Source organism: Streptomyces sp. NPDC031479, from assembly GCF_055581065.1.
This window is the reverse complement of the sequence record NZ_JBVIKC010000049.1, coordinates 1-57,671: the sequence shown is the minus strand read 5'-3', so window position 1 is coordinate 57,671 and position 57,671 is coordinate 1. Positions and strand designations below refer to the sequence as shown.

Here is a 57,671-nt window from a genome sequence, read left to right as displayed (position 1 = left end):
CGTCGAGGTCGGTGACGGGGAAGGGCAGGCCCCGGTCGACGCCGAACGCGGCCCGCTGGGCGACGGCTGCGGCCGCCATGCAGAAGCGGCCGTTGTAGTCGACGCGGCCGGTGCCGAGCGCCAGACGGGCGAACTTGCCCAGGAGGTAGGCCTTCTCGTTGGTGAGTCCGCCGCCTCCCAGGACGGCGACGGCGTCCGGGCCGTGGGCGGCGCGGATGCGGCGCAGCCGTTCGGCGGTGTGGTCGAGGGCCCGGTTCCAGTCCGTCGCGGCGAGCCTGCCGGTGGCGTCGCGCAGGAGGGGGGTGGTGAGGCGGTCCGGTGCGGCGAGCAGGGCCCCGGCGGTCCACCCCTTCTGGCAGAGGCTGCCGCGGTTCACCGGGAAGCCGGGGTCGGGCTCGACCGTGACGGCGCCCCGTGCCGCGCTCATCAGGGTGGCGCACTGGAGGGCGCAGTACGGGCAGTGGGTGGCCGTCCCGGCCCGGGGGGCGTGCGGGGCCGGGTCGCTCACCGGACCGGTCACCGGGCCTCAGCCGTTCGAGGGGCCTGGGGGGCGCAGCAGTGGTGGGGTGCGCGGCCGGGCCGCGCACGCACGGAATAAACTGGTTCATTTCTGGCATATCGAGGCACGGGATTGGCGGTACCCGAGGCAGAGTTTTGATACGCCATCGGAAATGCCAAATCCCCGCCAAGCGGGACCGCACGGCGGCCCGGCGGTCCCCTCCGTGGTCCCTCAGCCGGTGTGGAGGACCCGGAACCGCGCGGGTTCCGCCGGATCCCGGTCGACGACCTGGACCGGCGCCCAGGCCCATTGCCAGACGCTGATGTCCGGCGTGCGGGAGAACCGGATCCGCCCCCGGGTGCCTTCGACCGCGACGTGCGGCCAGGATTCGGCGATGCGCGCCCGGTCCGGGCCGTGGGAGCGCAGCACCTCGGCGAGGACGGTGACCGTGTCGTAGCCCTCGAAGGCGACGAAGGAGGGCGCTTCGGCCAGCTGCTCGCGGAGGGCCTTCCCGACCCGTGCGCCGAGTGGGCCCAGGCGCTCGGGCAGGTAGCGCAGGAACGGGATCGCGGCGCCGGCGGAGCCGAGCAGCGTCGCCCATTGCGAGAACTCCGGTTGTCCGGCCGGGGCGCCGATCAGGACGTCGGCGAGGCGCGGGTCGCGGCGGACGGACCGGACGATCGGCACGGCCGGCTCCGGGTGGCCGACCAGGAGGAGCAGGGCCGTCGCCCGGTGATCGGCGAGTGCGTCGCACACGGCCCCGGGGGAGAGCTCGCGCATGTCGAGTCCGATGACGGCGGCGCCGCGGGGAGCGAGGTGGTCCCGCAGGATGCGGGTCCCGGACGCCCAGTAGACACTCGGATCGACCGCCACGGCGATGCGGCGGTGGCCGGCGGCGAGGAGGAAGTCCGCGTAGGTCCGCCAGCCGTGGGACTGCGCCGGGGCGAGGCGCGCGACCCATGGTGTCGGCCGTTCGGTGAGCGCGTCGAGTACCGCCGACGAGCAGAGGAACGGCAGGCCGAGGGCGTCGGCCCTGGCAGCGGCCGTGCGGGCGACGACGCTGTGGTACTCCCCCGCCACGGCGGCCACGCCCAGGCGGTCCAGTTCGTCGACGGCCGCCGCGGCCCTCCGCGGATCGGCCGCGGTGTCCCGGACCACCAGTTCCAGCGGGCTTCCGGAGATGCCGCCGGTGTCGTTGACCTCGCGCACGGCCAGTTCGAGTCCGGCGAGCAGGTGCCGCCCCGCCTCCACCCAGCCGGGCCGGGTCAGCGGAACGAGGGCGCCGATGCGGACGGGTGGTCCGTCCGTCCGTACCGCCGCGGAAGGCGATGGGGGCGTGTTCATGCGGTGGTGTCTCCCTGTGGCGATCCGGTCGAGGCCACCCGGACCGCAGGATGGCGACGCCCGCGTCGTACGCGTTCCCGTGGACCCGCCCTGCGGGCGCACCCGGGCGACCGTGCGGGCCATTGCATCCACCGCATCGCCGGGCCGCAACCGATTATCCGGTCGACACGTTGGTCGTGATGGCGTTTGCTGACCGGCATGCCAGAGCTGCGTACCGACCGTCTCGTACTCCGCCGCTGGCGGGAATCCGACCTCGCACCGTGGGCGGCGATGAACGCCGACCCCGAAGTGCGCGCACACCTGGGAGAACTGCTGACGCGCAAGCAGAGCGACGCCGTGGTGGCCCGCATGCGGGCGGACTTCGACGCGCGGGGATTCGGCTGGTGGGCACTCGAAGCCCGGGAAACCGGTGAGTTCCTCGGGCGCGCCGGCCTGGACGCCGTGGACGAGGGCATGCCGTTCGCGGGGGTGGACGTCGGATGGCGGCTGGTGCGCGCGGCGTGGGGAAACGGCTACGCCACCGAGGCCGCCCGCGCCTGCCTGGCCTTCGGCTTCGAGACCCTCGGGCTGCCGGAGATCATCGCGACGACGACCGTCGGCAACCTGCGTTCCCGGGCGGTGATGCGCCGCGTCGGGATGACCCGCGATCCGGCTGACGACTTCGAGGATCCGAGCGTGCCCGAGGGGCCGCTCCGCCGCTGTGTGCTGTACCGGACCCGTCCGGCGGGCAGGCCCTGACGCGCGTCACGACGGAACCGTCAGGCCACCGCCGTGTCCCCGCTGTTCGCCCACTGACCGGGCCGTATGGGCGCGGAGATGAAGGGGGGCGGTCCTCCCCGGGGTGAACGCCGGCGCTAGCGTGATCACCATGTACGAGATCAAGGGCGTGAGAGCCACGCCGGGCGGACGGATGAACGTCCGGTTCCACAGGCACGGCTTCGTCGTCGGACCGGACCGGCGCGCCGGCCGCGTCGCCGAAACACTCTTCGGCGACGGAGCCGGGTGCATCACCGCACTGGTGCTGCTCGCGTCGGTGGGGCTGTTCACTCTGCTCCGCAAGAACGGGGCGCCGGAGGCCGCCGTCACGGCCTGCATGTGGGTGTTCATCGTGGCGGTCTGCTACGGCACGCTCATCGCACTGCTGCACTGGACCGCCGGGGTGGTCGCCAACGTCCTGTTGTTCCTGTTCGTCGTGGTGACGCTCCCGGGGCTGCTGATTCCGGGCTACCGGCGGACGGTGCTGCGCCGGTGGCGCGGCGGTGGTCCGGAGACCGATCCGGGGTGGGTTCCGGGGACCGCCCTCCTCGGGGTGTGGCATCAAGTGGACCCGCAGGGCGGCGTCGTGGTGACGGTCCAGCGGACCGACGGATCCGTCACGGCGTACGTTCCCCCGGCCGACAAGGCCCGCAACCTGTACGACCACTTCGACACGCTGCTGCGCAACGCCCGCCCGGCCCCGGCTCCCTACCAGCAGCCGGCGGCACACGGCGCTCCGGCGTACCAGCCCTGGCAGGGGAACCCGGGCCACCGGCCCGGCCACCACCCGGGCCATCCCCACGGCTGACCCTCGCCCGCCCCGGTAGCCGGTCAGCGGAAGTCGTCCGCGTGTTCCTCGGTCCACGAACGGAACGTCCGCGCCGGCTTCCCCAGCACACGTTCCACGGTGTCGGTCACCCGCTCGGGCGACTCCACGAACGACCCCCACGCCCGCAGTCTGGCGTCGACGAACGCGGCGTTCCCCCAGGCCGCCGTCAGCTGCCTCCGCGCCACCTCCACCGGCAGGTCCTCCCACCGCACCTGGCGGCCGACGGCCTCGCCGATGATCCTGACCTGCTCGGCATGGGTGATCGACTCGGGGCCGGTGATCACGTACCTGGCCCCGTCGTGCCCGGGCGAGGTGAGCACGCGTACGGCCACGTCCGCGATGTCGCGCTCGTGGATCAACGATCTGGAGGCCTGCCCGTACGGCCAGCGGACGACCCCCTGCCTGACCTGGTCGGCCCAGCCGAGCGTGTTCGTGGCGAAGTCGATGGCCCGCAGGAACGTCCAGCTCAGCCCGGATTTCCTGATCAGCCGCTCGATCTCCTGGTGGTAGGAGGTGGCCGGCTCGCCGTCCGCGAGATCGGCCACATCGGTCGACAGGTACACGACCCGCTCGGCGTGGCGGGCGATCACCTCCACCACGCGCGGGTCCACCGCGATCCCGGGCCACATCAGGTAGACGCTCTCCACGTCGCGCAGCGCCGCCTCCAGCGTCCCGGGGGACGAGAGGTCCCCGCGCACGACCTCCACCCCTTCGGGGAGCGCCGCCCCGGCCGGGTCGCGCACCAACGCGCGTACCCGGCGCCCTGCCTCGTCCAGCGAGGAGACGATGTGCCTGCCTATGGTGCCGGTCGCGCCGGTCACGAGAATCCTGGTCACTGTCACGCCAACCACGACCACCCCCTCGGTATGCCCGGCCGCCGGCGCTGACCGGTAACGGCCGCGGCCGGGCATCCTGCACGTCTCGGAACGCTCCGTTCCCGCCCGGCGCCGGCGCTCGGGCGGAGGGGGTCAGGGAGTGACGGACGTGCGGAGGTGGTCCGTCATGGTGCGGACCACCTCGGCCTGGTCGCGTACCAGGTAGAAGTGCCCCCGGGAGAAGACCCGCAGGGTGAACGGGCCTTCGGTGTGCGCGGCCCAGGCCGCCGCCTCCGCCGGGGTCACCTTCGGGTCCTCGCTGCCGATCATGGCGACCAGGGGGCAGTTCAACGGCTCCCCCGGCGCGGGGGCGTAGGTTTCGGCGGCCCGGTAGTCGGCGCGGATGGCCGGGAGGATCATCCGGAGCACCTCCTCGTCCCCGAGCAGCTGTGTGTCGGTGCCGCTGAGGCTCTTGACCTCGTCGATCAGGCCCCGGTCGTCGAGCAGGTGCACGGTCTCGTGCCGGAGTGCCGAGGGAGCCCGGCGCCCGGAGGCGAAGAGCGCCGCCGCGACGACGCCCTTCTCGCGCTCGAGACGGCTCGCCACCTCGTAGGCCACCGAGGCGCCCATGCTGTGGCCGAAGAACGCCAACGGCCGGTCGGCCCAGGGCAGCAGTGCGGTGAACACCCGGTCGGCGAGTTCCGGGACGTTGTCGATGAGGGGCTCGGCCCGACGGTCCTGGCGGCCGGGGTACTGGACGCACAGGACGTCGGCGAAGTCCGGCATGTTCCGGGCCAGGGGGAGGTAGAAGCTCGCGGAGCCGCCGGCGTGCGGCAGGCAGACCAGCCGGACCCCGGCGTCCGGCCTCGGCTGGAACCGGCGTATCCACAGGCTGTTGTCGGTGGGGGTGGAGGTGCGGGCGGGGGTGCTCATGGTGTGGCGTGATTCCCTTCGGGTGGGGCGGGTGCGGGCGGTGGAGGGTCAGGACAGCTTGAGGACCCATTCGTCGACCGCGGTCGCCGTGGACGGTGCGTGCCGTTCCATCAGCGTGTAGTGGTCGCCGGGTACTTCGGTGACCTGCTGGGCGTGTCCGGGCGCGGGCGGCCGGTCGTCGGTCCCTTCCTCGCCGTCCGCCACGCGGTCCTCGGCGCGGACGACCAGCGTGGGCGCCTTCGCCACCGGGGCGTCCCAGTCCTCGAAGAGGGCGAGGTAGCCGCCCATCGCGGTGAGCTGGGTACCGGGTGCGGAGATGAAGTCGAAGCGCTCCGACTGTTCCCGTACCACCGCCGACTGGAAACGGTCGGCCATGCCCTGGTCGCGGGTGAAGCTGTCCAGCATCACGATGCCTTCGACGGGCCGGCCCAGCTCCTCCAGCCGGCAGGCCACGGCGTGCGCGACCCAGCCCCCCGAGGAGTAGCCGACGAGCACCACGGGCTCCTCGCCCGCGCAGTCGGCGACGGCCCGGACGTGCACCTCGACGAGGGCGGCTACGTCCCGCGGCAGCGCCTCCCCCGGGCCGAAGCCCGGCTCGGGCAGGGCCCAGACGGTGCGCCGGCCGCCGAACGCGGCCGCGAAGCGGGCGTACTGGTGGACCCCGGAGGGGGCCATGTACGGGCCGAAGCAGATCAGCTGCGGCCCTTCGTCCCCGTGTGCCAGCCGGACCGGGACCGGACCGTGGTCGGCGGCCGACTCGGCGTCGAAGACCGGTCGCAGCCGGGCCGCGGCGGTGAGCATCCCGATGCCCTCGGAGAGCCTGCCCAGTTCACCGGCCCGGCGGTAGAGGCCGACGAGCAGGTCGTCCTGCTCGTCGCGCGCGGCCGGTCCGGCTCCGCGGGACCCGCCGGAGGCCTCCGCCAGGAGGGCCAGGAGCCGGGTGGTCACCGCCGCGGGGGTGGGGTGGTCGAAGACCAGGGTGCTGGGCAGTTTGAGGCCCGTGGCCCGGCCGAGCCGCTTCGCGAGGCGGACGGCGGTCAGCGAGTCGAAACCGAGTTCCAGGAAGACGTGCCGTTCCCGTACGGCGTCGGCGGACGGGTGGCCGAGTACGGCCGCGGCCTCGGAGCGTACGAATTCCAGCGCGGCCGCGTCGCGTTCGGTGGCGGGCAGGCCCGTCAGCCGGCGTACGAGGAGGGGTTCGCCGTCGGACCCCGCGTCCGCGCCGGTCTCCTCGGCGGCCAGCAGGCGGGCCACCTCGGGCAGGCCGCCGAGCAGCGGGCTCGGCCGGGCGGCGGTGAACCCGGGCAGGAAGCGCTTCCAGTCCACGTCGGCGACGATCACCGAGGTGTCCCCGTGTTCGACCGCGCGGCGCAGGGCCAGTACGGCGAGTGCGGGGTCCATCGGGTCCAGGCCGCGCAGCCTCAGCCGTTCCTCGGCGGCCCGGTCGACCATGCCGCCGCCGCCCCAGGCGCCCCAGGCGATGGAGGTGGCGGTCAGGCCGCGCGCCCGCCGGTGTTCGGCGAGGGCGTCGAGGGAGGCGTTCGCCGCCGCGTAGGCGGACTGGGCGCCGCTTCCCCAGGCGGCGGCGCCTGAGGAGAACAGGACGAAGGCGTCCAGTTCGCGGTCGCCCAGCAGCGCGTCGAGGTGGGCCGCGCCGGCGGCCTTGGCACCCAGCACGTCGGCGGCCTCGGCCACGGTGGTGTCGGCGAGCAGGGCGGGCGTGCCGATGCCGGCGGCGTGGACCACGGCGCTGAGCGGCGGCAGGTCGGCGAGCGAGTCCAGGAGGGCGGACACCGCCGTCCGGTCGGCCATGTCGCAGGCGGCGAGCGTCACGCGGGCGCCCAGTGCCTCCAGTTCGGCGCGCAGCTCGTCGGCGCCGTCGGCCGCGGGGCCGCGACGGCTGGTCAGCACCAGGTGCTCGGCGCCGGCGGTCGCCAGCCAGTGGGCGACGCGGCTCCCGATGAAGCCGGTGCCGCCGGTGACCAGTACGGTGCCGCGCGGCTGCCAGCCGGGCCCGGCGGGGGTGTCGGTGCCGGTGGCGCGGAGCATCCGGCGGGCGTGGGCGCCGTCGGCGCGGACGGCGATCTGGTCCTCTCCGGTGGCTCCGCCGAGGGCGGCGGCCAGCCGGCGTCCGGTGCCCGTGTCCGTGGCCCGTACGTCGGCGGGCAGGTCCACGAGGCCGCCCCAGCGTCCGGGGTGTTCCAGGGCCACGACCCGGCCCAGCGCCGCCACCGTCGCCTGGGGTACGGCGCGGAGGGGGTCGGCGGGCCCGGTGGACACGGCGCCCCGGGTCACGCACCACAGGGGCGCGTCGACGTCGGCGTCGCCGAGCGCCTGTACGAGGAGCAGGGTGGTGGCGAGGCCTAGCGGGACGGCCGGGTGGCCGGGGTGGGCCTGGTCCGCGAGGGCGAGCAGGGACAGGACCCCTCGTGCGCCGGCGCCCGCTTCCCGCAGCGTGTCGGCGAGGGTGTGGCGGTCCTCGTCGCCGGTGACGGCCAGCCGGACGGTGTCGGCGCCGTGTGCGGCGAGGGAGTCGAGCGCCAGCTGCACGGCGGGGTCTTCGAGCCGGTCCCGGGGGACGAGCGCGAGCCAGCGTCCGGTGAGGGCGGGCGGGGCCGTGTCGGGGACCGGCTTCCAGCCGATCCGGTAGCGCCAGGCCCGGGTCGCGGCCTCGTCGCGGCGGCCGCGGTGCCAGGCGCGCAGTGCCGGGAGCGCGGTGGCGAGGGTGGTGTCCTCGTCGAAGCGCAGCTCCTCGGCGAGGGAGGTCAGGTCCTCGCGTTCCACGGCCGCCCAGAACTCGGCGTCCGCGGCGGACTGCGGCGCCGGTGCCGTCTGTGCCGCGGTGTCGGGCGCGTCGAGCCAGTACCGCTGTCGCTGGAAGGGGTAGGTGGGCAGTTCGGCCGGGGTGCCCGCGGGGGCGCCGAACACCGCGGTCCAGTCGACCGGGACGCCGTGCGCGTGCGCCTCGCCCAGGGAGGCGAGGAAGCGCCGGGCGCCGCCCGCGGAGCGGGTCAGGGTCGGCACGACGGCTTCGGCGGGGCCGTCGGTACGGGCGTCGTCGAGGGTGTCCTGGAGTCCGTACACCAGCACCGGGTGCGGGCTGATCTCGATGAAGACGCGGTGTCCGTCCGCGCGCAGACGCCGGACCGCCTGCTCGAAGCGTACGGTCCGGCGCAGGTTGCCGTACCAGTACGCGGCATCGGGAGCGGTGTCCAGCATGTCGCCCGTCACGGTCGAGCAGAACGGGATCTCCGGGGTGCTCGGGACGAGCGGGGCGAGTTCCGCGGCCAGGTCGTCCCGCACCTCCTCGACCTGGGCGCAGTGCGAGGCCAGGTCCACCCTGACGCGCTTGGCCTGTATCCCGTCGGCCGCGCAGGCGTCGACGAGTTCGGCCAGCGCGTCCGGGTCGCCGGCGACGACCACGGTGCGCGGTCCGTTGACGGCGGCCACGGCGAGGCGGTCCTCCCAGGGGGCGAGGCGGCCGGTGACCTCGGCCTCGGAGCGCGGGACCGAGACCATGCCGCCGCGTCCGGCCAGCCGGGCGAGCAGGGCGCTGCGGCGGGCCACGAGCCGGGCGCCGTCCTCCAGGGTCAGTGCGCCGGCGACGACGGCGGCCGCTATCTCGCCCTGCGAGTGGCCGACGACGGCGGCCGGGCGGACCCCGCACGCACTCCACAGTTCGGCGAGGGCCACCATGACCGCCCACAGCACCGGCTGGATCACCTCGGGGCCGTCCAGCGCGGGGGCTCCGTCGGCGCCCCGCAGGACGTCGTCGAGCGACCAGTCCACGTACGGTGCGAGCGCTTCGCCGCAGGCGGTGATCCGGTCGCGGAAGACGGGAGAGGTGTCGAGGAGCTCGATGGCCATGCCCGCCCACTGGGATCCCTGGCCGGGGAAGACGAACACCGGCTGGGCGGGGGATCCGGCGGAGCCGCGGACCGCGAACTCGTGGGAGCCGCCGGAGGCGATCGACTCCAGGGCCGCGACCAGTTCGTCGCGGTCCTCGCCGACCGCGACGGCGCGTTCGTCGAAGAGGGTGCGGGTGGTGGCGAGGGCGTATCCGATGTCGCGCGGCCGGGTGCCGTCCTCGCGCAGCAGCGCGGCGAGGCGTCCGGCCTGCTGTTCCAGTGCCGCTCCCGTGCGGGCGGACAGCGTCAGGGGTACGGCCGCCGCTCCGGCCGGGGGCCGGGGAACCGTCCGCGGCGCCTCGGGGGCTTCCGGTGCTTCCGGTGCTTCCGGTGCTTCCGGTGCTTCCGGTGCTTCCTCGATGATGACGTGGGCGTTGGTCCCGCTCATCCCGAAGGAGGAGACCGCGGCCCGCCGGGGGCGGCGCTCGGCGGGGGCCCAGGCGACGGGCTCGGTCAGCAGCCGGACGGCGCCGGCGCTCCAGTCGACGTGCGGGGTCGGCTCCTCGGCGTGCAGGGTCCTGGGGAGCGTTCCGTGCCGCAGGGCCTGCACCATCTTGATGATGCCGCCCGCTCCGGCGGCGGCCTGGGTGTGTCCGATGTTGGACTTGAGGGAGCCCAGCCACAGCGGCCGGTCCGCGGGGCGGTCCCGGCCGTACGTGGCGAGCAGCGCCGAGGCTTCGATGGGGTCTCCGAGCCGGGTGCCCGTGCCGTGCCCCTCGACGGCGTCGACGTCGGCGGTGGACAGTCCGGCGTTGGCGAGGGCCTGGCGGATGACGAGTTGCTGGGCGCGGCCGCTGGGGGCGGTGAGGCCGTTGGAGGCTCCGTCCTGATTGATCGCCGAACCCCGGACGACGGCCAGGACGCGGTGTCCGTTGCGGCGGGCGTCGGACAGCCGCTCCACCAGCAGCATGCCGACGCCCTCGCCCCAGCCCGTGCCGTCTGCGTCGGCGGAGTACGCCTTGCAGCGGCCGTCGGCGGAGAGGGCGCGCTGGCGGCTGAACTCGACGAACGCGCCGGAGCTGGACATGACCGTCACCCCGCCCGCCAGGGCGAGTTCGCACTCGCCCTGGCGCAGGGCCTGGGCCGCCATGTGGAGGGCCACCAGGGAGGACGAGCAGGCCGTGTCGACGGTGACGGCCGGTCCTTCGAGGCCGAGGGTGTAGGCGATCCTCCCGGAGGCGACGCTGGCGGCGTTGCCGGTGCCCAGGTAGCCCTCGACGTCTTCGGGGACGGCGAGGCCGCGCCGGACGTAGTCCTGGTACCCGGAGCCGACGAACACTCCGGTGCGGCTGCCGCGCACGCTCGCCGGATCGATGCCGGCCCGCTCGAAGGCCTCCCAGGACGTCTCCAGGAGCAGTCGCTGCTGGGGGTCCATGGCGGTCGCCTCGCGCGGCGAGATGCCGAAGAAGGCGGCGTCGAAGTCGGCGAGGTCGTAGAGGAAGCCGCCGGCGCGGGCGTAGGTGGTGCCCGGGTGGTCGGGGTCCGGGTGGTAGAGGGTGTCCAGGTCCCAGCCGCGGTCGTCGGGGAAGACCGACATGGCGTCCGTGCCCTCGTCCACCAGCCGCCACAGCTCTTCGGGCGAGCGGACCCCGCCCGGGTAGCGGCAGCTCATGGCGACGATGGCGATCGGCTCGTCGTCGGCGCGCACGGGGACGGCGGCGCTCCCGGGGGCGTCGGCGGTACCCAGGAGTTCGACGAGGAGCGCGCCGGCGAGGTCGAGCGCCGACGGGTAGTCGAACACCATGGTGGTGGGCAGCCGCAGTCCGGTGGCCTTGACGAGGCGGTTGCGCAGCTCGACGGCGGTCAGCGAGTCGAAGCCGAGGTCGCGGAAGGCCCGGCCGGGTTCGACGGCCTCGGGGCCCGGGTGTCCGAGCACGGCCGCGGCCTCGGCCCGTACGAGTTCCACGAGGGTGCGGTCGCGTTCGGCCGGGTCCACCCGGTCCAGGGCCCGGCGCAGGGCGCCGGCGGTGTCTTCCGCCCCGTCGGGGTGGCCCGCGCGTACGGAGACGGCCTCGCGGACTTCGGGCAGGTCTGCGAGCAGGGGGCTGGGGCGGCCGACCGTGAAGGTGGGGGCGAAGCGCGCCCAGTCCACGTCGGCGACGGTCACGGCGGTCGCGTTCCGGGCGACCGCGCGCTCCAGCACGGTGAGGGCGGATTCGGCCGCCAGGGGGGCGAGGCCGCGCCGGCGCAGGTTCTCGGCGATCCCGGGGCCGGCGGCCATGCCCGCGTCGGCCCAGGGTCCCCAGGCCAGGGCGGTGGCCGGCAGGCCCCGGGCCCGGCGGGCTGCGGCGAGCGCGTCCAGGTGGGCGTTGGCGGCGCTGTACGCGGCCTGGCCTCCCGCGCCCCACACTCCGGCGATGGAGGAGAACAGGACGAACGCGTCGAGTTCGGCGGGGCCGCCGGGCAGTGTGTCGAGGAGCTCGTCGAGGTGGACGGCGGCCGCGGCCTTGGCGGCCAGGACGGCGGCGAAGGCGGCCGGGTCGGTGTCGGCCAGCAGGGCGGAGGTGTCCACGCCCGCCGTGTGCACCACCGCGGTGAGGGGGCCGGCCGTGCCCGCCGTGTCCGTCAGTTCGGTGAGCAGCCGGGACAGCGCGTCGCGGTCCGACACGTCGCAGGCGGCCAGGGTCACGCGAGTACCCAGCGACTCCAGTTCGGCGCGCAGTTCCTCGGCGCCGGGGGCCCCGGGGCCGCGTCGGCTGGTCAGCACCAGGTGTTCGGCGCCGCGGGCGGCGAGCAGCCGGGCGACGTGCCCGCCGAGCGCGCCGGTCCCGCCGGTGATGAGCACGGTTCCGCGGGGGCGCCACTCCCCGGCCGGCTGGGCGCCGGCCCGGCCGGCGCGGGCGAGCCGGCGGGCGAACACCCCATCGGCGCGGACGGCGAGCTGGTCTTCCGGGCCGCCGGCGGCGAGGGCGGCCACGATCCGGGCCGGTACGGGTCCTTCGCGGTCCGGGGGCAGGTCGACGAGACCGCCCCACCGGCCGGGGTGCTCCAGCGCGGCCACCCGGCCGAGTCCCCAGACCTGGGCCTGGCCGGGGGCCGTCACCGGGTGGTCGTCGGGCGAGGTGGACACCGCGCCGCGCGTGGCGCACCACAGCGGCGCCTCGACGCCCGCGTCGCCCAGCGCCTGGATCAGGGTCAGGGTGGCGGCGACGCCGCCGGCCAGGGCGGACAGGCCTTCGACGGGGCGCTCGTCCAGTGCGAGCAACGAGACGACGGTGCGCGGCGGCGTGGTGTCCGTGGCTTCGCGCAGGCGTGCGGTGAGCGTCTCCCGGTCCTCCGCGCCGTCGACGGTGAGGGAGGTGACGGGGCAGCCCTGTGCGGCGAGCACGTCCCGGAGTCCGGCTCCGAGGGCTTCGGCGCCGCTGTCGTGGTCCGGGCCGCCGGCGGGCAGGACCAGCAGCCAGTGCCCGTCAGGGGTCGCGGCCGCCCGATCGGCCGCGGGGTCGGTGGCCGGACCGGCCGAAAGGTCCGTCAGCCGCTTCCAGGTGACGTCGTACTGCCATTCCTCGACCGTGGTACGGCGGCCACCGGCGGCCGGGGCCGCTTCGAGCCAGTAGTGCTCGCGCTGGAAGGCGTACGTGGGCAGGTCTACGTGCCGGGCGCCCTGTCCGGCGAGGACGGCCGTCCAGTCGACGGGCGTGCCGCGGACGTGGAGGTGGGCGAGGGCGGTGGTGACGGCCTGGCCCTCGGCCCGGTCGGCACGCAGTACGGGGATGGCGGCTGCTTCGTCGTCGTCGAGGACGGCCTGGGCCATGGCGGTCAGAACACCGCCCGGTCCGATCTCCAGGAAGGTGGCGACGCCTTCGCCGGCGAGGGCGGTGACGGCGTCCGCGAAGCGGACGGCCTCACGGACGTGGCGCACCCAGTAGTCGACGGAGCAGAACTCCTCCGCCGATACCGGACCGCCGGTGAGGGTGGAGACGACCGGCACGCGCGGGGTTTCGAAGGAGACCGTTTCCAGGGTCGCTCGGAACTCGTCGAGCACCGGGTCCATCAGCGGGGAGTGGAAGGCGTGGGACACGGAGAGCGCCTTGGACTTGCGGCCGTCGGCCGCGAGACGGTCCACGACCGCCGCGACCGCGTCCTCGGCACCCGAAACCACCACGGACGACGGGCCGTTGACGGCGGCGATGCCCGCGCGGCCCTCGAACCCGGACAGCAGGTCCCGTACCTCGGCCTCCGAGGCCTCCACCGCCACCATCACCCCGCCGGCCGGGAGGGCCTGCATCAGCCGGCCGCGCGCCGCGACCAGAGCCGCCGCGTCTTCGAGCGAGAGCACACCCGCCACGTGCGCCGCCGCGAACTCACCCACCGAGTGCCCGGCCAGGAAGTCCGGCCGGACGCCCCAGGACTCCACCAGCCGGAACAGCGCCACCTCGACCGCGAACAGGGCGGGCTGCGCGTATCCGGTCCGGTCCAGCAGTTCGGGGTCCTTGCCGAACACGACGCTCCTCAGGGGGCGTTCGAGGTGCCGGTCCAGCGCGGAGCAGACCGCGTCGAAGGCGTCGGCGAACACGGGAAAGGAGGCGTGCAGTTCGCTTCCCATGCCGAGCCGCTGGCTGCCCTGCCCCGAGAAGAGGAACGCGGTTTCGCCGTCGCGGCCGCCGATCCCCTCGACCACCTGTGCGGCGGAGGTCCCTTCGGCCACGGCCTTCACACCGGCGACGAGTCCGGGCAGGTCCGTTCCGACCACGGCGGCTCGGTGTTCCAGTGCGGCTCGCGAGGTCGCCAGGGAATGGGCCACGTCGACCGGGCTGACGTCGCCGAGGCCGAGGACGTGCGCCAGCAGCCGCTCCGCCTGCTCGCGCAGGGCCGCACCGTTGCGTCCGGAGAGGGTCCACGCCACGGGCGTGGGGCCGCCGGGCGGTTGGGTCCGGTCCCGGCCCGAGGGGTCCTCTTCGGCGTCGGGTGCCGGCGGGGCCTGTTCGATGATGGTGTGGGCGTTGGTCCCGCTCACGCCGAAGGAGGACACGGCGGCCCGGCGCAGGCGGCCGTTCTCGCCCCATGCGACGGGTTCGGTGAGCAGGCGGACGGTTCCCTCGGACCAGTCCACGTGCGGCGAGGGCTCCTCGGCGTGCAGGGTCTTCGGCAGGACCCCGTGCCGCATCGCCTCGACCATCTTGATGACCCCGCCCACCCCGGCCGCCGCCTGCGTGTGCCCGATGTTCGACTTCAGCGACCCCAGCCACAACGGCCGTTCGGCCGAGCGCCCCCGCCCGTACGTGGCCAGCAGCGCCTGCGCCTCGATCGGATCACCCAACCGCGTCCCCGTACCGTGCGCCTCCACCACGTCCACATCGCCCGCCGACAACCCCGCACCCGCCAACGCCTGCTCGATCACCCGCTGCTGCGCCGGACCGTTCGGAGCCGTCAGACCATTCGAAGCACCGTCCTGATTCACCGCGCTGCCCCGCACCACCGCCAACACCGGATGCCCATTGCGCCGGGCATCCGACAGACGCTCCACCAACAGCATCCCCACGCCCTCGCCCCAGCCCGTTCCGTCGGCCTCGGCGGCGAAGGACTTGCAGCGGCCGTCCACGGCGAGGCCCTGCTGACGGCTGAACTCCGTGAACATGCCGGTGGCGGCCATGACGGCGGCCCCGCCCGCGAGGGCCATCGTGCACTCGCCCTGCCGCAGGGCCTGGACCGCCAGGTGCAGGGCCACCAGCGAGGAGGAGCACGCGGTGTCCACCGTCACCGCGGGGCCTTCGAGGCCGAAGGTGTAGGACACCCGGCCGGACGCGACGCTGGGGGCGGTGCCGGTGAGCAGGAAGCCCTCCAGCTCTTCCCGGGTGTCGCCGCTGCCCGCGTAGCCCTGGTAGGCGAGGCCGACGAAGACGCCGGTGCGGGATCCCTTGACGGAGGTGGGGGCGATGCCGGCCCGCTCGAACGCCTCCCAGGCCACTTCGAGGAGCAGCCGCTGCTGCGGGTCGGTGGCGAGGGCCTCGCGGGGTGACATGCCGAAGAAGCCGGGGTCGAAGCGGCCCGCGTCGTGCAGGAACCCGCCCTCGCGGGTGTAGCACTTCCCGGGCTTGCCCGGGTCCGGGTCGTACAGCCCTTCGAGGTCCCAGCCCCGGTCGGCGGGGAAGCCGGTGACGGCGTCCGAGCCGCTCTCGACCAGCCGCCAGAGCGCTTCGGGGCTGTCCACCTGCCCGGGGTAGCGGCAGCTCATCGCCACGATGGCGATCGGCTCCTGGTCCTTGGCCTCCACCTCGTGGAGACGGCGCCGTGTCTGCTTGAGGTCCGCCGTCACCCGCTTGAGGTAGTCCAGCAGTTTCTGTTCGTTCTCGTTCTGGCCGCTGAGGGCGTCGTGCTGGTTCTGCATGTGTGGTTCACCCGCCGGGAAGTGTCAGTGGAGTGGTGCGGTGGTGCGGGCCGCGAAGGTGTGCACCGTGGTGGTCCGGGTGCTCAGGCGCCGTCGAGCTCCTGGTCGATGAGCGCGAAGATGTCGTCGACGGTGGCGCTGCGCAGCCGCTCGTCGGACGCCTCGTCGGGCGGGGTGCCGCCGGCTGCCCCGTCGGCCGCGCCGCCGTCGCCGAGTGCTGCGAGCACGCCGTGCAGGCGGGCCCGGATCCGGGACCGGACCAGGTCGTCGTCGGCTCCGACGGCGGCGAGGGCCGTCTCGAACCGCTCGAGTTCGCCGAAGACCGCGAGGGCCGACGGGGCGGGTGCCCGGTCGGGTACGAGGTCGAGCCGGATCCGCTCGGCGAGGGCGGCGGGCGTCGGGTTGTCGAACACGAGGGTGGCCGGCAGCCGGAGTCCGGTGGCGGCGCCCAGCCGGTTGCGCAGCTCCACCGAGGTGAGCGAGTCGAAGCCGAGCTGCTTGAACTCCCGGTTGCGGTCGACGTCGCGCGGGCCGCCGATGCCGAGCACCGCCGCCACCTGGGTGCGCACCAGGTCGAGGAGGACGCCGTCCCGTTCGGGCTCGGACAGGGCGCCGAGCCTCTCGCGCAGCGCGGCGGCTCCGTCGGCCGCCACGGCCTCCCGGGCGGTGCGCCGGGCGGCCCGGCGGACCAGGCCGCGCAGGACCGCCGGGACCTCCCTCGCGGAATCCGGGCCGGCGGTGGGCGCGGTGGTGTCGAAGCGGACCGGCACCGCGACGGCGTGTTCGCCGGTCCTGGCCGCGTCGAAGAGCGCCAGGCCCTCCTCGGCGCGGAAGGACACCAGTCCGGAACGGGCCATCCGCCCGCGTCCTCGCTCGTCCATCCCGGAGGCCATGCCGCTGTCGGCCCACGGGCCCCAGGCCAGGGCGGTGGCGGGCAGGCCGGCCGCCGCCCGGCGCTGGGCGAACGCGTCCAGGAACGCGTTGGCCGCGGCGTAGTTGCCCTGCCCGGCGCTGCCCAGGGTCGCGGCGACGGAGGAGAACAGGACGAACTCCGACAGGTCCAGGCCCCGGGTCAGCTCGTGGAGGTTGAGCGCGGCGTCCACCTTGGGGCGCAGTACGGCGTCCAGCCGGTCCGCGGTGAGCGTGGCGACCAGGCCGTCGTCGAGCACCCCGGCCGCGTGGATCACCGCGGTCAGCGGCCGGTCGGCGGGGATCCCGGCCAGCAGTGCGGCGAGCGCGTCGCGGTCGGCGGCGTCACAGGCGGCCACCGTGACGGTCTCGGCGCCCCGCGCGAGCAGGTCGTCGCGCAGGGCGGCCGCTCCCTCGGCGGCCGGCCCGCGCCGGCCGGCGAGCAGCAGGTGGCGTGCGCCGTGGCGGTCCACCAGGTGGCGGGCCACCAGCCCGCCGAGGGCACCGGTGGCGCCGGTGACGAGTACGGTGCCGGAGGGGTCGGGTGCGGCGGGGACGGTGAGGACGAGCTTGCCGACGTGCCGGGCCTGGCTGAGGTGGCGCAGCGCGTCGGGTGCCCGGCGTACGTCCCAGCAGGTGACGGGGAGCGGGCGCAGCGCCCCGGTTTCGAACAGCGCCACCAGTTCGCGGAGCATGGCGCCGATGCGTTCGGGTCCGGCCTCGATGGTGTCGAAGGCGGTGTACGCGGCGCCTCGGTGTCCGGCCGCGACCCGCGCGGGGTCACGGACGTCCGTCTTGCCCATCTCCAGGAAGCGGCCGCCGTCGGTCAGCGTGCGCAGGGAGGCGTCCACGTATTCCCCGGCGAGGGAGTTGAGGACGACGTCCACACCACGGCCGCCGGTGGCGGTCAGGAACCGCTGCTCGAAGCCCAGGTCGCGGGACGAGGCGAGGTGCTCCTCGTCGAGGCCGTCCGCCCGCAGGGCGGCCCATTTGCCGGGGCTCGCGGTGCCGTACACCTCGGCGCCGAGGTGCCGGGCCAGCTGGGTCGCGGCCATGCCGACGCCGCCCGCCGCGGAGTGCACCAGCAGGGTCTGCCCGGCCCGCAGGCCGGCCAGGTCGACGAGGGCGTAGTAGGCGGTCAGGAAGACGATCGGCACCGACGCGGCCTCGGTGAACGTCCAGCCGTGCGGGATCCGCGCCACCATCCGGTGGTCGGCGACGGCGAGCGGGCCGAACGCCTCGGGGACCATGCCGAACACCCGGTCCCCCACCGCCAGTGCGGTGACCCCGGGGCCGGTCTCGCAGACGACGCCCGCGGCCTCGCTGCCCAGGCTGGCGGCCCCCGGATACATGCCGAGTGCGATGAGGGCGTCGCGGAAGTTGACGCCCGCCGCGCGCACGGCGATCCGGACCTGGCCCCGGCCGAGCGGGGCGGTGGCCGCGGGGTTCTCCGTCAGGGCGAGGTCGTCGAGGGTGCCGGTGGCGCCGGTGGCCCCCGTGGTCAGGCGCCAGGCGGTGGCTCCGGGAGCGGGCCGGAGGCTGTCGCCGGGTGACCGGCGGGCGAGCCGGGGGACGTACGCGGCGCCGTCGCGCAGCGCGAACTGGGGTTCGCCGGTGGCGAGCGCGGCGGGCAGGGCCCGGCCGGACGGGCCGTGGCCGTCGGGGTCGTCCGTGTCGACGAGGACCAGGCGTGCGGGATTCTCCGACTGGGCGGACCGTACGAGGCCCCAGAGGGCGCTCTGGGCCGGGTCGGTGACCGTGGCGCCGGGTGTGGGGGCGACGGCCCCCCGGGTGAGGAGGACCAGCCGGGCGTGCGCGGTCCGGTCGTCGCCGAGCCAGGTCCGCAGCGCTTCGAGGCCCTGCCGGGTCACCTCCCGTACGTCCTGCGCCGTACCGTCGCCGGTGGCGCGCGGGGCGGGCATCAGGACGGTGTGCGGGAGTCCGTCCGCGGCGCCGGGGGCGGCCAGGAGTGCGAGGAGACCCTCGTGGTCCTCGACCCGGGTGATGTCCGTGGTGGGTCCGGTTTCTCCCGGGGTGAGGGCGGGCCAGTCCATCCGGTAGAGGGTGTCCTGGTGCTCGGCCTGCCGTGCGGTGGACAGCCGGTCGGCGGTCACCGCCCGCAGCACGAGGGACTCCACGGAGGCGACCGGGCGGCCCGTGGCGTCGGCGACGAGGAGGGACACCGTGTCCGGGGCGGGTGAGGTCAGCCGGACGCGCAGGCCGGTGGCACCGGTGGCGTCCAGCCGTACGCCGCTCCACGCGAACGGGATCCGTCCCTGCCCGGTGTCCGGGAGCAGGCCGCCCAGGCCGACGGCGTGCAGGGCGGAGTCGAGCAGCGCCGGGTGGACGCCGAAGCCGTCGGCGGGGGTGTCCTGCGGCAGGGCGACCTCCGCGAACACCTCGCCGTCGCGCTGCCACACCGCGCGCAGGCCCTGGAACACCGGCCCGTAGCCGAAGCCGATTTCCGTCAGCCGCTCGTAGTACCCCTCGGCGGGAACGGGCCGCGCGCCGGCGGGCGGCCACTGGGAAAGGTCCGCCGCCGGATCGGGCCGTACGGGCGCGGCCGCCGGCGCCTCCGTGGCGAGCACGCCGACGGCGTGCGTCGACCAGGGTTCGTCGGGACCCGCACCGTCCTGCCGGGAATGGACCCGCACGGGCCGGCGCCCGGTGGCGTCGGGTCCGGCGACGGTGACCTGGAGTTGGACGCCGCCTCGGGAGGGCAGGACGAGCGGAGCCTGGAGGGTGAGTTCGTCGACCCGGTCACAGCCGGTCTCGTCGGCGGCCCGGATCGCGAGGTCGACCAGCGCCGTACCGGGCAGCAGCACCGCTCCCATGACCTGGTGTTCCGCCAGCCAGGGGTGCGACGCGAGCGACAGCCGCCCGGTGAGGACGACGCCCTCGCCGTCGGCGAGGCCCACGGCGGCGCCGAGGAGCGCGTGGTCCGCCGTTCGCAGGCCGGCACTCGCGAGGTCCCCGACCGCGGGGCGGGTGTCGAGCCAGTAGCGGGTGCGCTGGAAGGCGTAGGTGGGGAGGTCTACGGGCCGGGCGCCGCGTCCGGCGAAGACGGCGGTCCAGTCGACGGGCGTGCCGTGGACGTGGAGGTGGGCGAGGGCGGTCGTGACGGCCGTCGCCTCGGCGCGGTCGGTCCGCAGGAGGGGGACGGTGACCGCGTGCTCGTCCAGGGAGTCCTGGGCCATCGCGGTCAGGACACCGCCGGGTCCGACCTCCAGGAAGGTACGGACGCCCAGATCGGCGAGGGAGGTGACCGCGTCGCCGAAACGGACCGCCTCGCGGACGTGGCGCACCCAGTACTCGACGGAGCAGAACTCCTCCGGCGACACCGGGCGGCCGGTGAGGGTGGAGACGACCGGCACGGCCGGGGCGTCGAAGGTGACCGTTTCCAGGGTCGTGCGGAAGTCGTCGAGCATCGGGTCCATCAGCGGGGAGTGGAAGGCGTGGGACACGGAGAGCGCCTTCGTCTTGCGCCCGTCGGCCGCGAGGCGTTCGACGACCGCCGCGACGGCGTCCTGTGCGCCCGAAACCACCACGGCGGAGCGGCCGTTGACCGCGGCGATGCCCGCACGGTCCTCGAACCCGGCCAGCAGGTCCCGTACCTCTTCCTCCGAGGCCTGCACCGCGACCATCACCCCGCCCGTCGGGAGGGCCTGCATCAGCCGGCCACGAGCCGCCACCAGAGCCGCCGCGTCGTCGAGCGAGAACACACCCGCCACGTGCGCGGCGGCGAACTCACCCACCGAATGACCCGCCAGGAGGTCCGGCCGGACACCCCAGGACTCCACGAGCCGGAACAGCGCCACCTCGACCGCGAACAACGCCGGCTGCGTATAACCGGTCCGGTCCAGCAGGTCGGCGTCCTCGCCGAACACCACACCCGCCAGGGGACGTTCGAGGTGCTGGTCCACATGGGCACACACCGCGTCGAACGCGTCCGCGAACACCGGGAAGGCCTCGTACAGATCACGCCCCATCCCCGGCCGCTGACTCCCCTGCCCCGAGAACAGGAACGCCGTCCGGTGGTCCGTGGCAGCGGTGCCACGGAGTGCCGGGGCCGCCGGTCCGGCCGTGTCGGGCGCCGCCAGTGCGCGCAGCGCCGGGAGGAGTTCCTCACGGTCGCTGCCGAGCGCCACCGCCCGGTGCTCCAGGGCGGCCCGGGTCGTCGCCAACGACAGGGCCACGTCGACGGGTTCGAGTTCCGGGTGGCCCTCGATGTGGGCGAGGAGGCGTTCGGCCTGGTCCCTCAGGGCTTCCGGGCTGGTTCCCGAGAGGAGCCACGGGACGACGCCCGGCGCGGGGCGCTTCCCGGCGGGGGCCGGGGGCTGTGGCGGGGCCTGCTCGATGATGACGTGGGCATTGGTGCCGCTCACGCCGAAGGAGGAGATTCCGGCGCGGCGGGTGCGCTCGCCGTCGGCGGCCCAGTCGACGGCCGAGGTCAGGAGCCGGACCGAACCGGCCGCCCAGTCGACGTGCGGGGTCGGCGCGTCCACGTGCAGGGTCGCGGGGAGGACTCCGTGGTGCATGGCCTGCACCATCTTGATGATCCCGCCCACTCCGGCGGCGGCCTGGGTGTGCCCGATGTTCGACTTCAGCGAGCCGAGCCACAGGGGCTGGTCGCCCGGCCGGTCCTGGCCGTACGTGGCGAGGAGCGCCTGGGCCTCGATCGGGTCGCCGAGCCGGGTGCCCGTACCGTGGGCCTCCACCGCGTCCACGTCGGCGGCGGCCAGTCCGGCGTCGGCCAGGGCCTGCCGGATCACCCGCTGCTGCGCCGGACCGTTGGGCGCGGTCAGGCCGTTCGAGGCGCCGTCCTGGTTCACGGCCGATCCGCGCACCACCGCCAGAACCCGGTGGCCGTTGCGGCGCGCGTCGGACAGCCGCTCCACCAGCAGGAGGCCGACGCCCTCGCCCCAGCCCGTCCCGTCGGCGGCGGCCGCGAAGGATTTGCAGCGGCCGTCGGCGGCCAGTCCGCGCTGGCGGCTGAACTCGATGAAGGCGTTGGGGCTCGACATCACCGTCACGCCGCCGGCCAGGGCGAGGTCGCACTCGCCTCGCCGCAGGGCCTGGGCGGCGAGGTGCAGGGCGACCAGCGAGGACGAGCACGCCGTGTCCACCGTCAGCGTCGGCCCTTCGAGGCCGAGGGAGTAGGCGATCCGGCCGGAGACGACGCTGCCGGAGCTTCCGGTGCCGATGTAGCCCTCCAGGTCCTGCGGGACGCTGAGCAGGCGGGCCGCGTAGTCCTGGTAGCCGGAGCCGATGAAGACGCCCGTGCTGGTGCCCCGTAGCGAGGTGGGGTCGAAGCCGGCGCGCTCGAACGCCTCCCAGGAGGTCTCCAGGAGGAGTCGCTGCTGGGGGTCCATGGCGAGGGCCTCGCGGGGCGAGATCCCGAAGAACTGCGGGTCGAAGTCGGCGGCGTCGTAGAGGAAGCCGCCGTCCTTGGCGTAGGTGGTGCCGGGCCGGTCGGGGTCGGGGTCGTAGAGCGACTCCAGGTCCCAGCCCCGGTCCGTGGGGAAACCGCCGATCGCGTCGCGGCCGTCGGCGACCAGGCGCCAGAGGTCCTCGGGGGTGCGTACGTCGCCCGGGTAGCGGCAGCTCATGGCGACGATCGCGACGGGCTCGTCGTCCCCGCAGGTGCGGGCCGCGGCCGGCGGCCGGGGGGCGCCGGCGGTCTCCCCGGTGTCGGCCGCCGTCAGTTCGCCCAGCAGGTGTGCGGCGAGCACGGCCGGGGACGGGTGGTCGAAGACGAGGGTGGCCGGGAGGTGGACACCGGTGGCCTTGTTGAGCCGGTTGCGCAGTTCGACGGCGGTCAGGGAGTCGAAGCCCAGTTCGCGGAAGGCCCGGTCGGCGGCGACCGCGTCCGTGTCCTGGTGGCCGAGCACGGCCGCCGCCTCGCCCCGTACGAGTGCGAGGACCGCGCGGGTCCGCTCGGGCGCGGTCAGGGTGAGGGCCCGGCGGACGAACTCGGTTTGTTCGCCCCGGCCCGCCCCTCCCGGAGCCGAACCGGCGGCCGCTGTCACTGCGGCTGCCGTCAGGGCGGCGGCGGCCTCGGGGACCTCTCCGATCAGCGGGCTGGGCCGGAGCAGGGTGAAGGAGGGTGCGAAACGGTCCCAGGCGACGTCGGCGACCGTCACCGCCGTCTCGTCGCGGTCCAGGGTTCCGCGCAGCGCAGCGAGCGCCGACGCCGGGTCGAGGGCGGGCAGTCCGCGCTTGCGCAGCCGCTCCTCGGCGTCGCCGTCCTCGACCATTCCGCCGCCCGCCCACGGCCCCCAGGCGACGGCCGTGGCGGTGAGTCCCCGTGCCCGGCGGTGCTCGGCGAGGGCGTCGAGGGAGCCGTTCGCCACCGCGTACGCCGCTTGCCCGGCCGCGCCCCACACTCCGGAGATCGACGAGAAGAGGACGAAGGCGTCCAGCGGGCGATCGCCGAGCAGGTCGTCCAGGTGGCGGGCACCGGCCGCCTTGGCGGCGAGGACGTCCGCGAACCGCTCCGGCGTCGTCTCGGCCAGCATGCCGGGCGTGCCCACTCCGGCGGCGTGCACGACGGCGGTCAGCGGGTGCTCCCCGGGCAGTCCGTCGAGCAGTCGGGCCACCGCGGTCCGGTCGGCGATGTCGCAGGCCTCGATGGTGACCTGCGCTCCGCGTTCCTCCAGTTCGGCGCGGAGCGCTTCGGCGCCCGCCGCCGCCGCGCCGCGCCGGCTGGTCAGCACCAGGTGTGCCGCGCCGGCGTCGGCCAGCCAGCGGGCCACGTGCGCGCCCAGGGCTCCGGTGCCTCCGGTGATGAGCACGGTCCCGCGCGGCTGCCACCCGGCGGTCGTGCCGTGCGGCCCGGCGTCCGTCCGTGGGGAGCGGTGCAGCCTGCGTACGAAGACTCCCGCGGCCCGGACCGCCAGCTGGTCCTCGGCCGCGTGGGCCCCCGCGAGCGCCCCGGCGAAGCGCCGTGCGGCGCGGTCGTCCAGTACGTCGGGCAGGTCCAGCATTCCGCCCCAGCGGGCGGAGTGCTCCAGTGCCGCGGTGCGGCCGAGTGCCCAGACCTGTGCCTGGAGCGGGCTGCGCAGCGGGTCGGAGGGACCCGTCGACACGGCGCCCCGCGTCGCGCACCACAGGGGGGCGCCGAGGGTGGCGTCGTCCAGGGCCTGGACGAGCGCCAGGGTCGCGGCGAGTCCTTCGGGGAGCGCGGTGTGGACGGGGTGCGGCCGTTCGTCGACGGCGAGTAACGAGAGGACGCCGGCCACGGTCCCGCCGTCCACCGCGGTGCGCAGGAGGTCGGCGAGGTCCGCCCGTACGGTGCCCGGCTCCACGGGTACGGTGCGCACCCGTGCGCCGTGGTCGCGCAGGGCCCGCAGCGCGGCCGCCGCCCAGGGGTCGTCCGCCGGGTGTCCGGCGGGCAGCACGACGAGCCAGGTGCCGGGTAAGCGGATCTCGGTGGCCGCGGTCGCGGCGGGCTTCCAGACGGTGCGGTAGCGCAGGCCGTCCAGGGTGGAGCGTTCGCGGTGCCTGCGCCGCCACAGGGTGAGCGCGGGCAGGACCGCGCTGAGAGGTGCGTCGTCCGCCAGGTCGAGCCGCTGCGCGAACGCTTCGAGGTCGGCGCTCTCCACGGCCTGCCAGAAACCGGCCTCCACCGGGTCCGCCGCCCCGGTTTCGGTCCGCTTCGCGGAGAAGGCCGTCCCCTCCAGCCAGTACCGGCGGCGCTGGAACGCGTAGGTGGGCAGGTCGGGGAGTACGGGGCCCGGGGCGCCGAGCAGGGCGTTCCAGTCGGGGGTGATGCCGTGGACGTGGAGCCGGGCCAGCGCGGAGGCGACCGCGAGGTCCTCGGGGCGGTCCGTGCGCAGGACCGGCAGGGTCACCGCCGTCTGGGTGTCGAGGAGGTCCCGGGCCAGGGCCGTCAGTACGCCGCCGGGACCGATCTCCAGGAACACCGACGCGCCGGCGTCCGACAGGGCGCCGACCGCGTCCGCGAAGCGCACGGCCCGGCGGACCTGACGCACCCAGTACTCGGCACGGGTGGCCTCTGCGGTGGTCATCGGGCGGCCCGTGACCGTGGACACCACCGCGATGTCGGGCTCGGAGAAGGTCACCTCCTCGGCGACCTTGCGGAAGTCGTCGAGCATCGGGTCCATGAGGGGCGAGTGGAAGGCGTGGGAGACGGTCAGCGCCTTCGTCCTGCGGCCGTCGGCCGCGAGCCGGCCCGCGACCGCGGCGACCGTGTCCTCGGCGCCCGACACCACCACGGCCGACGGGCCGTTGACGGCGGCGATGTCCGCACGGTCTTCCTGCCCGGCGAGGAGGTCCCGTACCTCTTCCTCCGAGGCCTCCACGGCCACCATCACGCCGCCCGTCGGGAGGGCCTGCATCAGCCGGCCGCGCGCCGCCACGAGCCGCGCCGCGTCGTCGAGGGAGAACACACCCGCCACGTGCGCGGCGGCGAACTCGCCCACCGAATGCCCGGCCACGAAGTCCGGCCGGACGCCCCAGGACTCCATCAGCCGGAACAGGGCCACTTCGATGGCGAACAGCGCCGGCTGCGCCTGGCCCGTCTGGTCCAGCGGCTCTGCGTCGGCTCCGAACACCACGTCCCGCACGGGCCGTTCGAGGTGGGCGTCCAGTGCGGAGCAGGCGGCGTCGAAGGCCTCCGCGAACACAGGGAAGGTCGCGTAGAGTTCACGCCCCATCCCGAGCCGCTGGCTCCCCTGCCCCGAGAACAGGAACGCCACCTTCTTCTTCCGGGCCGCCGTGCCGTCGAAGACGTGGCCCGTCGGCTCGTGGCGGGCGAAGGACGCGAGGGCGGTGAGCAGTTCGTCGCGGTCCCGGCCCACCACGGCGGCGCGGTGCGGCAGTCCGGCCCGCTTCGTCGCCAGCGCGCGGGCGATGTCGGCCGGCGGGGTCCGCGGGTGTTCGCGCACGTAGGCGAGGAGTCGCCGGGCCTGTTCGGGCAGCGCCTCGGCGCTGCGGGCCGAGAGCGGCCACAGGAGGGGGGTCCGGGCGGGCGCCGCGGGCTCGGGAGCCGCCACCCCGTCCGCCGCTTCGGGAGCGGGTTCGGGAGCCGGTGCGGGAGCCGGTTCGGGGGCGGGTTCCTCCAGGACGACGTGCGCGTTGGTGCCGCTGACCCCGAACGAGGAGACCCCGGCCCGGCGCGGCCCCTCCCCCTCCGGCCAGTCGACCGGCTCCGTCAGCAGCCGGACGGCGCCCGCCGACCAGTCCACGTGCGGCGAGGGCTCGTCGAGGTGCAGGGTGCCCGGAAGCACCCCGTGGTGCAGGGCCATGACCATCTTGATGACGCCGGCAACCCCCGCCGCGGCCTGGGTGTGGCCGATGTTCGACTTGAGCGCACCGAGCAGCAGCGGCCGCCCGGCCGGCCGGTCCTGGCCGTACGTGGCGAGGAGCGCCTGGGCTTCGATCGGGTCGCCGAGCGAGGTGCCGGTGCCGTGCGCCTCGACGGCGTCCACGTCCGCCCCGGTCAGGCCGGCGTTGGCCAGTGCCTGGCGGATGACCTTCTGCTGCGCGGGGCCGCTGGGGGCGGTGAGGCCGTTGGAGGCGCCGTCCTGGTTGACGGCGCTGCCCCGGACCACGGCCAGGACGCGATGGCCGTTGCGGCGGGCGTCCGAGAGACGCTCCACGAGCAACATGCCGACGCCCTCGGACCAGCCCGTGCCGTCGGCCGCGGCCGAGAACGGCTTGCACCGGCCGTCGGCGGCCAGCCCGCGCTGCCGGCTGAACTCCATGAACGCGCCGGGGGTGGACATCACCGTCACACCGCTGACCAGGGCCAGTGAGCATTCGTCCTTGCGGAGCGCCTGGGCGGCGAGGTGCAGGGCGACGAGCGAGGACGAGCACGCCGTGTCGACCGTGACGGCGGGCCCCTCGAAGCCGAAGGTGTAGGCGAGGCGTCCGGAGATGACGGCGGCGGCGTTGCCCGTGCCCAGGTATCCGTCGAAGTCCTCCGGGGAGGTGGACAGCCGTGCGTAGTCCTGGCCGTTGGTGCCGGCGAAGACTCCGGTGCGGCTGCCGCGCAGTGCGCCCGGGTCGATGCCGGCCCGCTCGAACGCCTCCCAGGCGGTCTCCAGGAGGAGCCGCTGCTGCGGGTCCATCATCAGCGCCTCGCGCGGCGAGATGCCGAAGAACCCGGCGTCGAAATCGGCGACGCCGTCGAGGAATCCGCCGTGCCGTACGTAGCAGGTGCCCGCGTGGTCCGGGTCGGGGTCATACAGGGCGTCCAGGTCCCAGCCGCGGTCGGCGGGGAAGCCGGATATCGCGTCGCCGCCGTCGGCCACCAGCCGCCACAGTTCCTCGGGCGAGGTCACCCCGCCGGGGAAGCGGCAGCTCATCGCGACGATGGCGATGGGCTCGTGGGAGTCGGAGGTCAGTTTTCGGTTCTGCCGGCGCAGCCGCTCGGTCTCCTGAAGGGAGGCCCGCAGTGCCTGAACGATCTTGTCGTTCGATGTGGTCATCATGTGCTCCGTACTCAGGCCGTTGATCAGGCTTCGCTGTCGCCAAGCGCCAGTTCGATGAGGTTTTCGAGGTCCATCTCCGCGATCGCGGAGTCGGCGTCCGGGCCGCCCCCGCTGTCTCGGGGGCCGTCCGCGGGCGTGCCGTCGCCGGACGCGCCTGCCGCCAGGGCCAGCAGGGCGTCCATCAGCCCGGCGTCCCTGAGGCGGGACAGCGGGATCGACGCGAGGGTCTGCCGTACGCGGGCTTCGTCCGGGCTCCCGCCGGGGTGGGCTCCGTCCGCTCCCCCGGGGAGCAGGTCGCCGAGCAGCCGGTCGGTGAGCGCGCCGGGGGTGGGGTGGTCGAAGACCATCGTCATCGGCAGTCGCAGCCCCGTCGCGGTCCCGATCCGGTTGCGGAGTTCGACGGCGGTGAGCGAGTCGAAGCCGAGGTCCCTGAAGGCGCGGTCGGGTTCGACCGCGTCCGTGCGCGGATGGCCGAGTACGGCCGCGGCCTCCTTCTGCACCAGTTCCAGCAGCAGCTCGTACCGGTCCTCCGGGGTGCCGGCGGAGAGCTTCCGTACGAGGTCCGAGGCGGCGGGCCCGCCCCGGTCCCCGCCCGTGTCACCGTCGGCTTCAGCGCCGTCGAGCGCCGCCCGGGCCTCGGGGAGGTCGGCGAGCAGCGCGCTCGGACGGCCGATGGTGAAGGACGGTGCGAACCTCGGCCAGTCGACGTCCGCCACCACCACGGTGGTCTCGTCTCGGTCCATGGCGAGCTGGAGTGCCGAGACCGCGAGGTCCGGCGCGAGCGAGGGCAGTCCGCTGCGCCGCAGGTATTCCTCGGCCCCGCCGTCGGCGGCCATGCCGCCTCCGGCCCAGGGGCCCCAGGCGACGGCGGTCGCGGCGAGCCCCCTGGCCCGGCGGTGCCGGGCGAGCGCGTCGAGGAAGGCGTTGCCCGCGGAGTAGGCGGCCTGGCTGCCGCTGCCCCACACTCCGGAGACGGACGAGAAGAGGACGAACGCGTCCAGCTGCCGGTCGGCGAGCAGCTCGTCCAGGTGGACCGCGCCGGCGACCTTGGCCGATACGACGGCCGCGAGTTCCGTCGGGCTCGTGTCGGCGACGGCGGAGAACTGCGGAAGGCCCGCGGCGTGCACGACGGCGGTGAGCGGTGCCGGGTCGTCGGCGAGCCCGTCCAGCAGGTCCGCGAGGGCCGCGCGGTCCGCGACGTCGCAGGCCGCGATCGTGGTCCTGGCCCCCAGTGCCCGGAGTTCGGCGGCGAGTTCGCGCGCCCCTTCGGCCGCCTCGCCGCGCCTGCTGGTGAGCACCAGGTGCTCGGCGCCGCCCCGGGCCAGCCAGCGGGCGGCGTGCCCGCCGAGCGAGCCCGTGCCGCCGGTGATCAGTACGGTGCCGCGCGGGTTCCAGGCGCCGTCGGTGGCGGCCGTGCCCCGGGGCATCCGGGCCAGCCGGCGGACCAGGATCCCGGAGGCGCGCACCGCGATCTGGTCTTCGCCGGCGGCATCGGCGAGCAGGTCGGCCAGCCGGGCGAGTGCCCGCTCGTCCGGGGCCGCGGGGAGGTCGACCAGGCCGCCCCAGCGCTGCGGGGTCTCCAGTGCCACGGCCCGCCCGAAGCCCCAGACGAGGCTCTGGAGCGGCCGGGTGAGCGGCTGGGCGCCGCCCACCGACACCGCACCGCCGGTGACGCACCACAGCGGCGCGTCCAGCTCCAGTGCTCCCAGGGCCTGCACGAGCGCGACGGTGGCCGTCAGGCCGGTCGGCAGGCCGGGGTGGGCGGGGTGCGTCCGCTCGTCGAGCGCCAGCAGGGACAGGACGCCGATGACGGGTCCCGCGTCCCCGGCCGCCGCCTCGCGCAGCAGCCCGACGAGTGCCGCGCGGTCGGCCGCCGGGTCGGCGACGGTGACGCACAGCGGTTCGGCGCCCCGGTCGCGCAGTGCGCGGGCATAGGGCTCGGCGGCCCCGGCGTCCGGAGCCACGACCAGCCAGCTGCCCGACAGGGGTTCTGAGGACGGGGCCGCGAGCGGCTGCCACACCTCGTGGTAGCGCCAGCCGTCGAGCGTGGACCGGTTGCGGCTCTCCTCGCGCCAGGTGGCGAGCGCGCCGACCAACGAGTCCAGCGGAGCCCCCGGCTCCACGCCCAGCCGTTCGGCGAGGGCCTCGGACCGCCCGCTCTCGACCGCCTGCCAGAACTCCGCTTCCGCTTCGTTGTCGGATCCGGACGGGTGGTGCGAGGGCACGCCCGGGGCTGCGGCCGTTTCGAGCCAGTAGTGCTCGCGCTGGAAGGCGTACGTGGGCAGGTCGATGCGTCGGGCGCCGCGACCGGCGAGGACGGCCGTCCAGTCGACGGGTATCCCGTGGACGTGGAGATGGGCGAGGGCGGTGGTGACCGCCACGTCCTCAGGACGGTCGGCACGCAGCACCGGGACCACAGCGGGGCCGCCGTCGAGGACGGCCTGGGCCATGGCGGCCAGGACACCACCCGGCCCGATCTCCAGGAAGGTGTTCACCCCTTCCCCGGCGAGGGAGGCGACCGCGTCGGCGAAACGGACGGCCTCACGCACGTGACGCACCCAGTAGTCGACGGTGCGGAACTCCTCCGCCGACACCGGGAGACCGGTGAGGGTGGAGACGACCGGCACGGTCGGCATGTTGAAGGAAACACCCTCGGCGACCTTGCGGAAGTCGTCGAGCATCGGGTCCATGAGGGGCGAGTGGAAGGCGTGCGAGACGGTCAGCGCCTTCGTCCTGCGGCCGTCGGCCGACAGCCGCTCCACGACCGCCGCCACCGCATCCTCCGCGCCCGACACCACCACGGCCGACGGGCCGTTGACGGCAGCGATGCCCGCACGGTCCTCGAACCCGGCCAGCAGCTCCCGTACCTCCTCCTCCGAGTCCTCCACCGCAACCATCACGCCCCCGGCCGGGAGGGCCTGCATCAGCCGGCCACGAGCCGCCACCAGAGCCGCCGCGTCCTCCAGCGAGAGCACACCCGCCACATGGGCGGCCGCGAACTCACCCACCGAATGCCCGGCCACGAAGTCCGGCCGGACACCCCAGGACTCCACCAGCCGGAACAGCGCCACCTCGACCGCGAACAACGCCGGCTGCGCATAACCGGTCCGGTCCAGCAGTTCGGCGTCCTCGCCGAAGACGACCTCCCGCAACGAGCGGTCCAGATGGCCGTCCACATGGGCGCACACCAGGTCGAACGCATCCGCGAACACCGGGTAGGACGCGTACAGTTCGCGCCCCATTCCGATCCGCTGACTCCCCTGCCCCGAGAACAGGAACGCCGTACGGCGGTCCGCCGGGCGGGCGACGCCCCGTACCAGGTCTGTCGCCGTCTCCCCGTTGCTCAGGGCCTCCAGGCCGGCCGAGAGTTCGGCCGTGGTCCGGCCGAGCACCACCGCGCGGTGTGTCATCGCGGTGCGGGACTCGGCCAGGGAGAGGGCCAGGTCCGCCGGAGCGAGGCCCGCGTGGTTCGCGGTGTGGGTCAGGAGGGTGTGTGCCTGGGCCCGCAGGGACGCCTCGTCCTTGCCGGACAGCGTCCACGGCAGGCAGTGCTCCGCGGCAGGCGTACCGTGGCCGTCCTCTGCGGCGGGCGCGGTCGCCGGGGCCTCCTCGATGACGGTGTGGGCGTTGGTGCCGCTCACACCGAAGGAGGAGACCGCCGCCCGTCGCGGGCGGCCGTCGGCCGCCCAGGCCACCGGTTCGGTGAGCAGGCGTACCGCGCCCGCCGACCAGTCGACGTGCGGCGAGGGCTCGTCCACGTGCAGGGTCTTGGGCAGCATGCCGTGCCGGAGTGCCATGACCGTCTTGATCACGCTCGCCACACCGGAAGCGGCCTGGGTGTGGCCGATGTTCGACTTGAGGGAGCCCAGCCACAGGGGCCGGTCGTCCGGCCGGTCCTGCCCGTACGTGGCCAGCAGCGCCTGCGCCTCGATCGGGTCGCCGAGCGCGGTGCCGGTGCCGTGGGCCTCGACCGCGTCCACCTCGGCGGCCGACACCCCCGCGTTCGCGAGCGCCTGCCGGATCACGCGCTGCTGCGCCGGACCGTTCGGGGCGGTGAGGCCGTTCGAGGCGCCGTCCTGGTTGACGGCGCTGCCCCGCACGACCGCGAGTACCGGATGGCCGTTGCGCTGTGCGTCCGACAGCCGCTCGACCAGCAGCATGCCGACGCCCTCGCCCCAGCCCGTGCCGTCGGCCGCGGCCGCGAACGGCTTGCAGCGGCCGTCGGCGGCCAGGCCGCGCTGGCGGCTGAACTCGACGAAGGCGTTGGGGCTCGACATCACGGCCGCGCCGCCGACCAGCGCGAGCCCGCACTCGCCCTGGCGCAGGGCCTGGGTGGCCAGGTGCAGGGCGACCAGCGAGGACGAGCAGGCGGTGTCCACCGTCATGGCGGGCCCCTCCAGTCCGAGGGAGTACGCGATGCGGCCCGACATGACGCTGCTGGAGACGCCGGTGAGCAGGTGTCCCTCGACGCCGTCGGGCAGCTCCCCGGGGCCGGCGCCGTATCCCTGGTAGCCGGAGCCGATGAAGACACCGGTGCGGGTGCCGCGTACGGAGGAGGGCGCGAGCCGGGCCCGCTCCAGGGCCTCCCAGGCCGCTTCCAGGAGCAGTCGCTGCTGCGGGTCCATGGCGAGGGCCTCGCGCGGGGAGATCCCGAAGAACGTGGGATCGAAGTGGCCGGCGTCGTAGAGGAACGCGCCCTCGTTGACGTAGGTGGTGCCGGGGTGTTCGGGGTCCGGGTCGTACAGGGCGTCGAGGTTCCAGCCGCGGTCGGCGGGGAAGGCGGACACGGCGTCGACGCCGTCCACGAGCAGCTGCCACAGCTGTTCGGGCGAGTTCGCGCCGCCCGGGAACCGGCAGCTCATGGCGACGATCGCGATGGGCTCGTCGGGGGTGGCCGCCGTGCGCTCCCCCGGGGTGGCGGCGTCGGCGCGGGCGGTGGCGGGGCCGTGGCCGGAGAGCTCCGAGGTGAGGTGGTCGGCGAGGGCGTCCGCGTTGGGGTGGTCGAAGACCAGGGTGGTCGGCAGTCGTAGCCCGGTGGCGGCGTTCAGCCGGTTGCGCAGTTCGACGGCGGTGAGCGAGTCGAACCCGAGGTCCTTGAAGGACCGGTCGGAGGCCACCGCGTCCCGGCCCGGATGTCCGAGCGCCCTGGCCACCTCGGTCCTGACGAGGTCGAGCAGTGCCCGGCGGCGCTCCGGTTCGGCGAGGGTGGCGAACCCGGTGCCGGAGGAGGACGCCGTGGTGTCGGGCCGGCCCGCGCTGCCCGCGCTCGGCCCGGTCCCGGCGAGGGCCTTCCGCGCCTCCGGCAGGTCGGCGAGGAGCGGGGCGGGTCGGGTGACGGTGAAGGCGGGTGCGAACCGGTCCCAGTCGACGTCGGCGACGACGACCGTGGTCTCGTCGTGGTCCAGGGCCCGTTGGAGCGCGGCGATCGCGGTGTCCGGGGACATCGGCGGCAGGCCGCGTCGGCGCAGGTGCGCTTCCGCTTCGTCGTCGTCCGCCATGCCGCCGCCGGCCCAGGGTCCCCAGGCCACCGACGTGGCGGCGAGGCCGTGGAAGCGGCGGCGCTCGGCGAGTCCGTCGAGGAAGGCGTTGGCGGCCGAGTAGGCGGCCTGCCGGCCGCTGCCCCACACTCCGGCCACGGACGAGAAGAGGACGAAGGCGTCCAGCGGCCGGTCGCCGAGCAGTTCGTCGAGGTGGGTGGCGCCCGCCACCTTGGCGGAGACGACGTCCGCGAGGTCGCCGAGGGCCAGGGTGTCGGTGGGCGCGAACTGCGGCATGCCGGCCGCGTGCACCACCGCCGTCAGCGGATACCGGTCCTCGGGAAGCGACCGGAGCAGGCCGGCCACCTCCTCCCGGTCGGACACGTCGCAGGCCACGATCGTGACCTTGGCCCCCAGTTCCTCGATCTCGTGGGCGATTTCCGCCGCTCCGGGGGCGTCGGGGCCGCGGCGTCCGGTCAGTACGACGTGTTCGGCGCCGCGCACGGCCACGTACCGCGCCACCCGCGCGCCCAGCGCGCCGGTGCCTCCGGTGATCAGCACGGTGCCGCGCGGCTGCCAGGCCCTGTCGGCCGGTACGGCACCGGTGAGGGCGCGCCCCAGGCGTCGGACGAAGGTCCCGGACGGCCGGATGGCGATCTGGTCGTCGGCAGCGGATGCGGATGCGGCAGCAGGCGCGGGTGCAGGTGCGGACAGTACGGACACCAGGCGGCGTGCCGTCCGTTCGTCGGGCGCACCGGCCAGGTCGACCAGTCCGCCCCAGCGCTCCGGGAACTCCAGGGCCACCGAGCGGCCGAGGCCCCAGAGCATGCCCTGGCCGGGGCTGGTCAGCGGGTCCGACCGGCCGACCGTCACGGCTCCCGTGGTCACGCACCAGAGCGGTGCGGGCACCTCCGCGTCGCCCAGCGCCTGGACGAGCAGGGTGGTCTGGGCGAGGCCGGTGGGCAGCTGCGGGTGGACGGGGTGCGGGTCCTCCACGAGGGCGAGCAGCGACAGGACCCCGGCGGGGGCGGTGTCGGCGAGCTCCCGGCGCAGGCGTCCGGTCAGCGCCGCACGGTCCTCGTCGGCGCGTACGACGAGCGGCACGGGATCGGCGCCGTGGCGGGACAGGGCGGCCGTGACGGCGGCAACGGTACGGTCGTCCTCGGCGCCCGCCGGGACGACGAGCAGCCAGGCGCCGGTCAGCTCGGCCGTCTCCCGGCCGGTGAGCGGCTTCCACGAGGTCCGGTAGCGCAGCGCGTCGACGAGGGACTCGTCCCGCTGCCGGCGCCGCCACCGGGACAGTGCAGGCAGTACGGAGCTCAGCGGGGAGTCCCCGTCCACGTCCAACTGCTCGGTGAGTGCCGCCAGGTCCTGGCTGTCCACGGCTTCCCAGAATCCGGCGCCCGCGGGGTCGGCCGAGAGGGATCCGGTCTCCTGCGGGTCGGCGGGGAGCAGCCAGTACGGCGTGCGCCGGAAGGCGTAGGTGGGGAGGTCTACGTGCCGGGCGCCGCGTCCGGCGAAGACGGCGGTCCAGTCGACGGGTACGCCGTGGACGTGGAGGTGGGCGAGGGCGGTGGTGGCGGCCAGGTCCTCGGCGCGGTCGGCGCGCAGGAGCGGGACGGTGACCGCGTGCCCGTCCAGGGAGTCCTGGGCCACGGAGGTGAGCGCTCCGCCGGGTCCGACCTCCAGGAAGGTGCGGACGCCCAGATCGGCGAGGGAGGCGACGGCGTCCGCGAAACGGACGGCCTCACGCACGTGACGCACCCAGTAGTCGACGGTGCGGAACTCCTCCGCCGACACAGGGAGGCCGGTGAGGGTGGAGACGAGCGGCACGGTCGGGGCTCCGAAGGAAACGTTCTCGGCGACCTTGCGGAAGTCGTCGAGCATCGGGTCCATGAGGGGCGAGTGGAAGGCGTGCGAGACGGTCAGCGCCTTCGTCCTGCGGCCGTCGGCCGACAGCCGCTCCACGACCGCCGCCACCGCATCCTGCCCGCCCGACACCACCACGGCCGACGGGCCGTTGACGGCAGCGATGCCCGCACGGTCCTCGAACCCGGCCAGCAGCTCCCGTACCTCTTCCTCCGAGGCCTCCACCGCAACCATCACGCCCCCGGCCGGGAGGGCCTGCATCAGCCGGCCACGAGCCGCCACCAGAGCCGCCGCGTCCTCCAGCGAGAACACACCAGCCACATGGGCGGCGGCGAACTCACCCACCGAATGCCCGGCCACGAAGTCCGGCCGGACACCCCAGGACTCCACCAGCCGGAACAGCGCCACCTCGACCGCGAACAACGCCGGCTGCGCATAACCGGTCCGGTCCAACAACTCCGCGTCCTCGCCGAACACCACACCCGCCAGGGGGCGTTCGAGATGCCCGTCCAAGGCCGCGCACACCGCGTCGAAGGCCTCCGCGAACACCGGGAAGGCCGCGTACAGATCACGCCCCATCCCCAGCCGCTGACTCCCCTGCCCCGAGAACAGGAACGCCGTCCGGCTGCCGCCGGCGGCCGCCGTTCCCCGCACCGTCTCCGTGCCGGAGGTCTCGCCGTGGGCCAGGGCCGTCAGCCCGCGGACCAGCAGTTCGCGGTCCGCGCCGATGACCGCGGCGCGATGCGGGAAGGCGGCGCGCGAGGTCGCCAGGGAGAGGGCGATGTCGGTCTCGTCGGTGCGGTGGTCGCCGGACTGGACGTGCCCGAGCAGGCGTTCCGCCTGGGCCCGCAGGCCGGTTTCGTCCTTCGCGGAGATCAGCCAGGGGACGGCCGTCCGCTGGTCCGCCCCGCCCCGCGGCCCGGCGCCCGGCTCGGGGCGCGTATCGTCCGCCCCTTCGGCGGGGGCCTGCTCGATGATGACGTGCGCGTTGGTGCCGCTGACGCCGAACGAGGACACGCCCGCCCGGCGCGGACGCCCGTGCTCCGCCCATTCCACCGGGTCGGTGAGCAGCTTGACCGCGCCCGCCGACCAGTCGACGTGCGGCGACGGCTCGTCCACGTGCAGGGTCCGGGGCAGGACGCCGTGGCGCATCGCCATCACCATCTTGATCACGCCCGCGACGCCCGCGGCGGCCTGGGTGTGACCGATGTTCGACTTGACCGTGCCCAGCCACAGCGGCCGGTCCGTCGGGCGGTCGTTGCCGTAGGCCTTCAGCAGGGCCTGCGCCTCGATCGGGTCGCCGAGCGTCGTTCCCGTTCCGTGGGCCTCGACCGCGTCGACGTCACCGGCCTCCAGGCCCGCGTCCGTCAGTGCCTGCCGGACGACGCGCTGCTGCGCGGGCCCGTTCGGGGCCGTGAGCCCGTTGGACGCGCCGTCCTGATTGATCGCCGAACCCCGTACGACGGCCAGTACCCGGTGGCCGTTGCGGCGGGCGTCGGACAGGCGCTCCACCAGCAGCATGCCCGCCCCCTCGGCCAGGCCGGTGCCGTCGGCCGCGGCCGAGAAGGCGCGGCAGCGGGCGTCCTGGGACAGTCCGCGCTGGCGGCTGAAGCCGATGAGTGCGCCCGGGGTCGACATGACGGTGACGCCGCCGGCCAGGGCCAGGTCGCACTCGCCCCGGCGCAGGGACTGCGCCGCCAGGTGGAGGGCGACCAGGGACGAGGAGCACGCGGTGTCCACCGTCACCGCCGGCCCCTCCAGGCCGAAGGTGTAGGAGAGCCGGCCCGAGACGACGGAGGCGGAGTTGGCCGTGAGGAGGTGCCCCTCCAAGTCCTGCGTCAGGTACTGGGAGAGGCCGACGGCGTAGTCCTGGCCGTTGGTGCCGGCGAAGACTCCGGTGCGGCTGCCGCGCAGCGTGCCGGGGTCGATGCCGGCCCGCTCGAACGCCTCCCAGGCGGTCTCCAGCAGCAACCGCTGCTGCGGGTCCATGGAGAGGGCCTCGCGCGGGGAGATCCCGAAGAATTCGGCATCGAAGTCGCCCGCGTCGTGGAGGAACCCGCCTTCCCGGACGTAGCTGGTGCCGGGGTGGTCGGGGTCCGGGTCGTACAGCGCGTCGAGGTCCCAGCCCCGGTTGACGGGCAGGCCGGTGATGGCGTCGGTGCCGTTGGCCACCAGGTCCCAGAGGTCCTCCGGGCCGCGGACCTCGCCGGGCAGACGGCAGCTCATCGCGACGATGGCGACGGGTTCGTCGGTGTCGGCGCCGGGGAACCGGCCGGGGCCGGTGGAAGCGTCGGGCGCGGCCGTGACGAGGGCCGTGCCGGGGTGGCCGCCGGGAATCTCGTCCAGGAGGTGCCCGGCGAGGGCCGAGGGAGTGGGGTGGTCGAAGACGACGGTGGCGGGCAACCGCACTCCGGTCGCGGTGGCGAGCCGGTTGCGGAGTTCCATCGCGGCCAGGGAGTCGAAGCCCAGTTCGCGGAAGGCCCGGCCGGGGTCGATGGCCTCGGGGGCGGAGTGGCCGAGTACGGCGGCGACCTGGGTGCGCACGAGGGCGAGGACGGTGTCCCGCCGTTCGGCGGCCGGCAGCGCGGCCAGCCGGGAGAGTTCCGCGGAGTGGCCGCCGGGGCCGGGAGCGGTCTCCGCGGAACGCCGGGCGGCCGTGCGGATCAGCCCGCGCAGCAGGGGCGGTACGGGGTTCGCCGCCGCCTGGGCGCGCAGGGCGGCCAGGTCGAGGCGTACGGGGGCCAGGGCCGCGTCGTCCAGGGTCCGGGCGGTGTCGAGGAGTCGCAGGCCTTCCGCCGTGCCGAGCGGGACGAGGCCGGCGCGCGCCATCCGGCGCAGGTCGCCCGTCTCCAGGCGGGTCTGGTCGCCGCGCTCGTCCCAGACGCCCCAGGCGAGGGAGGAGGCCGGGAGTCCCTGGGCCCGGCGCCGGTGGGCGAGGGCGTCGAGGAAGGCGTTGCCCGCCGCGTAGGCGGCCTGTCCGGCGCCGCCGAGGGTACCGGCGAAGGAGGAGAAGAGGACGAAGGCCGAGAGGTCCAGGTCGCGGGTGAGCTCGTGGAGGTTGAGTGCGGCGTCGACCTTGGGCCGCAGGACCCGGTCGAGGTCTTCCGGGGTGAGGGTGTCGGCGAGTCCCCCGGCCACCACGGCCGCCGCGTGGACGACGGCGGTGAGCGGCCGGTCGGCGGGGAGGCCGGCGAGGAGGGCCGCCAGGGCCTCGCGGTCGGCGGCGTCGCAAGCGGCGATGGTGACGGTGGCGCCGAGCGCGGCGAGTTCGTCGCGCAGTGCGTCGGCGCCTTCGGCGTCGGGGCCCCGCCGGCCCGTGAGGACGATGTTGCGGACGCCGTGGGTGGTGACGAGGTGCGCGGCGACGAGCCTGCCGAGCGCGCCGGTGCCTCCGGTGATCAGCGCGGTGCCGTGGGGGTCCAGGTCGCGGCCGGGGGCGGTCCCGGTGGTGACGGGTACCCGTGCCAGCCGGGGTACGGACATCCGGCCGGCGCGCAGCGCCAGCTGGGGTTCTCCGGTGGCGACGGCCGCGGGGAGGCGGCGCAGGGAGTCCGGCTCGCCGTCGGTGTCCGCCAGGATCAGGCGGTCCGCGTGCTCGGACTGGGCGGAACGGATCAGGCCCCAGACGGGGGCGTGCGCGGGCCGTGTCCGCGGTGCGCCGTCCTCGGCTCCGCTCGGGACCGGGACGGCGTCTCGGGTGAGGACGACCAGCCGGGAGGAGGCGAAGCGTTCGTCGGCCAGCCAGGCCTGGACGAGGGCGAGGGTGGCCTGCGCGGTGGCCCTGACCGTATCGGCGTCGGAGAGGTCGGAAGCGTCGGAAGCGTCGGAAGCGTCGGAAGCGTCGGAAGCGTCGGAAGCGTCGATGGGGAGTACCGCGGCCACGGTCCGGGGCACCGGCGCGCCGGCCCCGATCGCTTCGGCGAGGGCGGCCAGGTCCGGGTGGACGTCCGGCCGCGGGCCCGCGCCGCGCAGGGCGTCGGCGACCGCGTCGGCATCCGCCCGCGGGGTGACTCCGACGACCGCCCAGTGAGTCGTGGTGCCGGGCGCGGTGTCCGCGAGCGGCTGGGTGGGCCAGTCCACGCGGTAGAGGGACTCGTGGTGGTCGGTGAGCGCGGACCGCAGGTGTTCCTCTCGGACCTCGCGGAAGGTGAGCGTGCCGACGGTGGCCACGGCCCGGCCGCTGCCGTCCGTGGCGGTGACGGCCACGGCGTCGGCGCCGACCGGTGTCAGCCGGACCCGCAGCCGGGTGGCTCCGGTGGCGTGCAGCCGTACGTCCTCCCAGGAGAAGGCCATCCGTCCGGTTCCCATGTCGCCGAGCGGGCCGAAGCCCACGCCGTGGAGGGCCGCGTCGAGCAGGGCCGGGTGCAGCCCGTACCTCGCGGCGTCGGATGACGGGGCGGTGGCGTCCGGGGGCAGGACGACCTCGGCGAAGACCTCGTCGCCGAGGCGCCAGGCGGCGCGCAGGCCCTGGAACGCGGGGCCGTAGGAGAAGGAGCGGGCGGCGAGCTCCCCGTAGAAGTCGGCGAGGTCGACGGGGGTCGCGCCGCCGGGCGGCCAGAGGGCCGGGTCCTGTACGGGGGGCTGGGCCCGGGAGGCCGAGGTCAGCACGCCGGTGCCGTGGCAGGTCCAGCCGTCCTCGGGGGCCGCCGTGCCGGGGCGCGAGTGGATGGTGAAGGTCCGGTCGCCCGTTCCGTCGGCCGGGCCGACCGCGACCTGGACGACGGCGCCGCCCCGCTCGGGCAGGATCAGCGGTGCCTGGAGGGTGAGTTCGGCGAGGGTGTCGCAGCCGACGTGGTCGCCCGCGCGGACGGCGAGTTCCACGAAGGCCGTACCCGGCAGGATGACCGCGCCGAGGACGACGTGGTCGGCGAGCCAGGGGTGGGTGTGCGCGGCCAGCCGGCCGGTCAGCAGCAGTCCGTCGGAGTCGGCGAGGCTGACGACGGCACCCAGCAGCGGGTGGTCGGAGGAGGCCAGGCCGAGGCCCGTGGCGTCCGCGGCGGCGGGCGGGGCGTCGAGCCAGTACCGCTCGTGCTGGAACGCGTAGGTGGGCAGGGCGACCCGGCGGGCGCCGGTGCCGGCGAGGACGGCCGCCCAGTCGACGGCGACGCCGTGGGCGTGGGCTTCGGCGGCGGAGCGCAGGAAGCGTTCGGTGCCTCCCTCGCCGCGGCGCAGGGTGCCGAGGGTGACGGCCCTGCCGCCGAGGTCATCGAGGGTTTCCTGGATGCCGATGGTGAGCACCGGGTGCGCGCTGACCTCGATGAGGGCGTCGTGCCCGTCCCGTACGAGGGCGCGGGTGGCCTCTTCGAACCGGACGGTCCGGCGCAGGCTGCGGTACCAGTAGTCGGCGTCGAGTCCGTCGGTCTCCACGAGCCCGCCGGTGACCGTGGAGTAGAACGGCACGTCGCAGGCGTGCGGGGTGATGTCGGCGAGGGCGTCGAGGACGCGCTCGCGGACGGCCTCGACGTGCGCGGAGTGGGAGGCGTAGTCGACGGCGATCAGCCGGGCCCGGACGTCGTCGGCGTGCAGGGCGTCGCGCAGTTCGGTCAGGGCGTCGCGGTCGCCCGAGACGACGGTCGACGTCGGGCTGTTCACGGCGGCGACGGACAGCCGCTCGCCCCAGTGCGCCATCCGGGGTGTGAGGTCTGCCGGCGGGAGGGCGACGGACAGCATTCCGCCCCGGCCGGAGAGCGCGGTCAGTGCCCGGCTGCGCAGCGCCACGACCTTCGCGGCGTCCGCGAGGGAGAGCGCGCCCACGACGCACGCGGCGGCGATCTCGCCCTGGCTGTGGCCGACGACGGCGGAGGGATGGACGCCGTGGGAGCGCCACAGTTCGGCCAGCGAGACCATGACGGCGAACAGGACGGGCTGGACGACGTCGACGCGGTCGAGGCCGGGGGCGCCGGGCGTGCCGCGCAGGACCTCCGTCGGCGACCAGTCGACGTGGGGTGCGAGGGCCTCCTCGCACTGGCGGAACCGCTCGCGGAAGGCCGGTGCGCCGTCGAGGAGTTCGACGGCCATGCCGATCCACTGGGAGCCCTGGCCGGGGAACACGAAGGCGACCTGTCGGGCGGTGGCGTCGGCGGTGCCGCGCACGAGGGCGGTTCCGGCGGCGTCGGGTTCCCCGTCGGCGAGGGCGTCCAGGGCCCGGTCGAGCCCGGCCCGGTCCGGGGCGAGGAGCACGGCGCGGTGGGGGAAGGCGGTACGGGTGGTGGCGAGGGAGTACGCGATGTCGAGGGCGTCGGGGTGGGCGGCCGGACCAGCGGTGGCGGCCGGACCCGCTGCGGCGGCCTGACCCGTGACGGGGGCCGTCGCCGGGTCCGCGCCGGGCCGGCGGGCGGCGAGGTGGGAGCGCAGCCGGGCGGCCTGTGCCGTGAGGGCGGCGGCGTTCTTGCCGGAGAGGGTCCAGGGGACGAGGGGAAGCCCGCTCCCGGCCGGCGCCGTGGTTCCGGGTTCGCCGCAGGGCGCGCCGGCCTCGGGGGCCGTTGCGGACGCGGCGCCGGCCGCGGCCGCGGCCCCGCCGCCGGCTTCGGGCCGTTCGGTGGGCGGGAGGTGCTGTTCGACGACGATGTGGGCGTTGGTGCCGCTGACGCCGAAGGCGGAGACGCCGGCGCGCCGGGGCCTGCCGGTGTCGGGCCAGGCGGCGTTGTCGGTGACCAGCGAGACCGCCCCGGCGGACCAGTCGACGTGCGGGGTCGGCTCGTCGGCGTGCAGGGTCTTCGGCAGCACGCCGTGGCGCAGGGCCTGCACCATCTTGATGATCCCGGCGACGCCGGCCGCGGCCTGGGTGTGTCCGAGGTTGGACTTGACGGAGCCGAGCCACAGCGGCCGGTCCGCCGGGCGGTCCTGGCCGTACGTGGCGAGGAGCGCCTGGGCTTCGATCGGGTCGCCGAGGGTGGTGCCGGTGCCGTGGGCCTCGACGATGTCCACGTCGGACGGCGACAGCAGGGCGTTGGCGAGGGCCTGGTGGATGACGCGCTGCTGGGCGGGGCCGTTGGGCGCGGTCAGGCCGTTGCTGGCGCCGTCCTGGTTGACGGCGGATCCCCGTACGACGGCCAGCACCGGGTGGCCGAGGCGGACCGCGTCGGAGAGCCGTTCGACGAGCAGCATGCCGACGCCCTCGGACCAGCCGGTGCCCTCGGCCGACGCCGAGAACGCCCGGCACCGGCCGTCGGGCGACAGGCCGCGCTGGCGGCTGAACTCGACGAAGGTCGTCGGTCCGGCCATCACGGTCACCCCGCCGGCGAGGGCCAGGTCGCACTCGCCGTGGCGCAGGGCCTGGACGGCGAGGTGCAGCGCCACGAGGGAGGAGGAGCAGGCGGTGTCGATGGTCACGGCGGGGCCTTCGAGCCCCAGGGTGTAGGCGATGCGGCCGGAGACCACGCTGCCGGTGTTGCCGGTGCTGACGTACCCCTCGATGCCTTCGGGCATCGCCGGGAGGCGGGAGACGTAGTCGTGGTACATGACTCCGGCGAACACCCCGGTGCGGCTGCCGCGCAGGGACAGCGGGTCCAGTTCGGCGCGTTCCACGGCCTCCCACGAGGCTTCCAGGACGAGGCGCTGCTGGGGGTCCATGGCGAGGGCCTCGCGGGGGCCGATGCCGAAGAAGGCCGGGTCGAACTCGGCGGCGTCGTAGAGGAATCCGCCTTCCTTCGCGTAGCTCGTGCCCGGGTTCCCGGGGTCCGGGTCGTAGAGCGCGTCGAGGTCCCAGCCCCGGTCGGTGGGGAAGCCCGATATCGCGTCGCCACCGGAGGCGACCAGGTCCCACAGGTCCTCGGGGGACCGGACGCCGCCGGGGAAGCGGCAGCTCATGCCCACGATCGCGATCGGTTCGCGGTTCTTGCCCTCGGCCTCACGCAGCCGCCTGTGCGCGTGACGCAGATCGACGGTGGCACGCTTGAGGTAGTCGCGGAGCTTGTTCACGTCTGTCGTCATCTGGGTTCTGTTCCTCAACGCGAAGGGATGTCGTGCTGGTCGATCAGTTGGTGCCGAGCTCGCCGTCGAGCAGTTCGAAGAGCTCTTCGTCGGAGGCGTCCTCGACCTCGGTCCCGGCGTCGTCCCCGGGTTCGCGGCCGGTGTCGGGGCCCGCTTCGCGCCACTTGGCGAGCAGTACCTCCAGCCGCACGGCCACGGTGGCCCGCGTTCCCCTGTCGTACGGGGAGCGCGCGAACGCGGCTTCCAGGCGGTCGATCTCGGAGAGCAGCGAGGGGGCCGGCTCCGGTCCGCCGGGCCCCGCGGAGGGCATCGCGGCGGACAGGTGATCGGCGAGGGCGGCCGGGGTCGGGTGGTCGAACAGCAGGCTCGCCGGGAGGCGCAGCCCGGTGATCGCGCCGAGGTGGTTGCGCAGCTCGACGGCGGTGAGCGAGTCGAAGCCGAGGTCGCGGAAGGCCTGTGCGGTGCCGATCGCCTCGGAGGAGGTGTGCCCCAGCACCGCGGCGACCTGGGTCCGGACGACGCCGAGGAGGATCCGTCGGCGCTTCTCGTCCGATGCGCCGGCGAGCTGCCCGGCGAGGGCGGCCGTCCCGGGCGCGGATTCCCGGGCCTGGCGGGCGGGGGCCCGGACGAGGCCGCGCAGCAGGGCGGGGACCGGCTCGGTGGTGGCGCGGCGGCGCAGGGCGGGGAGGTTCAGCCGTACCGGCAGGAGCAGGGCGTCCGGTCCGGCGCCGGGGGCATCGGCCGTGGTGCCCCCGGCGGCGGTACCGGTGGCCGGGGCTTCCCCGGTGGGGGGCGCGCTCGCCGTGTCGAAGAGGGCGAGGCCCTCCTCGGGGGTGAGCGGCGACACTCCGGCCCGGGCCATCCGCGCGAGGGCTCCCGCGCCGGCCTCCCCGAGCATGCCCCCCGTGCCCTCGGCGGCGGCCCAGGGACCCCAGGCCAGCGAGACGGCCGGGAGTCCGGCGGCCCGGCGCGACTGTGCGAGGGCGTCCAGGCAGGCGTTGGCGGCACCGTAGTTGGCCTGGCCCGCGTTGCCGAACGTACCGGCGAGCGAGGAGAACAGGACGAAGGCCGCGAGGTCCGTGTCCCGGGTCAGTTCGTGCAGGTGGAGCGCCGCCTCGGCCTTGGGCCCGAGGACGTCGTCGAGCCGCCGGGCGGTCAGCGAGCCCACGAGCGCGTCGTCGAGCACGCCGGCGGCGTGCACCACACCGGTCAGCGGATGCGCGGCCGGGATGCCGTCGAGCAGGGCGGTGAGCGCGCCGCGGTCCGCGACGTCGCAGGCGAGCGTGGTCACTTCGGCGCCCAGGGCCGCCAGTTCGGCGGCGAAGGCGGACGCTCCGGCGGCGTCGGGTCCGCGGCGGCTGGTCAGCAGCAGGTGCCGTACGCCGTGCGCCGCCACCAGGTGCCGTGCGACGAGCCGGCCGAGGGCGCCCGTCGCGCCGGTCACCATGACGGTGCCCGCCGGGTCCAGCCCCAGGGACGCGGGCAGCGCGGGAGCCCCGGCGCCGGTCGCACGGGCCAGCCTGGGCACGAACGCCCGGCCGTCCCGGAGGGCGGACTGCGGCTCACCGGTGGCGAGCACGGCCGCCAGCCCTTCCGGGTGGGCGCGGTCGGCGTCCACCAGCACGAAGCGTTCGGGGTGCTCGGCCTGGACGGACCTGACCAGCCCCCACACGGCGGCCTGTGCCGGGTCCAGCCGGGCCGCGTCGCCGGCGTCCACGGCGACCGCGTCGCGGGTCACGATGACGAGCCGCCGCGCCTCCGTCGTCGTACCGGCGTCGGGAGCGGTCAGCCACTCCTGTACGAGGGCCAGGGCGCGGCCGGCCACGGACCGTACGGCTCCGGCCTCCGACGGGCCGTCCGTCGCGAACAGTACGACGCGATCACCGGTGGGCGGCGCGTCCGGTGAACCGGGCGGGGACAGCGGGGTCCAGTCGACGCGGAACAGCGAGTCCCGGGACCGGCCCGACCGGGCGGCGGTGAGCTGCTCGGCGGAGATCGGGCGCAGGACGAGCGAGTCGACGGAGGTCCGGATCCGGCCGGTGGTGTCGGCGGCCAGCAGCGAGACCGTGTCCGGACCGGCGGGGGTCAGCCGGATCCGCAGGGCCTCCACGGCTCCCGTCTCCCCCGCTCCGGCCGCCGGCGCGGTGTGCGCCGTCACCCCGCTCCAGGAGAACGGAACCCGTGCCCGGTCACCCTCGTCGGCACCGGCGACGGGGCCGAGCGGGCCGGGGCCGAGGGCGACGGTGTGCAGCGCGGCGTCCATCAGGGCCGGGTGCAGTCCGAAGCCGGACACGTCGGTGCCCGCGGGGAGTCCGACCTCGGCGAAGAGCGCGTCGTCCCGCGTCCAGGCGGCGCGCACGCCCCGGAACACGGGGCCGTAGTCGAGCCCCAGGCCGGCCATCCGCTCGTACAGGGAGTCCAGCGCCTCCTCGGGGACGGCGACCGCCTCCGACGGGGGCCAGTCGGCCAGGGGGCCGGAATCGGCGGTGCCGTCGGCGCTCGACAGCGTGCCGACCGCGTGGCGCGTCCACGGCTCGTCAAAGGGCGCGCCCTCGGCGCGGGAGTGGATCTCCAGCGGGCGGCGGGCGCCCCCGTCGGGGGCGCCGACGCGCACCTGGATCCGTACCGCGGTGTCGTCCGGCACGACGAGGGGGGCGCCGAGGGTCAGTTCGTCCAGCCGGTCGCATCCGACGGCCTCGTCGAGGGCCGCGTGCAGGGCCAGGTCCACCAGGGCGGTGCCCGGGAGCAGCACGGCGCCCATCACCGCGTGGTCGGCGAGCCACGGATGGGTCGCGAGCGACAGCCGGCCGGTGAGGAGCAGCCCTTCGCCGTCGGCGAGCGCGACCGCGGCTCCGAGCAGGGGGTGGCCCGTCTCGGCCAGTCCGGCGGCGGCGACGTTCCCGGGCGCGGGGGTGGATTCGAGCCAGTAACGGGTGCGTTGGAAGGGGTAGGTGGGGAGGTCGACGCGCTGGAGGCCGTGTCCGGCGAAGAAGGCGGTCCAGTCGACGGGCGTTCCGTGGGCGTGCAGCCGGGCGAGGGCGGTGGTGACGGCCTCGGCCTCGGGCCGGTCGGTCCTCAGGAGGGGGACGGCGAGGGTGTTTTCCTCCAGGGCGTCCTGGGCCAGGGCGGTGAGGACGCCTCCCGGTCCGATCTCCAGGAAGGTGCCGACGCCCTCGTCCGCGAGGGAGGTGACCGCGTCGGCGAAGCGGACGGCCCCGCGGACGTGGCGCACCCAGTGGCCGACGGAGCAGAGCTCCCGCGCGGTCACGGGGCGGCCGGTGAGGGTGGAGACGACCGGCACGGCCGGGTCCCCGAAGGTGACCGTTTCCAGGGTTTTGCGGAAGTCGGCGAGCACCGGGTCCATCAGCGGGGAGTGGAAGGCGTGGGAGACGGAGAGCGCCTTCGTCCTGCGGCCCTGCGCCACCAGCCGCTCGACGACCGCGGCCACCGCGTCCTCGGCGCCCGAAACCACCACGGACGAGGGCCCGTTGACGGCGGCGATGTCCGCACGGTCAGCGTGGCCGGCCAGCAGTTCCCTCACCTCCTCCTCGGAAGCCTGTACCGCGACCATCGCGCCCCCGGCCGGGAGCGCCTGCATCAGCCGTCCGCGCGCGGCCACGAGCCGCGCCGCATCACGCAGCGAGAGCGCACCCGCCACATGGGCCGCCGCGAACTCACCCACCGAATGCCCGGCCAGGAAGTCCGGCCGGACACCCCACGACTCCACCAGCCGGTACGACGCCACCTCGACGGCGAAGAGCGCCGGCTGGGCGTGGTCCGTCCGGTCGAGGAGCTCCGCGTCGTCCCCGAACACCACGTCGCGCAAGGGGTGTTCGAGGTGCGCGTCCAGTGCGGCGCATGCCTCGTCGAAGGCTTCGGCGAACACCGGGAAGGCCGCGTGCAGTTCGCGTCCCATCCCGAGCCGCTGGCTCCCCTGCCCGGAGAAGAGGAACGCCCGCTTCGTACCGGGCTCGGCGACGGCCCGCACCACCGATCGTGCCGGGTCGCCGTTCGCGAGGGCCGCCAGCCCTTCCAGGACGCCGGCCGTGTCGGGTGCCACGACGGCGGCGCGGTGTTCCAGGGCGGTGCGGCCCGTGGCCAGGGAGTACGCCACCTCGGCGGCCTGACGGCCGCCGTCGTGTTCCGGTACGTGTTCCGTCGCGTACCGCAGGAGCCGCCGTGCCTGCTCGCGCAGCGCGTCCGGGCTCTTCGCGGACAGTATCCAGGGCGCCGTGGAGGGCGGTACGGGCGTCGTTCCCGGAGCGGACGCGGGCCGGGGGGCGGTCGGCGCCTGTTCGAGGACGACGTGGGCGTTGGTGCCGCTGAAGCCGAACGAGGAGACCGCCGCCCGTCGGGGGCGGCCGTCGTGTTCCGCCCACGCGACGGGTTCGGTGAGCAGGCGGACGGTTCCCTCGGACCAGTCCACGTGCGGCGAGGGCTCTTCGGCGTGCAGGGTCTTCGGCAGGACCCCGTGCCGCATCGCCTCGACCATCTTGATGATCCCGCCCACCCCGGCCGCCGCCTGGGTGTGCCCGATGTTCGACTTCAGCGACCCCAGCCACAACGGCCGGTCGGCCGAGCGCCCCCGCCCGTACGTGGCCAGCAGCGCCTGCGCCTCGATCGGATCGCCCAGTGTCGTCCCCGTGCCGTGCGCCTCCACCGCGTCCACATCGCCCGCCGACAACCCCGCACCCGCCAACGCCTGCTCGATCACCCGCTGCTGCGCCGGACCGTTCGGAGCCGTCAGACCATTCGAAGCACCGTCCTGATTCACCGCGCTGCCCCGCACCACCGCCAACACCGGATGCCCGTTGCGCCGGGCATCCGACAGCCGCTCCACCAACAGCATCCCCACGCCCTCGGCCCATCCGGTGCCGTCCGCGTTCGCGGAGAACGCCTTGCAACGGCCATCGGCGGCGAGGCCGCGCTGGCGGCTGAACTCCACGAAGGCTCCCGGGCCGGCCATGACGGTCACACCGCCCGCCAGGGCCAGTTCGCACTCGCCCTGCCTCAGGGCCTGGACCGCCAGGTGCAGGGCCACCAGCGAGGAGGAGCACGCGGTGTCCACCGTCACCGCGGGGCCTTCGAGGCCGAAGGTGTACGAGAGGCGGCCGGAGATGACGCTCCCGGAGTTGCCGGTGCCGAGGAAGCCCTCGACGCCCTCGGGTACCGACCGGAGCGCGGAGGCGTAGTCGTGGTACATCACGCCCGTGAAGACGCCGGTGCGGGAACCGCGCAGGGTGGCGGGGTCGATGCCGGCCCGCTCGAACGCCTCCCACGAGGTCTCCAGGAGCAGCCGCTGCTGCGGGTCCATCGCGAGGGCCTCGCGCGGGGAGATCCCGAAGAAGGCGGCGTCGAACTCCCCGGCGTCGTAGAGGAATCCGCCCCGGCGGGTGGTGCTGGAGCCGGTGGCGCCGTCCCCGGCGAGGAGGTCGAGGTCCCATCCGCGGTCGACGGGGAAGCCGGAGATGGCGTCGGTGCCCGTGGAGAGCAGCCGCCACAGGTCCTCGGGGGACCGCACGCCGCCCGGGTAGCGGCAGCTCATGGCGACGATCGCGAGGGGCTCGTCCGTGGCGCCGCCGTTCCGGACGACCGGTCGGACGGTGCCGGCCGGCCGGGCCCCGTCGAGCCGGCCGAGCAGGTGGCGGGCGAGCGCCTCCGGGGTCGGGTGGTCGAAGACCAGTCCGGCCGGCAGCCGTGCGCCGGTCGCCGAGACGAGTCGGTTGCGGAGTTCGACCGCGGTGAGCGAGTCGAAGCCGAGCTCCCGGAACGCCTGGGTCGGCTGGACGGTTCCGGGCCGGTCGTGGCCCAGCACGGCGGCCGCGTGGCCGCGTACGAGGTCGACGAGCAGCTCGGTCCGCCCCGCCTCCGTCAGCCCCCGCAGCCGCTCCGACAGCGCGGACCGGACGGCGTCCGCGGAGCCGGCCGCGGCCGCCTCGGTGCGCCGTACGGGGGCCGGGACCAGGTCCCCCAGCAGCGGGGGCAGCGTCCCCGTGCGGGCTTGTTCGCGCAGTGCGGGAAGGTCCCAGCGGACGGGTACGAGCAGCGGCTCCGGGGAACCCAGGGCGCGGTCGAGGAGTCCGAGGCCTTCTTCCGTCTCCAGCGCGACGAGCCCGGAACGGCCGATGCGCCGGTGGTCCGCCTCGGCCAGGGTGGCGGTCAGCGTGCCGGCGCTCGCCCACAGGCCCCAGGCCAGCGATACGCCGGGCAGGCCTGCGGCGCGGCGGGTGTGGGCCAGTGCGTCGAGGGCGGAGTTCGCGGCGGCGTAGTTGCCCTGGCCCGCGTTGCCGAAGATGCCGGCGGCCGACGAGAACAGCACGAAGGCCGACAGGTCCAGGCCCCGCGTGAGCTCGTCCAGGTGCAGGGCCCCGGCCACCTTCGGGCCGAACACCCCGCGCACCCGTTCGGGGGTCAGGGACGGCACCACGCCGTCGTCGGTCACGGCCGCCGCGTGGACCACGCCCGTCAGCGGGTGTGCGTCCGGCAGCGAGCCGAGCAGCCTGACCAGCGCCTCCCGGTCGGCCACGTCGCAGGCGACGGTGTCGACCACGGCGCCCAGTGCGCCCAGCTCGGCCGCGAACTCCCGGGCGCCGTCGGCGGCGGGGCCGCGGCGGCTCGCCAGGACCAGTCGCCGGACGCCGTGCCGGACCACCAGGTGCCGGGCCACCACCCGTCCCAACGCCCCGGACGCGCCGGTGACCAGGACCGTTCCCGACGGTGCGAACACCGCGGATTCGGGAGTCCCGCCGCCCGCCGGCGCGTCGGCCGCCCGTACCAGCCGGGGCGCGAACAGCGCGTTCCCGCGTACCGCCACCTGCGTCTCGCCCGACGCGGCCGCGGCCGCGAGCGCCGACGGGTCTTCGTCGTGCCCGCGGTCTTCCTCGTCCTCCTCCTCGTCGAGGTCGACGAGGACGAAGCGGCCGGGGTTCTCCGACTGGGCCGCACGCACGAGGCCCCAGACCGCGGCCTGCGCCGGGTCGGCGGCCGAGGCCGGATCGACGGCCACCGCGCCCCGGGTGACGACCAGCAGGCGCGACGCGGCGCACCGCTCGTCCGCGAGCCAGTCCTGTACGAGGGCCAGCGCCTCCTGCGCGGCCACGGACGGGCGGGCTGCGGCGTCGGTGCCCGTGCTCAGGGGGGCGGGGACCGGTGCCCGTACCGCCACCACGTCGGGGACGGGGGTCCCGTCGGCGGCCGGCCGGGGAAGGGCGTCGAGCAGGACGACGGGGAAGCCCGTGGCCCGGTCGGACCGTGGGTCCCGGGCAGGCTTCCATTCCAGCCGGAACAGCCCGCCGGCGCCGCTCGCGCCGACGGGGGCCAGCTGCTCCGCCGCCACCGGGCGCAGGTCCAGGGAGTCGACCGAGAGCACCGGGCTGCCCGTGGCGTCGGCGAGGGACAGCGACACCGCTCCCTCCCCGGCCGCGGCGGTGGACGACGACGCCGGGGCGAGGCGCAGGCGCAGCGCGGTGGCACCGGTCGCGTGGAGGGCGACCCCGTTCCACGCGAACGGGATCCGGGGCCCGTCGGCCGGCGCCGCGGGGTCACCGAGGCCGACCGTGTGGAGGGCGGCGTCGAACAGCGCGGGGTGCAGGCCGAAGCCGGTGACGTCGGTTCCCTCGGGCAGGGCGATCTCGGCGAAGAGTTCCTCCCCGCGCCGCCACCCGGACCGGACTCCCCGGAACACCGGGCCGTACTCCAGGCCCAGCCCGGCCATCCGGTCGTAGAGGGCGTCGGCGTCGAGGGGCTCGGCTCCTGCCGGGGGCCACTCGGTGAGTCCGGGGCCCGGGGGTGTGCCGGGGCTACGGTCGGGGCCGGTGCCCGTACCGGCCGACAGGAGTCCCGACGCGTGGCAGGTCCAGGCGTCCGCCGCCAGTGCGTCGTCGTGCCGCGCGTACACGCGCACGGCCCGCGTGCCGTTCGTGCCGGGGCCGTCCACGACCACCTGGAGCTGTGCGCCGCCCTGTCCGGGCAGGAGGAACGGGGCTTCCAGCGTCAGTTCCTCGATCCGGCCGCACCCCACCTGGTCGCCGGCCCGGAGCGTCAGCTCGACGAGCGCGGTCCCGGGCAGCAGCGCCGTACCCAGCACCACGTGGTCGGCCAGCCAGGGGTGCGTGGCGAGCGACACCCGGCCGGTCAGCAGCGCCCCCTCACCGTCGGCCAGGGTCACGACGGCGCCGAGCAGCGGATGTTCGGCCGGCCGGAGACCGGCCCGGGTGAGGTCGCCCGGGGCTGCGGCCGTTTCGAGCCAGTAGTGCTCGCGCTGGAAGGCGTACGTGGGCAGGTCGATGCGTCGGGCGCCGCGACCGGCGAGGACGGCCGTCCAGTCGACGGGTACGCCGTGGACGTGGAGATGGGCGAGGGCGGTGGTGACCGCCACGTCCTCAGGACGGTCGGCACGCAGCACCGGGACCACAGCGGGGCCGCCGTCGAGGACGGCCTGGGCCATGGCGGCCAGGACACCACCCGGCCCGATCTCCAGGAAGGTGTTCACCCCTTCCCCGGCGAGGGAGGCGACCGCGTCGGCGAAGCGGACGGCCTCACGCACGTGACGCACCCAGTAGTCGGCGGTGCGGAACTCCTCCCCCGTCACCGGGAGACCGGTGAGGGTGGAGACGACCGGCACGGTCGGGGCTCCGAAGGAAACGTTCTCGGCGACCTTGCGGAAGTCGTCGAGCATCGGGTCCATGAGGGGCGAGTGGAAGGCGTGCGAGACGGTCAGCGCCTTCGTCTTGCGGCCGTCGGCCGACAGCCGGTCCACGACCGCCGCCACCGCATCCTGCCCGCCCGAAACCACCACGGCCGACGGGCCGTTGACGGCAGCGATGCCCGCACGGTCCTCGAACCCGGCCAGCAGCTCCCGTACCTCTTCCTCCGAGGCCTCCACCGCAACCATCACGCCCCCGGCCGGGAGGGCCTGCATCAGCCGGCCACGAGCCGCCACCAGAGCCGCCGCGTCCTCCAGCGAGAACACACCCGCCACATGGGCGGCGGCGAACTCACCCACCGAATGCCCGGCCACGAAGTCCGGCCGGACACCCCAGGACTCCACCAGCCGGAACAGCGCCACCTCGACCGCGAACAACGCCGGCTGCGCATAACCGGTCCGGTTCAAGATCTCGGCGTCGCCGCCCAGCATCACCTCCCGCAAGGGCCGTTCGAGGTGGGCGTCCAGTGCGGAGCAGACCGCGTCCAAGGCCTCCGCGAACACCGGGAAGGCCGCGTACAGATCACGCCCCATCCCCAGCCGCTGACTCCCCTGCCCCGAGAACAGGAACGCCACCGTCTGCCGGGGCACGACGGCCCCCGTCGCCACGACGGCGCTCCCGGCATCACCCGCGGGGGCGTCCTGCGCGAGCAGTTCCAGTGCCCGGAGCAATTCCTCGCGGTCCGATGCCACGATCGCCGCCCGGTGGTCCAGGGCCGCCCGGGTCGTCGCCGTCGACAGGCCCAGGTCGGCCAGGGACTCGTCGGGGTTGTCCTGCGCATGACGCAGCAGACGTGCGGCCTGGCCGCGCAGCGCGGCCTCGTTCTTCCCGGAGAGCAGTACGGGCGTCGCGCGCGCCGGGTGCTCCGGCGGCGCGTTCTCGCCGCCGGCCGGACCCGGCTCCGGCAGCGGGGGCTGCTCGATGACGACGTGGGCGTTGGTGCCGCTGAAGCCGAACGAGGAGACCGCCGCCCGTCGGGGGCGGCCGTCGTGTTCCGTCCACTCCACGGGTTCGGTCAGGAGGCGTACGGTTCCGGACGACCAGTCGACGTGCGGGGTCGGCGCGTCCACGTGCAGGGTCCTGGGCAGGACGCCGTGCCGCATCGCCTCGACCATCTTGATGATCCCGCCCACCCCGGCCGCCGCCTGGGTGTGCCCGATGTTCGACTTGAGGGAGCCCAGCCACAGCGGCCGGTCGGCGGAGCGCCCCCGCCCGTACGTGGCCAGCAGCGCCTGCGCCTCGATCGGATCGCCCAGTGTCGTCCCCGTGCCGTGCGCCTCCAGCGCGTCCACATCGGCCGCCGACAGGCCGGCGTCCGTGAGGGCCTGGCGGATCACGCGCTGCTGCGAGGGGCCGTTCGGGGCGGTGAGGCCGTTCGAGGCGCCGTCCTGGTTCACCGCGCTGCCCCGGACCACCGCCAGCACCGGGTGCCCGTTGCGCCGGGCGTCGGAGAGCCGCTCCACCAGCAGCATGCCCAGTCCCTCGCCCCAGCCGGTGCCGTCGGCGGCGGCCGCGAAGGGCTTGCAGCGGCCGTCTGCGGCCAGTCCGCGCTGGCGGCTGAAGTCGACGAAGGACGTCGGGGTGAGCATCGCGGTCACGCCGCCCGCGAGCGCCAGGTCGCACTCGCCCCGCCGGAGCGCCTGCACGGCGAGGTGCAGCGCGACCAGGGAGGAGGAGCAGGCCGTGTCGACGGTCACGGCCGGCCCTTCCAGGCCGAAGGTGTACGACACCCGTCCGGAGACGACGCTCGCCGCGCTGCCGGTGCCGATGTAGCCGTCGACGTCGTCCACGGCCTGCTGGAGCACCGATGTGTGGTCGTGGTACATCACACCCGTGAACACGCCGGTGCGGCTGCCCTTGAGGGCCGTGGGGTCGATTCCGGCCCGTTCGAACGTCTCCCAGCAGGACTCCAGCAGGATGCGTTGCTGGGGGTCCATGGTGAGTGCCTCACGAGGTGATATCTCGAAGAGGCCCGCGTCGAAGAGGTCGATCCCGTCGAGGAACCCGCCTTCCCGGACGTGGCTGGTGCCACGGGTGTCGGGGTCGGGGTCGTAGAGGGATTCGAGGTCCCAGCCGCGGTCGGCGGGGAAGGGCGTGATGGCGTCGCCGCCGTCCGTCAGGAACTGCCACAGGCCCTCGGGTGACGCGATGCCGCCGGGGAACCGGCAGCTCATCGCGACGATGGCGATCGGCTCGTGCTGTGCCGCGTCGAGGTCCCGCAGCCGCTCCCGGGCCTCGTGGAGATCCGCCGATACCCGCTTGAGGAAGTAGCGCAGCTTTTCCTCGTTGTTGTTCGCCTGGAGGTCAGACACCTGAGTCACCTTTTACGTCGAGCCGGTGGGGCCGGAAGTCGGCAGATGGGCTGTGCGTGGCGGGTCGCCGCCAACTCCGCGGTTCAGGAGATTCCGAATTCCTTGCCGATGAAGTCGAACATCTCGTCGTCCGTGGCGGCGTGGAGTCCGTCCGCCGCGTCCACGGGGCCGGTGGCGTCCGAGGTCCGCGACGCTTCCCGCGCGGCACCTCCTTCGGCCGTGCCCCCTTCGGCCGTGCCCCCTGCCGCCGTGCCGGTGGTCGCGGCCCACTGGTCGAGCAGGTCCCTCAGGCGCGAGGTGATGGCGTCGCCGCCTTCCCCGCCGGCCGCCGCCGTGTTCCGCAACGCCGTTTCGATCCGGTCGAGTTCGGCGAGCATCCCGGCGATGCCCGGGGCGGGCGGGGCCGCCTCGGTCTTGAGGTACTCGACGAGTTCGGCCGGGGTCGGGTAGTCGAAGACGAGCGTGGGAGGCAGCCGCAGCCCGGTGTCCTTGCCCAGCCGGTTGCGGAACTCGACCGCGGTCAAGGAGTCGAACCCGAGGTCCCGCAGGGCCTGACCGGGCCGGACCGCCCGGGGCGACGCGAGGTCGAGGACCGCGGCGACGTGCTCGCACACCAGGTCGAGCAGCACCTTGCGCTGTTCGGCCTCGGTGAGACCGGCCAGACGCGCCGACAGCTCCCGCTGTCCGGCCCCGGCAGCCCCGGCCTCCGTACCGGTCGGCGAGGCTCCGTACCCGTCCGGGCCCGCGGCCGTCCGCCGGGACGGAACCCGGACGAGCGAGGTGAGCAGGGCCGGCAGTGTGCCGGCCGCGGCCTGACCGCGCAGTTCCGCCTGGTTCAGCCGTACGGGCACCACCGTGCTCTGGGTCTGGGCCGTCGCGGCGTCGAAGAGGCCGAGGGCCTCGTCGGTGGCCAGGGGCAGCACCCCGCTGCGGGCCATCCGGCCGCGGTCCGCGTCGCTCAGCGCGCCGGTGATCCCGCTGCTCTCCGCCCACAGCCCCCAGGCCAGCGATACGGCGGGCAGGCCCGCCGCACGGCGCTGCTGGGCGAGGGCGTCCAGGAAGGAGTTGGCGGCGGCGTAGTTGCCCTGGCCCGCCGCGCCGAAGACCCCGGCGGCGGAGGAGAAGAGGACGAACGCGGACAGTTCCATGTCCCGGGTGAGTTCGTCCAGGTGCAGGGCCGCGTCGACCTTGGGCCGGAACACCCGGTCGATCCGCTCCGCGGTCAGGCCGGTGACGATGCCGTCGTCGGTCACTCCGGCCACGTGCACCACCCCGGTCAGGGGGTGTTCGGCGGGTACCTCCGCCAGCAGCCGCGACAGCGCGTCGCGGTCGGCGACGTCGCAGGCGGCCACGGTGACCCGGGCCCCCCGTTCGGCGAGTTCCGCCTCCAGTTCGGCCATGCCCGCCGCCCGGGCGCCGCTCCGGCTGACGAGCAGCAGGTCGCGCACGCCGTGGCCGGTGACCAGGTGCCGTGCGACGTGGCGCCCCAGCAGGCCCGAGGCGCCGGTGACCAGCACCGTGCCGGCGGCGGTGAACGCCGGGGTCGGTCCGCCGAGGGAGGCCGGGGTCTCGGCCCGTGCCAGCCGTGGCACGAGTACCGACCCGCCGCGTACGGCGAACTGTTCCTCGCCCGAGGCCAGCAGTGCGGGCAGCGCCCGTACGGAGGCGGCGTCGCGGTCCAGGTCGACCAGGACGAACCGGCCGGGGTTCTCCGACTGCGCCGAGCGCACCAGGCCCCAGATCGCGGCCTGCGCCGGGTCGACCTCCTTGTCCCGGTCCTCCTGGTCCCGGTCCTTGGCGACGACGGCGTTGCCGGTGAGGACGACCAGCCGGGTCCCGGCGTTCCGGTCGTCGGACAGCCACTGCTGGAGGAGTTCCAGTGTCCGGTGCACGGTCTCCTGGGCGTGCGCCACCGGGTGGTCGCCGTCCGGGTGCACGTCGACGGCCGCGAGCACGACTCCCGGCAGCGCCGCCGCGCCGTCCGGACCGGGGCGGTACGAGACGTTCATGCCGGAGTCCTCCAGCGCGGCGCGCAGACCGTCGTCGCCGCCGATGAGGGTCCACTGCTCGCCCGGTTCGCTCACGGGGTCCTCCGGGGTACGGGGAAGGGGGGTCCAGTCGACGCGGTAGAGGGAGTCGTGCGGTCCGTGCTCGCGGCCGGCCCGGTCGAGTTGCTCCGCCGAGACGGGGCGCAGCACCAGGGAGTCGACCGAGGCCACGGGCCGGCCCGCCGCGTCGGTCGCCAGCAGGGCCACCGCGTCCGCTCCGGCCGGAGTGATCCTGACCCGCAGGGCCGTGGCGCCGGTGGCGTGCACCGTCACCCCGCTCCAGGCGAACGGGATCCGTCCGTGTCCGGCGTCGGGCAGCAGGCCGCCGAGGCCGATCGCGTGGAGGGCCGAGTCGAGCAGCGCCGGGTGGATCCCGAAGCCGCCCGTTTCCGTGCCGTCGGGCAGCCGTACTTCGGCGAACACCTCGTCGCCGCGCCGCCACAGGGCGTGCAGGCCCTGGAACGCCGGTCCGTAGCCGAAGCCGAGGCCGGCCAGCCGCTCGTACGCTCCGCCGGTGTCCAGGCGGTCGGCCCCGGGGGCGGGCCATACCGCGAGGTCCTGCGGCTGCCCTTCCGGGGCCTGTGGCCTCGCGTCCACGGACACGACACCGGTGGCGTGGCAGGTCCACGGCTCGGCGGCGTCGGCGCTCTCGGGACGCGAGTAGACGTTGACGGTGCGGTGCCCGGTCGCGTCCGGGCCGCCGACGACGGCCTGGAGGCGTACGGCGGCTCGCTCGCGCAGGACGAGCGGGGCGCCGAGGGTCAGCTCGTCCACGCGGTCGCAACCCACCTCTTCGGCGGCGCGCAGTGCGAGGTCGACCAGGGCGGTGCCCGGCAGCAGGATCGTGTCCATGACCGTGTGATCGCTGAGCCACGGGTGCGTGGCCGTCGACAGCCGCCCCGTCAGCAGGGCGCCCTCCCCGTCCGCGAGGGCGACGGCGGCGCCCAGCAGGGGGTGCTCGGCCGCCACGAGCCCCGCGGAGGCCACGTCGCCGGAGGGGGAACCCGGGGTGAGCCAGTAGCGGCGGCGGTGGAAGGCGTAGGTGGGGAGGTCTACGGGCCGGGTGTCCTGTCCGGCGAAGACGGCGGTCCAGTCGACGGGTACGCCGTGGACGTGGAGGTGGGCGAGGGCGGTGGTGACGGCCAGGTCCTCGGCGCGGTCGGCCCGCAGGAGGGGGACGGTCACCGCGTGCTCGTCCAGGGAGTCCTGGGCCATGGCCGTCAGGACACCGCCCGGGCCGATCTCCAGGAAGGTGCCAGCCCCTTCCGCCGCGAGGGAGGTGACCGCGTCCGCGAAGCGGACCGCCTCGCGGACGTGGCGCACCCAGTAGTCGACGGAGCAGAACTCCTCCCCTGTCACCGGACGGCCGGTGAGCGTCGACACGACGGGGAGCACCGGGGTGCCGAAAACGACCCCCTCCACCGCCGTGCGGAACTCGTCGAGCATCGGGTCCATCAGCGGCGAGTGGAAGGCGTGGGAGACGGTCAGCGCCTTCGTCTTGCGGCCGTCGGCCGACAGCCGGTCCACGACCGCCGCCACCGCGTCCTGCGCGCCCGAAACCACCACGGACGAGGGGCCGTTGACGGCGGCGATGTCCGCGTGGCCTGCCTGTCCGGAGAGGAGGTTGCGCACCTCGTCCTCCGAGGCCTGCACCGCGACCATCACCCCGCCGGCCGGGAGGGCCTGCATCAGCCGGCCGCGCGCAGCCACCAGGACCGCCGCGTCTTCGAGCGAGAACACACCCGCCACATGGGCGGCGGCGAACTCACCCACCGAATGCCCGGCCAGGAGGTCCGGCCGGACACCCCAGGACTCCACGAGCCGGAACAGCGCCACCTCGACCGCGAACAACGCCGGCTGCGCATAACCGGTCCGGTCCAACAACTCCGCGTCCTCGCCGAACACCACGTCCGCCAGGGGGCGTTCGAGATGCCCGTCCAAGGCCGCGCACACCGCGTCGAAGGCCTCCGCGAACACCGGGAAGGCCGCGTACAGATCACGCCCCATCCCCAGCCGCTGACTCCCCTGCCCCGAGAACAGGAACGCCGTCCGGCTGCCGCCGGCGGCCGTCCCGGACTCCCCTCCGCCCTGTACGACCCCGGCTGCCGGTCGACCGCTGGCGAGGGCCCTCAGGCCCTCCAGCAGCTCCGCGCGCCGGGTGCCGACGACCACCGCGCGCAGTTCCATCGCCGTACGCGACGTGGCGAGCGACCGGCCGACCTCGGCGACGCCCAGGGCGGGGTGTGCGTCGAGGTGGGAAACGAGGCGCTGGGCCTGGGCGCGCAGGGACACCTCGTCCTTGGCGGAGAGCATCCACGGGACGGCGCCGGGCGCCGTTGCGTCCTCGGCGTCCTCAGTCTGCTCCGTGCTCGGCACGTGTTCCAGTACGACGTGTGCGTTGGTGCCGCTGACGCCGAAGGAGGAGACGGCGGACCGCCGGGGGCGTCCGTGCTCGGCCCATTCCACCGGTTCGGTGAGGAGTTTGACCGCGCCGGCCGACCAGTCGACGTGCGGCGAGGGCTCGTCGGCGTGCAGGGTCCGGGGCAGGAC

Annotated in this window: 11 protein-coding genes (1 of these 11 running past the window's edge); 2 read left to right on the top strand and 9 right to left on the bottom strand. The window is 75.1% G+C overall.

Annotated features, from left to right (window positions below):
• Both ACZ5D2_RS34405 and ACZ5D2_RS34400 read right to left on the bottom strand, forming a co-directional pair.
• Window positions 1-427, bottom strand: the 5' portion of a protein-coding gene (locus ACZ5D2_RS34405) for a molybdopterin oxidoreductase family protein (protein ID WP_468934913.1). Its footprint begins 1,574 nt before the window's first position; the window shows 427 of its 2,001 coding nt (coding positions 1-427); its start codon is at window positions 425-427; its stop codon lies beyond the left edge, outside the window.
• 303 nt (window positions 428-730) lie between these two features.
• Entirely contained in the window at window positions 731-1,843 is a 1,113-nt protein-coding gene (locus ACZ5D2_RS34400) for an ABC transporter substrate-binding protein (RefSeq protein ID WP_468934904.1), read from the bottom strand.
• Between the two features lie 198 nt (window positions 1,844-2,041).
• Between ACZ5D2_RS34400 and ACZ5D2_RS34395 the strand changes: the two genes are divergently transcribed.
• Window positions 2,042-2,581: a GNAT family N-acetyltransferase gene (locus tag ACZ5D2_RS34395; protein WP_371674944.1), complete on the top strand. Its 540-nt coding sequence runs from the start codon at window positions 2,042-2,044 to the stop codon at window positions 2,579-2,581.
• A gap of 130 nt (window positions 2,582-2,711) precedes the next feature.
• On the top strand, window positions 2,712-3,407 hold the full coding sequence (locus ACZ5D2_RS34390) for a hypothetical protein (protein ID WP_468934901.1): 696 nt from the start codon (window positions 2,712-2,714) through the stop codon (window positions 3,405-3,407).
• Between the two features lie 23 nt (window positions 3,408-3,430).
• On the opposite strand, the gene ACZ5D2_RS34385 is transcribed toward ACZ5D2_RS34390, so the two are convergent.
• The 7 genes from ACZ5D2_RS34385 to ACZ5D2_RS34355 all read right to left on the bottom strand — a co-directional run.
• Window positions 3,431-4,279 carry an NmrA family NAD(P)-binding protein gene (locus ACZ5D2_RS34385; protein WP_468934898.1) on the bottom strand — a complete coding sequence of 283 codons (849 nt, stop codon included), beginning with the start codon at window positions 4,277-4,279 and terminating at the stop codon, window positions 3,431-3,433.
• Between the two features lie 117 nt (window positions 4,280-4,396).
• Window positions 4,397-5,176 carry a thioesterase II family protein gene (locus ACZ5D2_RS34380; RefSeq protein WP_468934895.1) on the bottom strand — a complete coding sequence of 260 codons (780 nt, stop codon included), beginning with the start codon at window positions 5,174-5,176 and terminating at the stop codon, window positions 4,397-4,399.
• A gap of 48 nt (window positions 5,177-5,224) precedes the next feature.
• On the bottom strand, window positions 5,225-15,412 hold the full coding sequence (locus ACZ5D2_RS34375) for a type I polyketide synthase (RefSeq protein ID WP_468934893.1): 10,188 nt from the start codon (window positions 15,410-15,412) through the stop codon (window positions 5,225-5,227).
• Window positions 15,413-15,495: 83 nt separating this feature from the next.
• Window positions 15,496-26,775 carry a type I polyketide synthase gene (locus ACZ5D2_RS34370; RefSeq protein ID WP_468934890.1) on the bottom strand — a complete coding sequence of 3,760 codons (11,280 nt, stop codon included), beginning with the start codon at window positions 26,773-26,775 and terminating at the stop codon, window positions 15,496-15,498.
• Window positions 26,776-26,801: 26 nt separating this feature from the next.
• A complete protein-coding gene (locus ACZ5D2_RS34365) occupies window positions 26,802-42,056 on the bottom strand; it encodes a type I polyketide synthase (protein WP_468934887.1) in 15,255 nt (5,084 codons plus the stop codon).
• Between the two features lie 43 nt (window positions 42,057-42,099).
• Complete coding sequence (locus ACZ5D2_RS34360) at window positions 42,100-53,073, bottom strand: type I polyketide synthase (RefSeq protein ID WP_468934884.1); 10,974 nt, start codon at window positions 53,071-53,073, stop codon at window positions 42,100-42,102.
• 83 nt (window positions 53,074-53,156) lie between these two features.
• On the bottom strand, window positions 53,157-57,671 hold a 4,515-nt coding region (locus ACZ5D2_RS34355; protein WP_468934881.1), incomplete at its 5' end, for a type I polyketide synthase.

Coding starts and splice junctions, on each gene's coding strand:
- ACZ5D2_RS34390 (WP_468934901.1), top strand. CDS start 2,712: ATGTACGAGATCAAGGGCGTGAGAGCCACGCCGGGCGGACGGATGAAC.
- ACZ5D2_RS34375 (WP_468934893.1), bottom strand. CDS start 15,412: ATGCAGAACCAGCACGACGCCCTCAGCGGCCAGAACGAGAACGAACAG.
- ACZ5D2_RS34400 (WP_468934904.1), bottom strand. CDS start 1,843: ATGAACACGCCCCCATCGCCTTCCGCGGCGGTACGGACGGACGGACCA.
- ACZ5D2_RS34370 (WP_468934890.1), bottom strand. CDS start 26,775: ATGACCACATCGAACGACAAGATCGTTCAGGCACTGCGGGCCTCCCTT.
- ACZ5D2_RS34395 (WP_371674944.1), top strand. CDS start 2,042: ATGCCAGAGCTGCGTACCGACCGTCTCGTACTCCGCCGCTGGCGGGAA.
- ACZ5D2_RS34380 (WP_468934895.1), bottom strand. CDS start 5,176: ATGAGCACCCCCGCCCGCACCTCCACCCCCACCGACAACAGCCTGTGG.
- ACZ5D2_RS34365 (WP_468934887.1), bottom strand. CDS start 42,056: ATGACGACAGACGTGAACAAGCTCCGCGACTACCTCAAGCGTGCCACC.